Genomic DNA, 54710 nt, shown 5'->3' on the forward strand with positions numbered 1-54710 from the left:
GAGAGAGCGGCACCCTTGCAACCCACCCATCGAGCGATAAGCTCGCAACCTTGGACTCTACGAAGTAGCTCGTGGCCCTAACAGCGGGGGCAGGTCACACCCATCGAGCGATAAGCTCGCAACCTTGGACTCTACGAAGTAGCTCGTGGCCCTAACAGCGGGGGCAGGTCAGAACCACAAGCGGGTCTACCGGATCTATCGGGAGCTGGAGTTGAACTTGCGGATCAAGCCGAAGAAGCGCCTGGTGCGTGAGCGCCCCGAGCCGTTGGCGGTGCCCGACGCGATTAACGAAGTCTGGTCGATGAACTTCATGCACGACCAGCTCAGCGACGGACGCAGCTTCCGCCTATTCAACGTGCTGGACGACTTCAACCGTGAGGGCTTGGCGATCGAGGTCGACCTATCCTTGCCATCCGCCCGCGTGATCCGGGCGTTGGAGCAGGTCATTGAATGGCGCGGAAAGCCGAAGGTGATTCGCTGCGACAACGGCCCGGAATACATCAGTGGCGCGCTGCTGGGCTGGGCGGAGCGACTGGGCATCCGGATCGAGCACATCCAGCCGGGCAAGCCGCAGCAGAACGCCTACGTCGAGCGCTACAACCGCACCGTGCGCTATGCCTGGCTCGCCCGTACGCTGTTCGACTCAATCGAGCAGGTCCAGGACAAGGCCACCCGTTGGCTATGGACGTACAACCACGAGCGCCCCAACATGGCGCTCGGTGGCATCACCCCAATGCAGAAACTGGCACTCGCCGCCTAGCTCCACTTTTGCTGTCCGCTAAAAGCGGGGGGATTACCCGTGATCTTCAGATCCGGAAACGCCTTGCGCCATCCCTTGGCCTCGGCCATGCCATCGGCATGGGTAAAGGTGGCCCGACCACCGTGGCCGACAAAGCCTTCGCTATACGGCACTTCAAAGCGGCCCTGGTTGAGGCCTTCCTCGTAGACACGGCGGGTGATCGACTTGTTGAGTTCGAGCGACTCAGCGCGAATGTCATCGGACGCATTCGCCCCGCAAGGAAGCACGCCGGTGAGGACGACGCTGGTGGTCACTGCGGACAGAAGGAGTTTGTACGTTTTCATGATCAGCTCCGAAACGCATGAGTGCGTGGAGCGGATGATGCGCGGTCGTTCGGTTACTGACGGCCCTGTGGTGGCAGGCGGACGTGGCGTTGGGAGGAGTGGGGGCTCCGCCGTGACGGGCGCGTATCGGAGGGCAGCGGACTACGGCCAGATGCGCAGAAAGTGGGGGGGTCTCAACCAAGCAGCACGTCGAGCGCCGCGCGATAGCGGCGGCTGCCGTTCACCTGCGCGCCGTTCTTGAGGAGAACGACGAAGTCACCATTGAACAGTGGCTGCACTTCGCGAATATGGGCGATGCTGACAAAGGCTGCCCGCGATACGCGGACGAAGCGTTGTGGGTCCAGGCGGGACTCAAGGCTGGCCATCGTCTCGCGCAGCCGGTGCTGCTTGGTGTCCGTGTGGACCTCGACGTAATTCCCCGCGGCAACGATGCGGTCGACCTCGTCGATGTCGAGCAGTCGAACGCGCCCGTCTGAGCGGATGGCGAGTCGTACGGGGTAACGCTTCAGGTCTCCTCGATCGATCGACTTCAACGCCTCCGAAACGCGGCGGACGAAGTCGTCATCAGGCTGGGTGAGGTGGGTGCGGGCGCGCTGCAGGGCTCGGCGAAAGCGCTCGGGGTCGATCGGCTTCAGCACGTAGTCGAGCGCTTGCGCATCGAACGCTCGTACGGCGTGTTGGTCGAATGCGGTCACGAACACGACGGCGGGCATGCGGTCGCCCCCGATGGCTTCAATGACGCCGAAGCCATCGAGTTCGGGCATCTGCACATCGAGGAAGACGAGGTCGGGCGAAAGCGCACTGATGGCCGAGACGGCGGCGGCACCGTCACCGCACTCGGCGACGACTTCGATGTCCGGCTCCTGCTGCAGAAGACGCAAGATCCCACGGCGGGCGACCGGCTCATCGTCAACGATCAGTACGCGGAGGGTCATGGGGCGGTGCGCCAAGGGAGCTCGATCTCGGCGATGACGCCACCGTCATCGGAATTTCGCACGTCAAAGCGTTGCCCATCCCCATACAGCAAGCGCAACCGCGCCCGGGTGTTCGCCAGACCGACGCGTTCGGTCGTCGCCGGGGGCAGGCCTCGGCCGTCATCGGCCACGCACAGCAGGAGGGAGTCGCCCTGCCGCTGCGCTTTGATTTCCACGTGCCCCGGTCCGGCGCGCGTGGCCAGGCCATGGCGCAGTGCGTTCTCGACCAGGGGTTGGAGGATCAGGTTTGGCACCCGCGCTTCGAGCACAGGATCGGGAACGAGGATCCGGTAGCTCAGGCGCCCGGCGAAACGGGCCTGCTCGATGGCCAGATAGCTTTCGAGAAAGGCGATCTCTTCGCCCAGTGTCACCTCATGCGCCTCGCTGCTGTCGAGCGAGCGACGCAGCAACGCGCTGAGCTGCAGCAGGATCCGCTCCGCTGAGTCGACATCTTCGCGCATCAGCACCGAGATCGTGTTGAGGGCGTTGAACAGGAAGTGGGGCTGCAGCTGGGTGCGCAAGGTCTGCAGGCGGGCATCGGCCAGTTGCGCTTCGAGGCGGAGTTGCCGGCGATCCTTCTCCCGGGCGGCCCGCACGAGTCGCTCCACATGGGCCGCAGCCACGATCAGCCAATACACGGGGAGGTTCAGCAGCAGCGTCGTGCCCAGCAGCCGGCTGAAGGTGCCGAGCCAGGTGGGTTCGACCTGCGTCGCGCCGATGACGGGCGCCGCCAGCGCGAAGAGCGCCAGGTTGACCAGCGCGCAGGCGGCCGAAGCGACGCCGTGCACCGCCAGCGCGCCAAGGAGGTGGGGGCGCTGGAGCGGGTAACGCGCAGCGAGTCGCAGCGCGATGGGCGTGAGGGCGGCCCAGACGGCGGCCCAGACGAGCCAGATGGCACTGGCCCGTGCCCACGCCAAAGACTCGCCGCGCACCTGGGCGGCAAACCAGGCCTGCCCGGCGAAGAGCATCGCGACCAGCGTCCACGCCGCCAGGATGATCATGCCGCGGCGGCCGATTACCGACCCGTTCTCCACTGCCGGTCGCGTCCCTTCGTGCGCTTCGCTAGCGAGCTGAGCCATCGGCCGGGCTGCCTCCAGTCGCCGACCCCGTCGCCGGCGTGGGCAGCATACCCAAGCTGGGGGATCCTGAGCTCCCGGGAGGGACGAGTGGGGGCCGCACAGGGGTGGGTGGAGGCTGCAGCCGGGTGAGATATGTCCTTCGGCCGGGAGGCCGTGCCGGCCTGAGGGTAGGTCCGCCTGAACAGGGCAGGGGTGCAGGCCCACCTGCCAAGGTTTGCCGTTGCACGCGAGCCATCGGTCCCCGCAGCCCGTGACGCTGCTGCCAACTGGTTCCTACACTTGCAGTGCCTGCCGCGTTAGGCTGCCGTTGTTCCGCAAAGAAGATTGGATTGATGAAAGATTCCCCAAAGGCCACCGTCGTCGGCCTGGTGACGCCGCATCTGCTGCGCATCGTCGACCTCGCCAATGAGGCGGAGAAGGGCGTCAAGGTGGAATGGCATCTGCGCGAGGCTGTGCGCAAGACCATGAGCGAGCTGGGTGACCTGTACAACGGGCCCTCGGCGGTCGCGGCTTATGTCGATGGACTGGCGAACGCGGCTGCCGGCGCCCCACAAAAGCGCGAGGCTTACGCCAGTGTGCTGCGGGCTGCGGCCGACTTGGCCCGCAGTCTCAAACGGGATTGAAAGGGCGGGGCCAGCAGGCCGGCGAAGTTGCCTTCGATGCTGGTGAACCGGCCATGAAGGAGCGCATCTTCACAATCCAATTACGTATTCCCACGTTAGCTAATAGCGGGGTCATGGCTCCGGCAAAAAAGCCGCCATATTTCCGGGACCCCAGACGCGAAGGAGAATTGGAATGTTTCCGAAAAAGCAACATCTGACGACGGCGCGTACGCTCGTCGTGGCAACCGTCGCCGCCCTGGGTCTCGCCAGCTGCGCTACCTACGATGACGAGTTCGCAACGATCAACTCACGCCTCGATTCACTCGACTCGAAGGTGCAGAGCGCGGCCCAGAGCGCCGAATCCGCCAATCAGTCCGCACAGCAGGCCAACCAGCGCCTGGATCAGATTGAAGGCCGCGTCCAGCGACTCGAAGCGGCACCGGGCCGAAAGCCGCGCGGTTAATCGCTTTTGCACTATTTGTGACGAACGGTTTGAACCCGGGACTCGGTGGCCTTCGCTGGCCACCAGTCTCCTTTTTCCACTCAATCTCTGTTCTGAGGAATCGCCCCATCTCCGCGTTCATGAAACCTGCAATCAAGGCCGCTTCTAGCGCGCTGGTCTTGGCCCTGGCGCTCACGAGCTTCGGTGTGTCCGCCGCCGAGGATGCTGCCGCGCAGCCGGTGGCGGCTGTCGACCAGCTCCCGCAAGGTCAGGAAGTGTCCGACACGGTGATCCAGCTCGCAGGCTGGGTGGTCGCAAGCAAGGACAGCCAGGGCTATCCGTTCGCGATCATGGACAAGGCCGCCGCACAGATCCTGGTGTTCGGTGGCGACGGCCGGCTTCGCGGCGCGGCCCCTGGGCTCTTTGGCTCGGCGGTCGGCGATCACACGGCCCCCGGCATTGCCGGTCTCGCGCTTCGGGAGATTCCGGGCCGGGATCGCACAACGCCTGCGGGTCGCTTTGTGGGCGGGTTCGGCCCGTCAGTCGATGCTGGGCGCGTGCTGTGGGTGGACTACGATTCCGCCGTTTCCATCCACCCGACCGCTACGGGCGTCCCGGCCGAGAAACGCGCTGAGCGTCTTGCATCGCCTTCGCCCGACGACAACCGCATCAGTCATGGCTGCATCAACGTCTCGCCCGAGTTTTACGAGCAGATCATGACGCCGACGTTTGAGCGAGGCGGGGTGTTCTACATCCTGCCGGACGAGGCGCCGCTAGCGGAGACGTTCCCGGAGTTCGTGCAAAGTCGTACGAATGCGGAACGGGATGATCGACGAAGCGCACGCTGACGCTGATCCAAGTGCGGACAACGGGCTTGACTGAATCCCCACCTGGGGGGGCGTCTGCTGCAGGCCCTGGTGAGCCAGCTGCGTGGTCCGTGCTGCCCCGCGATTTCTACCAGCGGCACCCCACGGCGCTGGCCCCCGAGCTGTTGAACAAGATCCTGCTGCGCGACGACGGGCGCGCCGCGCGCATCGTGGAAGTGGAGGCATACGCGGGCAGCGAGGACCCGGCCGCGCATTCGTTTCGCGGCAAGACACCTCGCAACGCCACCATGTTCGGGCCGCCCGGCCATCTGTACGTGTATTTCAGCTATGGCGTGCACTGGTGCAGCAACGTCGTCTGCGGGGACGTCGGCGACGGGGCGGCAGTACTGCTGCGCGCTGCAGAACCGTTGCTCGGGTTGGACACGATGCGGCTGGCGCGGCCGGCCGTACGGCGAGACCGTGACCTGGCCAGTGGCCCGGGGAGACTTGCGCAGGCTTTCGCATTGGACCGTGCTTTCGACGGTGCGGACCTGGTGACCGGCGATCGCGGAATCACCCTCGTGTCAGACGGCATGTTGCCCCCCGCCCAACCCGTTGTCGGGTCGCGTATCGGCATTTCCAAGGCCGTCGACTTGCCCTGGCGCTGGCACGTACCGGCCCATCCGCATGTCTCGGTGCGTCCGCGCCGCCTGCGCTCTTGAGCCACCGGTACGGCGAGTGGGTGGAGGATGGCGATTAGCGGTTATAAGGGACGCAATGCCATCTCTGGGGGTGCCCATGAATCTGACTCGATTCGCGCTTGCGCTTGCTCTTGTGTTCTCGCCATTGCCGGTGCTCGCACAGGCGAACGCGACTGCCACGGACTATGCAAGGGCACGCGCCGTTGTGGCCGACCTGCAGCGCATCGTGAGCCCGGAGGGGGTGCAGGACACCTACAAGACGACCATCGGTGGCATCCCGCAATGGATCAGCGTGCGTGGGCAGGATCGCGGCAACCCGGTGATCCTGTTCCTGCACGGAGGGCCGGCAACGCCGCAGATCCCCAGCCTGTGGCAGTTCCAGCGCCCACTGGAGGAGTACTTCACGATGGTCAACTACGACCAGCGAGGGGCGGGCAAGACGTTCCTTGAGACGGATCCGGAACGAATCAAGGACACGATGAACGTCCAGACATTTGTTGATGACGCGATCGAGATCGCCGAGCACGTGCGCAAGCGGTTGGGGAAGGACAAGGTGATCCTGATGGCCCATAGCTGGGGTTCCATCGTCGGGATGCGTGCGGCCTTGCAGCGCCCGGACCTGTTCCATGCGTATGTCGGGATCGGGCAGGTCATCAACACGCTCGAGAATGAGCGCCTCAGCGTGGAATACGGCTTGCGGATAGCCAGGGAGCAGAAGAACGCCGAGGCGATCCGCGAGATCGAGTCAATATCGCCGTACCCGGGTGATAAGCCGCTGACACGCGACCGCATCGTGATGGCGCGCAAGTGGCCGCAGCACTACGGCGGATTGAGCGCATTCCGCAGCACGTCAACGTATTACTTCGGAGCTGCGCGGCTGTCCCCTGACTACAGCGCGGAAGACCGGCAGGCGCTCGACACGGGTAGCCTCTTCACCCTCGACAAGGTAATCGATGAGTTCCTGGCCACCGATTTCCGAACTGTTCGGGAGTTTCCCATTCCCGTGGTGATGTTGATGGGGCGCCATGACTACACGACCCCGTCGGCGCCCACCGCCGAATGGCTGGACCGGGTCAAGGCACCCTACAAGCAGGGAGTCTGGTTCGAGCATTCGGCGCACATGGCTCCGTGGGAAGAGCCGGGAAAGACGTTGGTCAGCCTGCTGCAGCATGTTCGTCCGCTGGCGTCGGAGCCGGTCCCGAAAGGTCGCCCGTAACCGGCACTGCAAAGGTTGGGGCGTTATCGCTGATCCAACTCATGGTGGATCAACACCACGCACTGCGACGCGAACAGCATTTTTGATCCCAGCGCGATGTGCTTCGCACCCAGACGCTCGAGGCTGTGGAAGGTCTTCTTGGGCATCGGGATATGGTCGGTCAGCAGGAAGCAGGGGTTGCCTTCAAACACCTGCTCACGTATCGGCGTGCCTTTGCGGTCCATGACAAACAGTTGGTGGTCTTCCGCCAGTGCCAGCACCAGTCGCTCGAAGCTCAGCGTTTGCACGGTAACGCCCGATTCCACCGGTCGCGTTTCTTCTTTCCCCATGCCCTTGGATGCGTCCAGCGCCTTGGCCACCTTGCCGAGCAGCGCGCGTTCATCGAAGCCGCCGATGTCGTGCATGGCGTTGGCGTCGAACCGGATCGTGCGGGAGAAGTCCTGCGTGCTCTCCAGCACCAGGTAGACCGTCACATCGGCGCGGTGCGACTGGGCCACGAAGATCGCGTTCATCAGCGTATGCGCCAGGATTTCGGTGTGGGCCTCTTTGCCAACAGAGGCCAACAGCTTCTGACTGTCCGTGGGGGCTGCCCGGGCCCGCAGTACAAAGGTTCGCATGTGTGTCTTGACCGATGGGGAAAAGGTTACGCGCCAACGCCCCGCAGGCGCAGCGTCAGGCCTTTGAGGAAATTGCGCAGCAGCTGGTCGCCGCACAGCCGGAAATGCTTATGGTCGGCCTGGCGGAACAGCGCGGTCATCTCCGGCTTGGAGATGGGGAAACCGGCATCGGCGAACGCCTGGTGCATGTCGACGTCCTTGAGTTCGAAAGCGACGCGGAGTTTCTTCAGCACCACGTTGTTGGTGACGCGCTTTTCCACCGGGCGCGGCGGCAGGCTGTCATCCCGGCCGCGCTTGTAGATGACCAGCCCATTGAGGAAATGCGCGAGCACCCGGTCACTGCATTCGGCGTAGTCGGGGTCCTCGTCCTTCTTCAGGAAGGCCTGCACGTCGGTCTTCTCGATGGGGAACCCGGGATCGGCCAGCCGGATGATCTCCACGACCTTGGCGTCGCTCAAATCAAGCATGTAGCGGATGCTGCGCAGCACGTCGTTGTTGATCACAGTGGGTCCGGGTGGGCTGAAATTTGGGCACAGGGTAGCAGCGTCGGGCCGAAGGGCGGCTGAGGTGACCTGGCCGGGGTGGGGAAGTGGGGGCTACCGGCGGCTCCGGTGGTGGCGGAGTGACTCAGAGGGGGGTGAATTCACTCGTCGCCTTGATCCGACGTGAACGCTCCGCGTGCTAACGGGTAAGGCCTCGTTCGCGGCCACCACTACCGGAGCCATGGAAACCAACGAACTTCATCGCGGCCGCCTCATTGACCATATCCAGCTGGTCGTGCGCGACCTTGAGGCCAGCCGCGCCTTTTACGCCGCGGTGTTTGGCGCGCTGCAGGTGCCAATGGGAGGCGAGGGCGAGGGCTACTTCTGGGCGGACGAACTCTTCGTGTCCAGTGCCGACAGCGACGCCGCGCAGGGCCGCCCGACGGGCCCCACGCACCTGGCCTTCCAGGCCGGCGACCGCGCGACGGTCGATGCCTTCTACAAGGCCGCACTCGCGCACGGCGGCAAGGACAATGGCGCCCCCGGCGAACGCCCGTACCACCCGGGTTACTACGCCGCGTTTGTGTTCGACCCCGACGGGAACAACATCGAGGCCGTCTACCACGGTGAGTCCAAGCGCAGCGCGGCGTCGGTCCAGGTCACGTTCTGAGCTGACCCGGCTAGGCCTCAACCGCGGCTTCGTCAGTACTTGTACGACTGGCCGCCATCGATGGTGACCACCAGGCCGTTGACGAAGCTGGCTTCGCCGGACAACAAGAAGGCCACCACCGCGGCCACTTCTTCCGGCCTGCCGAAACGTTGCATCGGATTGACGCTCACGAACGCCTTGCCGGCTTCCTCCCAGTTCTCGCCGGCCATCTGGCGCAGTGAGTTCTCGACCATGTCGGTCATGATCGCGCCCGGGGCGATGGCGTTGATGGTGATGCCGAACTGCCCGTACTCCACCGCCGAATTTCGTGTCAGGCCGACCACGCCGTGCTTGGACGCCGAGTAGCCGGACTGGTTGCCGACGCCGCGGATGCCGCCCACCGAGGCGGAGTTGACGATGCTGCCGCTGCCTTGCTGGTGCATCACTTTCAGCACCTCGGCCATGCCGTGGAAGACACCGTTGAGGTTGACGCCGATGACGCGGTCGAACTCCTTGCCGCCGAAATCCTCGGTCAGGTTCTGGCGGCCTTCGATGCCGGCATTGTTGAAGAAGCCGTCGATCCGTCCGAACGCCTTCATGGTTTTCTTGACATAGGCCTTGACGTCATCCGGGTCGGACACATCGGCGGTCACGATCAGCGTCTTTGCAGCTGGATTGAGCGCGTGGATCTCCTTCTCCACCTGCTTCAGGCCGTCCTTCTTCAGGTCCACCAGCACTTGCGTGGCACCTTCCATCGCCAGCCGGAGCACCGTCGCGCGGCCCAGCCCGGCCGCGGCGCCGGTGGTGATGACGACCTTGCCGTCGAAGCGATGCGGGGTGTGGGCGATGGGCGCGGGCGACCCGCTGCGGGCTGCCTTGCCGGAGGAGGCCGGCGACTTGCCCGAGGCGGGCTTCTTGGCGGTCGAAACGGGCTTCTTGGCGGCCATTGCGGATTCTCCGGTGGGGACCCATGCAGCATGTCACAGCGACAAGACAGATTTCCCCACGGGCGGGGCAAGGCGGGGAGGGCCGGCGTTTTTGCCGTGTTGGCGCCTTCTGCGGTACGGTGTTGGGGCAAGAATCCAGGTGAATCGCGTTCCACGCCCGAGGTCGGCTTCGCCCCACATGACTGTTGCCAACCCTGATCCCGCCGTCCTGTTGGACGGTCCGGCGATCCGCGTCACCCGTGTCTTCCAGCGTCTGCTTCGCGTATTGCTGGGGCTGGTGCCTGCGGTGGCGATCCTGTACCTGGTGCTGTTCCAGGACCCTGCGCTTACCTACAAGCACCATGGCGTGCATCAGCTGGCCATCGCGGTTTCCACCGTGCTGAGCGGCTTTGTGACTTGGGTGACGTGGCTGTGTTACCGGTCCTCGGGCGAGGTGTTCCTGCGCTGGGTGGTGATGGGGCTGATGGGGTTCACGCTGCTCTATGCGCCGCACGGTCTGTTCACTGACCTGGCGGATAAACACGTGGAAGTTTTCACCGTCTACGGTCCGCTCTCGCGCGTGGCCATGGCCTGCTGTTTCATGATGGCGTTGGCGCGATACGGAATACCGGTGGAAGCGCCTGAATTTCGTGGCCAGCGGGGGTTCTGGCGAGCCGGGATCGTGGTGATCATGCTCGCGCTCGCCAGTACCGGGTTTGGCGCGTTGTGGTGGCCGTCGACGATGGCGGCCGTGCGGACGGCCATGGAATCGCTGGCGTTGGCGATCTGGGTATTGGGCCTTTTGCTCCTGGCGTGGCGCCGCCGGTCGCGATCGCCGTTGATGCTGGCATATCTGTTTGCAACGGCGCTGTTTGCGCAGGCGTCAGTGGCGTTCCTGCTGTCCACTCCGTGGAGCCACTTGTGGTGGCTGGCCCATGCGGTCTTCGCGGCGGGCTTTTCGGTCCTGAGCTACGGCATCGTCCAGGCGTTCCACACCACCCGCTCGTTTGCCGACGCGTATAGCCAGGAAGACCTGGTGCAGCGGTTGCGCGTGGAGAAGCAGCGCGCCGACTCCGCGCTGCAGGAGCTGGAAGCGGCCAATCACCGCCTGCGCACCCTGGCCACAACGGATGCGCTCACCGGCGCGGCCAATCGCCGCCAGTACGCCGAGCGGTCGGCCATCGAAGTGGCGCGGGCCGAGCGCCAGAAGAGCCCGTTGTCGCTGCTGGCGCTGGATCTGGATCGGTTCAAGCTGATCAACGATCGTCACGGCCACCAGGTTGGCGACGAAGTGTTGAAAGCGTTCGTGGCCGCGATCAAAGAGGATCTGCGGACCGGCGACCTGTTGGCGCGGACGGGCGGCGAGGAGTTTTTGATCCTGCTTCCCGACACCGCGCTGGAGGCCGCGGTCCACATCGCGGAGCGGCTTCGCGCCCACGTCGAAGCCTTGCGGGTGCCGACGGACCACGGTGACGTGGTCTTTACCGTGAGTATTGGCTGCGCGGCGTACGAGGGCGACCTGGATGCCACGGAACGCGTGGCCGATGAACGGCTCTATCGCGCCAAGGCGCTGGGCCGCAATCGCGTGTGTGACCACGACGACGTGGTGGACCAGGCGGTCAGCGGGGCCTGAGCGGCTCTGAGTCGCCGTGCCGCGGCGGCTGCATCCGGATAGCGGCTTCTTCCGTATTGCCTGCACCGGACTGACCGGTGCTCACGGTAGAGAAGGAGTAGCTATGAAGAGCTTGCTGCAGGGCGCTCTGGCGGGCGCCATGCTGTTGTCCCCCATGGTTGCGATGGCGGAAGGTCCCGTATTCAGCGTGTTTGGCGGACGCGATGTCTCGGTGTCGGGCGAGGTGCATGACGGCGCGGTCGCACCGGTGGCCGACCTGGGGCCGCTCAACCCGGCCTTGGCGGGGATTTCGGCGGAATTGCGCATCCAGTCGCGCGACTACGATGAGATCTATGACGACGCCAATACCATGGGCGTGCGCATGGCGTGGGAGCAGGGTAACGGCCAGTGGTTTGGCACGCTGCGCCGGACCACGGCCGATGGTGGGCAGGTGCAGGTGGGCGGTGCGTTTGTTCCGGCGTTGAACACCACGCTGCCGGTGTACGGCCGCTTTGACGACTACAAGGCAACGGCGCTGGAGGCCGGCTATCGGTATGCCTTTGGCAGCGGCACCATGCGGCCCTACGTGGGCGGCCGGGTGGGTGCGACGCGTGTCGACGAAATCCGCGCCACGTTCACCATCCCCGATGCGGCCATTGCGCTGAATGACGTCGCTTTCTTTGACAGCGGCTGGGTGGCCAGCGCGGGCGTGGATGCGGGCGTGGAGTGGCAGTTGGGCGAATCCGCCAATCTGGCGTTGCAGGTCAGCGCCGATTACCACGGTGACCTCAAGGACGACGATAGCGCTATCGGCGGCCTGGGGCTGGGGTCCATCAACGATACCGGCAGCCGCATGGCGGTGCCGGTGCAGCTGATCGTGGGCTGGAAGTTCTAAAGCTGGCGTGCCGTCAGGGCGGGGGCGTCCCGGCCCCCGCCCTGATGCGGGTCACAGGTGTTCCACATCCCCATCCACCCGCCCATCCACCAGCATGATGGTGCGGTCGCAGGACTCAGCCAGACGCGGGTCGTGGGTGACCACCAGGACGGCACAGCCGAACTGCGAGTTGAAGCGTCGCAGCAGGGCGAACACGTCGGCGGCGGTCTTCGTGTCCAGGTTGCCGGTGGGTTCGTCGGCCAGCAGCAGGGCGGGGCGGGTGACCAGGGCGCGGGCGATGGCCACGCGTTGCTGCTGGCCGCCCGAGAGCTGGTCGGGCCGGCTGTGGGCGAACATTTCCAGGCCCACGTCGGCCAGCAGGCCGCGGGCACGGTCCAGTGTTTCGCGGTCGGGCTTGCCGTTGGCGACCATCATCGGCATCAGCACGTTTTCCAGCGCGGTGAACGCACCGATCAGGTGATGGAACTGGAACACGAAGCCGATGTGGCGGCCGCGCATCGCGGTGCGCGCTTCGTCGTCCATGCGCCGGGTGGGCTCGCCCAGCAGGTACAGCTCGCCCGCGGTGGGTGAGTCGAGCAGGCCGATCTGGTTGAGCAGCGTGCTCTTGCCAGAGCCGGACGGGCCGACCAGTGCGGCGAAGTCGGCGCTGTCCACGCACAGGTCGATGCCGTGCAGCACCTCCACCTCGTTGGGCTGGCCGATGTTGTAGGACTTGCGCAGGCCATCGAGCCTCAGCACCTCGCGCCGGTCAAGCATGGCGGATGGCCTCCACCGGATCGAGCCTGGAGGCGCGCGAGGCGGGCACGGCGGCGGCGACCACGCCGGCGACCGTGGCCAGCGCCATGGCAGCGGGCACCAGTGCGGGCGGCAAGGGGATGTAGAAGAGCTTGGGCCCGAAGGTATTGAAGGCGCCCACCAGCCCCAGCCCGGCCAGCGCGCCGATCAGCGAGCCGGCCAGCCCCAGCACGCCGCCCTGCACCAGGAACACCCGCAGCATCTGCGCGCGGCGCGTGCCCATGGCGCGCAGGATGCCGATCTCGCGGGTGCGCTGCGCCACGCTGACCGCCAGCACGCTGGCGATGCCCAGTGCCACTGACATCGCCACGAAAAAGCTGATCATGCGCGTGGACAGGCTTTGCGAACTCAGTGCGTTCAACAGCTGGGCATTGGTGTCCATCCAGCTTTCGGCCTTGAGCCCGGTGAGCGCGTGGATGCGCGTGGCGATGCGGTCGGCGCCAAACAGGTCCGCCACGGTGACGTCGATGACGGTGACGCCGCCGGGCAGTGCCAGCAGCGACTGCGCCTGCTTGAGGTCCAGGTAGACGTAGCGTGCGTCCAGCTCGCGCACGCCCAGTTCGAAGATGCCGGCGACGTTGACGATGGCCTCGCCGCCCTTGCCTGCATCGATGCGCAGCTTGCCGCCGGTGCGCAGGCCGAGGTCCTTGGCCAGCTGCCGGCCGATCACGGCGTTGCCGGAACCCACGTCCAGCCGGCCTTCCACCATGTTGTCGTCCAGCGGGATCACGCGCAGGTAACGCGGCAGGTCCACGCCGACCAGCGCCACCGATTCCACCGCTTCGCCGCGGCGGCCAAACGCGGGGCCTGACACCACCGGCGATACCGCAGTGACGCCGGGCAGGCGGTCCAGCACGTCGCGCACCTGCGGCCAGTTGACGATGGTCCGCAGCGCCTGGGCGCGTTGGTCTTCAAGGACCAGTTGCACGGTGCCCGGCGCGGCAGGCGCAATGCGGTTCACCTCGTCGGGTGCCTCCACGCGCACGTGTGCCTGCGTGCCTAATGTGCGCTCGATGATGTTGGCCTGCAGGCCCGAGATAAGCGCGGTGACGAATACGATGACCGACACGCCCACCGCGATGCCGAACAGGATCAGCAGGGTCTGCGCGCGGCCTTGGCGCAGGAACCGCATCGCAATGGTCGTCTCGACCCACATGGCTCAATCGAACTTCACGGGCAGTTCGCGGCGGGTGGCGGAGTCCGCCGTCGGCAGCGGCTGCCCTTCGAGGCGCACGCGGTCGCCGTCGTGTGGCAGCGTGTTGGCATCCAAGGCGCTGGCCGCGATCACGCGGTCGCCGGCACGCAGGCCATCCACCACTTCGCTCATCGCCAATCCGCGCAGGCCCAGCGTCACGGCGGTTCGCTTGACGCGGCCGTCGCGGACGGCCAGCACGGTGGCCCGGTCGCCACGCTCGGTGGCACCGACCAGTGCATCGTTGGGCACGACCAGTGCGCGCTGGCGTTGGCCGGTGAGGATGGTGGCGGTGGCGGTCATGCCCTGGCGAACGAAGGTGGCGCGGGGGTCTAGCTGCAACCTCACGTCCACGGTGCCGCGCGAGGGATCGACGGCCGGGGAGATGTGGTGCACAGTCGCGGTGAAGGGCCGGCCGGGGAACGCATCGGCGATGCACGTGGCCGTCTGACCCAGGCGCAGGTGCGACAGGTTCTTTTCGTCCAGCGGCAGCAGGATTTCGCCAGGCGCGTCGCTGGCAATCTCCAACAGCAGGTCGCCGGGTCGGACGGTATCGCCCGGCTCGACATTGCGGGTGAGCACAGTGCCGGTCACGGTGGCGCGGATCACCGCGCGGGCGAGTTCGGCCTCGGCCGCGGCAAGCTGCTCGCGGGCCTGCGCTTCCCGTGCGCCGCCGGACAGCGCCTCGACCGCCAGCCGTGCCTGGTCGGCAGCGGCACGCGCGGCGACGACCGCCTGCGCGGCCTGTTCGACGCTTTCGCGCGCCACCAGCTGGCGCTCCGCCAACTCCCGGCGGCGCGCATGGTCGCGCTCGGCCTGCGCCAGTTGCGCCCGTGCCTGACGCAGGCGGGCTTCGGCATCGGGGCGGTCCGCCTGGCGAACGGCGGCGAGCGCGGCACGGGCCTGGTCGCGGCGGGCTTCAAGATCGCGGGCGCGCAGCACCACGAGGACGTCGCCGGGTGCCACCCGGTCGCCATCCATCACCCGGCGCTCCAGCACCAGCCCGGTAACCTCGGCGCCGACTCTCACCCGCGAGGGCGCGGCGACGCGCCCGGTAGCCACCACGTTCTGCACCAGCGGGCCGGCCTGCACTTCGTAGCCGGGTAGCACCGGTCCGCGCAGTCGCGTGATGCCCCATGCCGCCAGCAACGCCAACGCGACAATCGCCGCAGCCAGCCATCGTTTGCCGTGTTTGGCGACTTGGGGCATGGTGCGGTTCCGTAGGAATCAGGCGGCAATCTTGCCCCAAAAGCCGGCCTGCGGATTCATCCAGCCCGATTCCGCAACAACGCCAACGCCGCTTCCAGCACCGTGTCGCGGCCCACGCGCAGGTCGGCGATGCGTGGCGCGACGGCGACCTGCGGCTGCACGCCGACACCGACGAACGCACGGCCATCCGGGTAGCTGTCGCGCTTGGTGCAGATGCGGGCGGTTCCGCCGCCGGGCAGGCTGAACAGCAGCGGTTGGCCCGTGCTGCCGCCCGTGGGTTCGCCCACGATACGACCGCGCTGCATCGCGTCGAACGCCACGACAAAATCCTCGGCAGCCGAATAGGTGCGTGCACTGGTCAGCACAACCACCCGGCCGTCGTAGCGCAACGTGCCGTCCGGCTGCATCTGCGAGGCCGCCTCGGCATGAGTGGTTTCCGGTCGGCCCCACGCCCGGTAGGTAGGCACGTATTCGCGCGTCTGCCAGCGCGATCCATGGAATGGCTTGTCGGTCAGCATCGAGAGCAGCTTGTAGCCCTCATCGCTGTTGCCGCCCCCGTTCTCGCGCACGTCAATGACCAGGCCGTCGGCCTTGGCGATTTCCGCGAAGTGTTCACGGAAGCCATCGGCCGCGCTGCTGTTGCCGAAGTGGAGGATCCGCACGTAGGCCACGTTGCCCGGGAGCATGCGCATCTGGAACGTGGGGCCACCCCAGTACGCTTCCTGGAATGCCTTGGCGGTCATGCGGGGCAGCGACAGCGTGCGTTGCTTGCCGCTGGCATCGCGCACGGTCACCTGCGCGGGACGGTCGACGGCGCCCGAGAGCAGCGCGCGCTCGTAGGTGCGCGCCGCCAGATCCTGCGGCGTTGAGGCGGGCTGGTAGGGCGCGATGTGGGCCTTCGCCCATGCCTGCACCGGTTGCCCTTCGATGGCCATGATCTCCATGCCGCGCGCCAAGCCAGTCGCGGCAAGGGCCGGGTCCAGCAGTGCGTCGACGAAGACACGGCCTTCCACCAGCGCGGTACGCACGCCGGGCTGTGCCTCCAACTGATCGGCCACCGGGTCCGGCAGGCGGATGCTGCTGTGGCCATCCCGCAACTGCGCGACGAAGCGCTTGAGCACGCGGTAATACGCCTGCGTGCTGGTGGCGGCGCGCACTTCCGGGAGCGTGGCGATGTACAGCGCATCCCAGTCCAGGTCGGGGACCAGGTCAAAGCTGGCGAAGTTGAACTTGGCCTCCGACCACAGCCGCGACAGCCCTGCGACGCGCTGGTCCTCATCCAGCACGGGCTGGTAGGGCGTGGCGAAGGCGGGGTTGCTCCACATCCGCTTGCGCTGCTTGTCCGCGCGCTCGGCCGCAGCGAGCAGCGTCTCGAAGCGCGGATCCGTGCGAAGTGACGCGAGGTCCGCGTCGGCGCGAATGGCCGCGACGTTGGTGTGGCCGGCCGCCGTGGCCTTCTGCAACAGGTCGATGGCCGCTTCGGTGCGCCCGGCCAGCGCCGAGGCACAGGCCGCGTTGTAGTACAGCACGGGATCCCCGCCGACCACGGCAAGGGCGGCGATGAAGGCGTCCGCGCTGGCCCCGTAGTCCTTTGCGTTGTAGGCCTCGGTCGCCCGTTGCACCAACTGCTGCGGATCAGCACCCTCCGCGATGGCCGCCGTGCTGCTGAAGCACAGGCACAACGCGAGGACGAGCGGGTGGGGCATGCGAACGGGCATGGGATTCTCCGGCGTGAAGATGAAGGATAGCGGCCAAGCCGGCGGCGAGGTGCCTCGGCCCGGATGGCATTAGAAGACCCATACGTATGCGCGAGGCCATGCCGGCCAAGGTGTCTGGAACGCTTGTCCGTTCTCCCGTGTGGTGCTTGGCAACGCAAGTGGTCGGCAGGGGGCTCAGCCGCGCACGGCCGCCTGAATCTTCGCCACATCAATCTTCCGCATGGTCAGCATCGCATCAAAGGCGCGCTTTGCCGCGTTGCGGTCCGCGCCGGTGAACGCTTCGGTCAGCACGCGCGGCGTGATCTGCCACGACACGCCCCACTTGTCCTTGCACCATCCGCATTCGCTTTCCTGCCCGCCGTTGCCCACGATGGCGTCCCACAGCCGGTCGGTTTCGGCCTGGTCATCGGTGGCCACCTGGAAGGAGAAGGCCTCGCTGTGGGGGAAGATGGGGCCGCCGTTCAAGCCGATGCAGGGGATCCCCATCACGGTGAACTCCACCGTCAGCACATCGCCCTCCTTGCCTGAGGGGTAGTCGCTGGGCGCGCGATGCACGGGGCCCACGCTGCTGTCGGGAAAGGTGCGGGCGTAGAACTCGGCGGCGTCCAGCGCGGTGCCGTCGTACCAGAGACAGACAGTGTTCTTGGGGATCATGGGCTTCTCCCGAGACGGAGCAATGCCTCTACTTCACCACACGGGCGGTGAGTCGCGCGTGCATCGCGCGGCATCCGTTAACCCATCCGGGTGATCGGAGCGACCATCACACGACAGGGGATTCGGAGCAGAATCGTGTGCATGCCACACTGCACCGTCCGCTATCACGTGCGACTTGTGCCCAAGACCGACGACACGCGGTCGTTGGATGCGGTGGGTATTTTCTACGAGGAACGCGAGCCGGATCTGGTCGGTGATCCGGGGGATTTGATCTCGCGGCGCCTGGTGACCTTCAGCGGTGCGGCTGGCTACTCCGTCAGGCACATGATCACCCGCGGCACGGACTGGAAGATGGACGTCCTGCACCGCATTGATCCGCTGCGGTGGGATACCTGAGCCACTGCGAACAAGCGCAGGCTTTTCGATTGCACGACCTGGGAGCGTTGAGGCGCATGTTGTGCGCTTGGCCGCGGGCGGTTGGCGCTGACCGGTAACTGAACCGGCGGATGTCACCCCGACCAATGGCAGGGAGGGGCGAGGGGGTAGCGCTCCTACGCTGGCGGCCTGCCTCCATGGAAGTTCGCCCCGATGCGCACGCTGACTCTCGCCGTTGTCTCCAACTTGCTCGCCGCCAGCCTGGCGGCTTGCACCACCGCACAGGTCCGCATGCCAGAGGGGTTTGGCGCCCGCGCGACGGCGTTCGATGTCACCGGACATTCGCCGCGTCGCTTCAATGGGCCGGTGCGCTTCGGGCCCTACAGTGCGCTGGAGATGCGCGAAGGTTCAACGTTCAGTTGGGGCATTCCCGTGGCCGGGGTAGCTGTGGGGCGGACGTCCAAGCCCTACGCCTACACGTTGGTGGCGCGCGATCTGTTGCCCGTGGAAGTGCAGTGCCGGACTCGCGCGTGGACCGCGGGCGTGGGTCGCGAGTCCAACCGCACCACGGTGGACGTGACGGGCTTGGCCGGCCCGTTGCTGGCCTGCGGCCTGAAGTTGGACGGCTACGAAGTACAGCCGTTGGAGGTATCGCGCACCGGTAGCCGCTTCGATGGTCGCCTGCTCGCACCGTGGGGTCGCGGGTACGCCGTGCGCGGTATCGATGCCTACGAGGGGTCCGCGTTGCGTGCCGGCGAACCCACGGGGTATTCGATCACCGATGGTGCGGACACGCTGGCCGTGGTGGATGTGCTCAACGGCGGCCGGGTGCATCTGGATCAGGCGCTGGGCGAAGACGAACGGGTGTATTTCGCCGCAGCGGCGGCTGCGCTGTTGCTGTTGGATCCCGCGTTAGGGGAGTGAGACCGGACGCGCGCGACGGAATCCTGGCCGGCGCGCGACGGTGGGCCGTTGGCGTGGGAGGTCCTCTCCTTAGCCGCGCAACCCCGCCACGGCGCGCGCGGCGCGGTCCACTTCGTCTTCCGTGTTCACCAGGCTGGGCGCCAGCCGCGCATAACTGACCGCGTAGGGACTGCTGCTGGCGATGATGCGCTGGTCGTTCAGGCGCTTGACCACGTCGTCGGGTTTCATGCCGGCGACTTCGAAGGCGACGAGGCCGGCGGAGAGGTCGCCGGAACGCGGCGTGTGCATGCGGACCTTCGGGTTCTCGGCCAGTTGCGCCTTGAGGCGGTCATTGAGGCTCCGGATGCGCGTGGCCACGCGGGCGCGGCCCATGGCTTCGTGCATGCGGAATGCGGCGAGCATGCCCCACTGATGCTCGAACGCCTGGAACCCGCCCGGGGTCATGCGCTCGGCGGTGGTGGGTCCTTTGCGTTCGCGGCCCTCGATCCACGCGAGGTAGCCATCGATTTCGCTGAAATCAGGGATCAGCGGCCGCAGCCGCGCCCAGTTGTCGGCGTTGGCCCACACGAGGCCCGTGCCCCGTGGGGCGAACAGCCATTTGTGGCAGCCCGCGCAGAAGTAGTCGATGCCGGTACTGGCGATGTCTTCGTCCGCCGAGCCAAAGCCGTGCACGCCATCGACCACCAGCAACACACTGGGGTGGCGTTGCTTCAGTGCCTGTGCCATCTCGCGGATGGGCAGGCGGATGCCGGTACTGGAGTGCACCCATGTCAGGCCCACCACGCGCGTGCGCGGGCCGATCCCGCGTAGCAACCGCTCGATCAGGCTGTCGACGCTGGCCTCGGCGGCGTCGTCATACAGCGAGACCTGTCGCATGGACGCGCCCGCGCGTTGGGTGGCGTAGCGGATGGAAGTGAGGTGGGAGTAGTGGTCGTGGGTGGTGGCGAGCACTTCGTCGCCGGGCTTCAGCGGCAGGCCGTGGTAGACCAGCGCCAGGCTTTCTGTGGTGTTGTGGGTCAGGGCGATGTCGGTGGGCTTGCCGCCCAGGTAATGGGCCGCGGCGCGCATTACCAGGCCGGGCACCCACTTGGATTCGTCTTCGGTGAAGGCGTTGTGCTCCACCGTGACGTAGGGGTTGCGGTCGAGGGCGCGGCGCCAGGCGTCGACGGCGTCGCGGACCGGCGCGGGATGGCTGACGAGGTAGAAGCTGGCGAAATGCAGCCATGACGGGTCCAGCGCGAACTGCGCGCGTACGGCGTCCCAATCGGTGAGATCGGGCAGGGCCGGGGTTTCCTGCGCGAGGGCGGTGGCGAATGCACCGGGCACGAGGGTGGCGGCGCCCAGGGCAATGGGGACGGACAGGAACTGGCGGCGGGACAGGGCAATGGGCATGGCGCGGGCTGCCTGGGGGACCATTGAAGGGCAACGCGCGAACCCGCAGGTGCAGGTCAGGGGCGCTTGGGGCGGTTCCGACCAGCGTGCGCTGGGGAGAGGCGGGTTACTGATCCGTGCTTCCCGGGTGCGGTGGGCGGACTATGATCCGTAGGCAGCCACACGGGTGACTGCATGACAACCAGGAAGGTCCACGCGCATGACGATTCCTCTTCGATGCCGCTGCGGTGCGGTGCAAGGTGAGATTAACGAAGATCGTGCCTACACGCGCGCTACCTGTTACTGCAAGGATTGCCGCGCTTTCGCGCGCTATCTCGGCGTGCCCGGCGTGCTGGATGCTAGCGGTGGCACCGACATCATTCCCATGGCGCTGGCGGCGTTGCGGTTCACCGCAGGCAACGAAAACGTGGTTTGCATGTCGCTCAGCCCGAAGGGCGTGCTTCGCTGGTATGCATCGTGTTGCCGCACGCCGCTGGCCAATACGCCGCGCGACGCCAAGCTGCCGTACGTTGGCGTGGTGACGGACTGCCTGGGAGCCACGCCGCAGGTGCTGGAGGCGGCGTTTGGGCCGCGGGATCGGGTGGTGTTGAACACGCAGTCCGCCACCGCGCCCGTGAAGACCACGCCGGTGGCGTTTGCGCTTGGCGGACTGCGCATTCTGATGGGCATTCTGGGCGCGCGGCTGCGCCGTGAGCGTCTGTCGGCCTTCTTCGATGCCAATGGGCGGCCGGTGCGGGAGCCGCACGTGATCACCCGCGAGGAGCGGGCGGCGCTCTCGTAGTGCTATCGTCGGGCCCTTCGCATTCCACTGAACCGGGTCCCAACATGCGCGTTCTCGCCGCCTGCCTACTGTCCACCGCCACGCTGCTCGCCCATGCCAGCGGCGCCACGTCGTATGGCAAAGCGTTCGCCGAAGGGCCGGCCGTGCCGGTGTCCACGGCCATTGCGGCCTTCGATGCGCATGCTGGAGCGCCGCGACGCTTCAGCGGCCGCATCACCGAGGTCTGCCAGGCCAAGGGTTGCTGGATGATGCTGGAGCACAACGGCCAAGCGGCGCGGGTCAAGTTTGGCGACCACGACTTCTTCCTGCCCAAGGACGCGAGCGGCACGGCCGTGGTGCATGGCGTGCTGGAACGCAAGGAGCTCACGGCCGAGCAGGCCAAGCACTTCAGTGAAGACAGCAGCAAGCGCCTGCCCGTCGCGCCGGTGGAGTACCGCATCATCGCGGACGGCGTGCAGGTGAGTGCTTCACCATAACGCGTCCGCGGTCCGCGGATCGGTTACGCGAACGTGCATTGCCTTGCCTGATTGGCCGCGACTTTGTGCCAACGCGGCGTGGAGTCTTACCTGGCTTCACGGCCGCGGGTGGTGCGCGTGAGGCCTCTGGTCACAGCTTGCGTTCGATTCCCAGCCACCAGCCGCGGTGCGTTTCCACATCGTCCACGCTCCAGCGATAACGCAGGTAGGTCGACCACCACGCACCACGGCCCGCGTCCAGTTGCAAGTCGAACCATGACCGGTCCAAAGCACGTGACGCATCGTTGATCCGGAACATCACGTCAGGTGCGCCCGTGAACGCTGCAGTCACGCCTCCGTCGGCGCGCAGCGCGTGGCGGTGCGCTGCCGACGCCGCCAGTCGCAGCCATCCCGTGGTGCCTTTCCAGTCGCGCAGGTAGCGCAGGCCTAGTTCGGCACTGGTGCGGCGGCTGCTGGCAGATTGGCCCAGCAGCTCCAGACCGGTGTCACCCATCTCCGTGAATGCGCCACTGTGCACCGTGTCGTGCTGCAGGGCGGCGAACGGCGTCAGCTGACCATCACCCACGGCTTGGTCGAAGCCACCCTCCAATCGCGCTCGCACATGGACCATGTCGAATCGGGCGGCGGCAGGGTGGGCGCGGCGGTCCCCCAAGTCGATGTGCCTCCATGTGTCCACCTGGCCGCGGCTGCCGCGCACTTCGGCGTAGGCATGCCACGGACCGCGCCAGGCATGGCCGTACAGCATTCCGAGTGATTCCACGGCGCGTGTCCGGCCGTCGCGTTCGTGAGCCATCCAGGCATCACCGCGCCCCATGGCGACGCCGACGAGCCACTGCGGTCCCAGCGGGTAGGTGACGCCGCTCATCACGCCCGTCTCCGAGCGCCCATCTTGCATCATGCCTGGATTGCCGGTGGCGCCAGACGGCGTGGCCATTGCCATCCATGCATGGCGTGTCTCAGGGCCGTCGCGCCATTGCTGGCGTTGCGACCACTGCGGGCCAAATTGCGCAAAGCTGTCGAGCAACCCGTCATGGATATCGGTGAAGGATTGGCCGGACAGGCTGTCCAGTGTGCGGGTCGCCTGGGCCACGTCGTCGATGCGCAGCACGGAGCCAGCGGATGCCAGCAATTGACGTTGCGCGGTGTTGAGCGTGTCGGGAGCCGCTTGCGCGTAGGCATCGGCTGTGTCGAACGCCCGGTCGAGGTTGGCTGCGCTGGCCAGGATCTGCGGCGTACTGGCGTTGGCGGCCATCACCGCCTGCATCGAAATGCGGATGAGGTCGAACCACACGTCGTTGCTGGCATAGCGCACGCTGCCTTCCAGGAACAATCCAGGCGACGTCCATTGCGCAAACTGTCCAAACACACCGCCGTTGGCGTGGATGATGTGCTTCGAACCTGCGGCGGGAAGTGGATAGGGCCCGAAGGAGTCGGTGTACACGCTGAGCTCAAGCGTGCCGCCCAACTGTGCCTGCCCGGTAATCTGCAACGGTCCCGCCTGGAACGCGGGGTCGTTTGGCGCCAACTGGAACGCTAAGGTTCCGCCTGACGTCTGGGAGAAGTTGCCGTCGATGGTGCCGAATGCGGAATCCAGCACTGGGAAGCCCGTCACGACCATTCGCCCGCTGTTGGCGACATCGCCGTTCACACGGCCAGCGAAATACAGTTCGCCATTGTTGGTCACGTTGCCGGTTAACTGGCCGTAAAGAGCGGCCAAACCTGCATTGTCCAGACTGCCGCGTACGGTGCTTCCAGGCTGGATGAATAGCCCGTTGTCCAAGTCTGGCGTGAAGGTGGGTTGGACCAGGATGTTCCCTTCGATGTTGCCATCCACGAAGAGCGAGCTGAAGCCATCGACCGTGACGTTGGAGACCAGGGCGTTGAATGCCGAGACCCTGAGGTAGCCGCCGCCGGTTACCGCGGTGCCGCCGCCGAAGACATACCGATCGCCGGGCGACGTGCCAAGGCCCAAGTCCAGGCCTGAGCCGGCGGGCAGGCTGATGTTCAATGCGAACGCACTGTCGCGGCCACCGGTCATGACGGCTGGCTGCGTAACGACGCAGTCGCTGGTCTGCGGAGGCAGGCACGGCCCGGATTGATCAGGCGGCGGGGGCGGGGGAGGTGGCGGAGGCGGAGGCGGCGGAGGTGGAGGCGTTTCGGGGGGCGGCGTGGTGCGCACGCCACTGCCACCGCCACCACAAGCGGTGGCAAGCGAACACAGAGCGGCGACAACCGCTAGAGACAGCAAGCGACAGCAAAAGCGCTGGGCGTTCATGGCAACTCCTCAGCGTGACTGCTGCGCACCGTTCGCGGTGATACGCAATGGGTGACGGGCAGGCACACCAAGAGTCAACGAAAAAACCGCCTTGGGCCGGCATCGCCTGAGCAGGGGAGCTTCGGCGCCGCGCCCCGGTTCAGGTAGTCGATAATGGTTCGTCACCCCTTTTTCCCCGGCGTATGTCCATCACCCTCACCGAGTTCGCCCGCCCACGGCTATTCCCGCGCGAGCCGCGTCGCAACACCATCCAGGGCATCACGCCTGAGCAGTTCGAGCAGCACCTCAATACGGTGCCGCCGCTGAGGGTGTTGGACGGCTATGCACCGTTCTGCAAACTGCATGTGCATCGCAATTGGACCCGCACACGCTGCCTGGCGGTGCCCATCACAGACGAAAACCAGCACCTGCTGCGCTCGGACTACGAGGCGCGTACGCGTGAGGAACTGCCGGTGCTGGTGCGCTGGTTCGAGGGCATCGAGCCGCCGGTGGCGGAGTACCTGGTGGTCATCCTCTACAGCCGCGAGCAATTGGCGAGGGAAGGCACGACGATTGACGCTGATTGGGGCGTGGTGGGCTGCATGTACACCATGGAGCCGGAGGAAACGCCGATGGCACCGGTCACGATGATGCGCAATGCATTGGGCGTTGAGGAAGGGGGCTCGGGCGTGGCGCTGGACCGGGAGGCCTACGCGCGAAGCGTGGCGTTCTGGCGAACCCATGCCAATTGGCGGGGGTGATGCCGCCCGGTCAGCCCCTACTTTCGGCACTCATTGGGTGCACGCCTAGCCACCATCATGGCTGCGCACGAACGACTTCCGCGGAACGCCTCCCATGAAACTGAAGTCCCTGCTGGGCTGCATGTCACTGACCTTGGCTGCGGCCTGTGCCCTCCCGCTGCATGCGGAAGAGGCCCCGTCGTCCGTGGGCATCCATCTCGTGTCGCAGGGCGGGCAGTGGGAGGTGCGCTATGCCCTGCCGCGTCCGGCTCGAACGCTGCGTTTCGTGCGAGTCGACCAAAAGGGCAACCGCGCCAAGACCTGGACTCCGGTGGATCCCGAATTGACGATCGCGCTGGAGGGCGGAGAAGAGGTCATTCGCCGGACGGACGGCGCGGCCTTCGACCACGTCGCATTCCGCATGTCGCCGCGCTACATGACGTTGGAGAAGGATTACGCGCCATTCGCCCCGTTTGGCGACGGCGGGCTGCTCATCCATAGCGGCCGATTCCATGCGTGCGTGGATCGCTGCGTGGGCGGCGAATCATTCCGGTTGTCATTGCAGCCACCGACAGGCGCGCATGGCATCGTCCACGGGCAGGTCGTGCCTACCATTCGTATCGAGGACAGTGGTGACGGAACCAACCTGTATGTCGGGCGCGCGCTACCGGTGGCTACGCCGGATGTGGTTGCGGTGATCGACGCGGCGTTCCCGGCCGACACGCGAGGGCGACTGGAGTCGCTGTTGCCTCGGCTGATGGCGTTCTACGGGCATGAGTTCGGTGTGCTGTCGTCGCGGCCAATGCTGTTCGCCTCGCGCGACGAGGCGCATCCTGACGGCGGTTACGGTTTCCAGGGCGGGACACTGCCAGGGCAGGTCTTCATGCATCTGTACGGCCGCCACGAGGCCTTCAAGACGGCGGCATTCGCGTCGCGGCTGGATTGGTTCTTCGCGCACGAGGCCGCGCATCTGTACCAACGGTTCGCCCCTCTGGCCGATGCGGGCGACAGCTGGATCCACGAGGGCGGGGCTGATGCGCTGGCGGCCGTCGCGCTGCAGGCGCTGGGGGTGGTGGAACGGGGGGCAGTGGAGGCGCGATTGCAGTCCTCGCTGGGCACCTGTGCCGCTGGCATTGGGCAGCACGCGCTGACGCAGGCGCACGTGGACGGTTCCTTCGAGGCCTCTTATGCCTGCGGCTTCGTCATGCAGATGGCGGTGGATGCCGCTGCAATGCGTGCCAGCCAAGGGGCTTGCGGCCTCGCCTGCGTGTGGCGCGAGTTCCAGGCCAAGGTCGCTGCGGGCGCAGCTTGGAATACCACTACGTTCATCGATGTGGCGGCGCAGCGGGTGGATTCCCGCACCGTGCGGTTCCTCCGCGACGTGGCATACGAGGTGCCCGCACAGCCTGACGCGCTGCTTCGGGACGGGCTGGTGAAGGCGGGATGGACGTTGCCGGCCCCTGCTTCGGGGACGCAGTAACGTCAGCCCGGCAGTGGCCCCTCAGCGCAGGTCAACTTCGCCTACCTTGTCGCGGTAGCTCTTCTTGGGGTCAACGCCCAGCAGCAGCTTCACGCCTGCCAGGAGGCTGTTTTCGTTGAGCCAGACCTGTGCCTCGCCGGTGTCCATGCGGAGCAGGCGCAGTTTGGGATCGTCCTTGCCTCCCTCAAACCACGCGGCAATGAACGGGTTCCACAGGCGGTCGATGACGGCGCGGTCGTTGTCGATGACGACATGGCCACTGATGCTGGCGAACAGTTCGTGGTCCTTGGAAGCAAACGTGGCGACGGCGACGTGTCCGCGGCTCCCCTCAAGCGATTGGGCGAGTTCGGTGTCGCTGGCGGTAAAGAACCACAACGGCGCACGCTGATCCTCGGCCAGTGCGGTCATGGGGCGCGGACTCACGCCCGTGGCGCCGAGCATCACGGTGCGGTCCTTTTCCAGCGCCTTCCACAACTTGGATTCCAGGTCTTGTTGTTGGGTCACGGCTGCTTCCGGGGAATGTGGGTGACCACAGGTGTAACCGCGCCTGTGTGATCGAGGCGTGCTCGCCCAGGTCCGAGGCAGCGGTTGGCTGTTAATGTATAGGGATGTCCAAATTGCTCATGAACCTGCGCAACGTGCCCGATGACGAGGCCGACGACGTGCGCGCGATGCTCGATGAACACCGGATCGCGTATTACGAAACCAAGCCCAGCCGGTGGGGCATTTCTTTCGGCGGCATCTGGGTGACGGATGAGGCTGACTTCGCCGAAGCCAAGCGCCACATGGCCGAGTACCAAGCGCGGCGACAGCGGCGCGCCCGCGAGGAGTACGAGGACGCAAAGCGCCAAGGCACGGCAGAGACGTTTGCTTCGGTGTTGCGCAACGAGCCGGCACGGGTCGCGCTGACCGTGCTGGGCATCCTGTTCATGCTGGCCTTGCTGGCGCTGCCGGTGATCCTGTTGCGCGGCTGAACCCCTCGGAGTGGGGCGTGCGTAGCCCGTTTCCGTGGCGATGCGACGCGGATTGCCGGCCAGTCGCGCGACGACGACGGGGGTTTAGCGCGTCAGCTCCAACACCGGCTGGAAGCCCCCGTAGATGAGCCGTTTGCCGTCAAACGGCATCGGATTCTTCTCCGGATCCATGCGCGGGTCGTTGCCTTCCATCATCTTCTTCATGCCCGCGTCGCGGGTAGCCTTGTCCGGCCACTCGATCCAGGAGAACACCACGGTCTCGTCCTCCTGGGCTTTGACCGCGCCGTAAAAATCAGTGAGCTTGCCGTGGGGGACGTCGTCGCCCCAGCACTCCAGAACGCGCAGAGCGCCGTATTCGATGAATACCGAGTCGCCCAAGCGCGCGTGCGCTATGAACTTGTCCTTGTTGGCAGTCGGGACGGCGAGAATGAATCCATCGACGTAGGACATGGCAGGCTCCTGGCAGCGGGCGTGCCTGCGACTGTGTGCTTGCGTATGGAAGCGCCGCGTGAAAGCGGCTTTCCGGGAAAATGCGTGGCCCCGAGTCCTGGCCGGTGCGCCCGGTTGCGGCCGCCACGTAGAGCGGCGGCCGCCTTGCATCCCGGGCGCGCCTTACGGCGTGTCGGGCTGGATCAAGTAAGGCAGTGCCGCATCAAAGCTCCAGGCAAGCGAGAGCGCAGGCTGGATGTGGCCCTGCTTGTGCGCGGACGCCGCCTCGTTGGCGCCCCACGCCGAACTGACGAGGCGCTGGTTGGGAGTGCCATGGTGGCCAGCGGAGCTGAAGCCGCAATCGCCCACCTCATAAAACGACTTCTGCGAGGGCAGCAGGCGCTTGGCGTTGAAGGCCAGGCCGCGGCTGTGAGTCATGTAGTAGGTGGCGAAGGCATCGGCCATCAGCTCGGTGCGACGGGTGGCTTCTGCGCCGGTCAGCGGTGAATTGAACAGGCCCTTCTTGAACTGCACTTGATGGCCGAATTCGTGCGCGAGGATGGCGCGCGGGCCGGTTTCGCCAAGGCCAACGGCCGCCATGCCCTGCATGATGCCGTCACCCATCACGATGCGCTCCGGGATGCCGAGCGCCGGCAGTCCCGGGAATGCGAAGGCATTGAAGGTGAACAGGGGGTGTGCACCCTTTTTCAGCGCCGGGTCAAGGTGCACCACGGTGTAGATCAGGTCGGCGACTGCGCTTGCCAGCGGGCCCGGCCCGTACAGGATCTCGACGGCGCGCTCGGTGCGCTCCAGGCTGCTGAACACGGCGGTGCCGTGCATCGGAACCATGTCGAAGTTGCCCGTGACGTCCCAGAAGTGCTTGAGGTCGCGGAAATCGTGGGTCAGCTTCAGTGTGTACTCGCCGTTGGCGCCGTAGGTGTTGGCGGCCGTGCCGTCGCCGTAAACCAGGGCATCGTAGCTGGGCAGGTCAAGCCCGCCGAACACGGCCAGGATGTACAGGCTGGTGTCGTTGATGCTGGCGATCTGGCCGTCGATATAGTCGCCCAGTGCGGTCGGGTTGCACTGGTAGTCACCGGGGTTGATCGCGTTACGTGCGATCTGTGCCCACTGGGTATCCCCAATGCCGTGGCGGAGCGCATCGCTGGCCTTCCAGTCCCGCGGCAGCTGGGCCTTGAGTGCTTCGGCGCGGGCCAGCAGTGCGGGGTATTGCGTGCTCGCATTGGCAGAGGCGGATGGCGTGGCAGCTGCGACCGACGGGGCGGCGCTGAGGCCCATCGTCAGGGCGGCGGCGACGCAGGTGCCAAGCAGGGTGTGCTTCAACATGCGGATTTTCTCTCCGGGTCACTATCCATAGTTGGGCGGTCTTTCGCTGTTGCCGACCACCGCGATGCTGCCTCCGCGGGCGGGGCAAGCTTGGGTAGAACGCAGGGATGAGTGCCTTACCCCCCCCTCGGCGGTTGCCTTCGGCTTGAGGGTGGCAGTTGCAGTCCTAGGGTCGATGGGCGTTGGACGACTGTGCAGCTTCCCCCGTACCATCCCTGCTCATGAGCGTAGCCCCCTTGCATGCAGAGTTCGGCTCCGGGCACGGACAGGACGTCCTCGAGAATGCCGGGGTCTACAAGACCTTGCTTGAGTCGACCAAGGCCATCCCCTGGAAGATCGACTGGGCGACGATGCGCTTCGCCTACATCGGTCCTCAGATCGAAGCGCTGCTGGGCTGGCCGCAGGGCAGCTGGGTCACGGTGGAAGACTGGGCATCGCGCATGCATCCGGAAGACCGCGAGTTTGTCGTGGGGTTCTGCGTGTCGCAGTCGCAGGCCGGCGTGGACCATGAGGCTGACTATCGCGCACTGACCCCGGACGGCGGCTATGTCTGGATCCGCGACGTGGTGCACGTGGTGCGCAAGGCCAACGGCGAGGTCGACAGCCTGATCGGGTTCATGTTCGACATCAGCGAGCGCAAGAAGGCCGAAGAGGAACTGCTGCGCCTGCACAAGGAGCTCGAGCAGCTGTCGCTCACCGATGGACTGACGGGCATCGCCAACCGGCGCATGTTTGACCAGCGGCTGGAGATGGAATGGAATGCGTCGCGGCGCAGCGGCAAGCCGCTGTCGCTGGTCGTGCTTGATATCGACTACTTCAAGCAATACAACGACACCTACGGGCATGTCGCCGGCGATGAATGCCTCAAGCGTGTCGCGCGACTGCTGGGGGACATCGCACGGCGGCCGCGGGATGTGGTGGCCCGGTTTGGCGGCGAGGAGTTCATTCTGTTGCTGCCCGAGACCGACGAGGCGACGGCCCGCGAACTGGCGGGCCGGTGTGCAAGCGGTCTGGCGGGTTTGCGGATTCCGCACGGGGGCTCAGGCGTGAGCGATTGCGTGAGCGCCAGCATTGGCGTGGGCACGGCCGTGGTGGGGGAAGGCGCTGTCGCCCGCGATTTTGTCGAAACCGTGGATCGGACGCTGTATGCCGCCAAGAGCGGAGGAAGGAACCGGATCGAAGTGAAGGGCGCATAGCGCGCCCGCGTTCCCACTGGAACGCATCTGCCGGGGATCAGACGCCTGTCGGCACCCGGCACCGACGCGAGTCCGCGTGTCTGGACCTCCCCTTTAGAGGAATTGCCGACCTCGGTCGACCCTGACAGGTTGGGCGGACCCACCGCCGAACCCGGGCAAGGAGACGACTCATGAAACAGGCCCCCACCCCTCATCATTCGCGGAGCACGCGCTTGCCTTGGCTGGCATCGGCGCTGGTCGGCGCGCTCTCGTTGGCGGGCACTGCCGCCGCACAGACGGCACTGCCGCCGAACCTGATCTCGCTTCCGGCCTTCGGCCTATCGTTGATCACCGATTCCGGCGGCCGTTCCACGCTGCGGTTCAGCACGACCACGTGGAACAACGGCGCCGGGCCGCTGGAACTTGCCGCCGGTGAAGTGGAGACCGGGTCGGGCAAGCTGCGTGTGTACCAAGTCGTGTACCAGAGCGGGGGTGGTTCGACCCTCAATTATGCCGGTGCGTTCGAATACCACCCGCAGCACGAGCACATGCATTTCAATGACTATGCGCTGTACACGCTCCAGCCGGTCAATGCGCCGGGCGGGTCGGAGCGCATTGGTGCCAAGACCACGTTCTGCGTGATGGACACCTCCCCGATCAGCCTCGGACTGCCGGGTGCGCCGGGTCAAGCGTTCTACAGCCGGTGTGGCCGCGACCTCCAGGGCATGTCGGTGGGGTGGGGTGACACCTACGGCGCGCATCTCGCTGGCCAGGAGATCGATTTCAGCGCCAACGCCGATGGCATCTACAAGCTGAAGATCGAAGTCGACCCCAAGAAGGTTCTCGTTGAATCCAATGAGAACGACAACCTGTCGTGCGTGCTGCTCAGCATCAAGAAGCCGAGCACCGTGACCGTGCTCGACAGCAGCGGACTGTGTTCTTCGGTGGCGTCCATCTCGCCTAATTCGGCGCGCGTGGGTACCAGTGTGCAGGTCACCATCACCGGATACGGGTTCACCCCTGGCATGGGTGTCAGCTTTGACGGCGGAGGCGGCTCACGGCCAGTCGCCAGCAACGTGCGGTTGGCGTCGGACACCGCCACTGTCGACCAGATCACGGCCACCGTGACCGTGCCTTACAAGAAACAGTCTGGAAAGAGTCAGTACTGGAACGTGCGTGTCGGCAGCGGCGGCACGTTGTATCGGGGCTTCATCGTCACCCGATAGTAGCTCGTGGCGCGGCACCAGTTTCGTTTGGATAAGCCCGTTCCTCTTTTGTGGAATGGCTTGGCTATTTCGGGTCTGGCACCGTGCCGTTGGGACACATGGAGCGCGTGTTTTTCGGGTCATGACAAGTGAGTCCCACGAGTATTTGCATCCGTTCAATCAACCTGTGTATGGGAGACTGAAATGATTAAGCTGACGACGAAATCACTTGCGACGGCTGTGCTGAGTGTAGGCGCGACCCTGATGGTGGGCGCTGCCTGCGCTGGCGATAAAGACCCGCCCCCGACGGACCTCATCTGCCACAACATTGGCGGGCCGCGGGACTTGGGCGCCAACTGTGAAGCCACCGGCAACTGTTCGGTAGAGCTGGTAGGCGGTGGGACTATCATTTTTACCAATGACGACCAATTCCTGGGGATTGTGATTGGGGCCGGGGATAATTCAGCTGCGGCCCACATCGCCCATGGGGATGGCTTCGTCGATCTTCTTTTTGATCCGCCGTTGCACCTGGCATCGGAGATAGGTCCCCACAAGGCGTCCAACGTGGAGTGCATGGGGACGCGGGTCATCCCGCAGCCGGAGGAGCCGGGAAACTGACCCGGCAGCGGAGGGTCTGCGCGCAGAGACGCGGCAGCGATTGAACGGGATTCACACCGTTTCAACTGCGCCGCGTTTCTGCTTCGGCTGGATTACGTAATGCAGTGGGATGCAGCCGGAAGCTGGCGCAGTGCGACCAGCGCGCGTCGGCGTACACCCAACTTAGAAAAGACGCTCTGCAGGTGTTTCTTGACGGTGTCTTCCATGATCCCCAGCTCCTGCGCGATTTCCTTGTTGATGCATCCCCGGCGTAGGAGCGCTACGACCTGCAATTCCCGGGGGGTGAGTGCTTCGGTAGCGTCGATGCGGAGTACATCGGATGGTGCTTCCGACTGATCATGGTTCGAAAGCCCTAATAGGTCCGCAACCGCCATCGTCAGCGCTGCACGCGACAGCCATAGTTCGCCTCTGTTTACAGCGCGAATGGCTTTGAGGGCGGCCTGGGGCGGGCATGTTGCCAGCAAGAAGCCGTGCAGCCGATGGCGCAACACGTCGACCACGACGCCCTCGTAGGGTGCGTCCCCCAGCAGGAGCACGCGCAATTGTGGGTGCTGCTCGTGGATTCTCTGCAGCGATTGTGAGTAGAGCGTATCCAGCAACGCTCTGTCGAGCAGCAGGACTTGGGTGCGATGACGCTCCACACCGGTGGTCAGGCCAGCGGCGTCCACAGCAGGCTCGTTGATGATCTCAATGCCTGCCTCGCAGGCGAGCATGGAAACCCATGCCGCATGCAGGGACTGGCGGTTGGACGCGATCATGACCGCGATAGGCGCGACGGCGGGGGCCGGGAACTCCTCGAGGTCAGACGGTGGCGGGTAGGTTGCCGCACCGGTACACGCAGCGCGGTCTTGTTCTACGTGCATCGTAATCATCCTGTTCGGTTGAACAGCGACGGGACGTTTGCCGGGGACCTAACTCCGGATCGCGCATGGCGAGCCAGGCGCGCTTACTTGGATGAATGTCCCAAATACCCCAAAGGACCAGATCCAAGCCGGTTGCACTCCACGTCCCCGGATGTGATCGCCTGTCCATGTGCTGTTCGTTTCCCAGCCGACCGGGAAGCGCGTATTCAGCACTACGACGCAGCTAGCGAAACACGGTCAGGCGAACGGGGCGTTTCACCCACGCGGGGGATCACGCCTGCCGGTCCGCCAACGGGGCAGAGTGACGCGGCTACGGGCTCACCGGGACAACAGGCCCCCGCCCGGAGGTTCGCCGATTCCATGCCCTCGTTGCGCCTCGCCACATCTGGGCGGAGCGGGGCTAGGCCGCTACCCGCATCCCAGCATCAGCCGAATGTCGTTCGCCTGGGCGACGAAGTAGCTGGACTGGTCCGGCGTCAGCCACCGCCCCGAATGCGTCTGTGCCAGTTGGGCGAAAGCTTTCAGCGCGTGGCACGCAAGCGCCGTGCGTGATGCGGCCAGCCCCCGCAAGGCCGCATTGAGGTTGGCGCGGAGTGCAGGGGCGACGGGCGCGCCCTCCAGTGCTTCGACATCATCGCGCAGCTCGAGGATGGCGGACTGAGGAGTAGGACCGTCCTGTCGCACCACCACGTTGTGCATGCTGCCGGCGGCGATTTTCGTTACACCTGAAAGCCCCGGGGGAATGGTGGCCTGCGAGTAGGTATTGTCGCCCCACGCCACCAGCGTGCCATCGGCGCGCAGCGCAAGGCCGTGGAGTGCGCCCGCCTCGATGGCCACCACGTCGGACAGGCCTGCGGGCACGTCCATCACGGGAGTGTCCGCGCCCCAGGCCACGACGGTGCCGTTCTCCAACAGCGCCAGGTTGTTCACACTGCCGGCGGAAATGGCGACCACGTTGGCGAGGCCCGGGGGTGCGCTGGCTTGGCCATCATCGTTGCGGCCCCATCCCACCACCGTGCCATCGGATTTCAATGCCAGCGCGTGGTACGAACCCGCGGAGATGGCTGTGACGTTGCTGAGGCCATCAGGCACCGTGGCGCGGCCGTCGTCGTTCCAGCCCCAGGCCACCACGGTGCCGTTGGAGCGGAGCGCCAGCGCGTGGCCGCCGCCCTGCGCAACCGCCATGATCCGGTTGAGTCCCGAGGGCATGGAGGATTCGGGCTCGGTCTGCAGGTAGCCCCAGGCCGCCAACGTGCCATCGGATTTGAGTGCCACGTTGGAGTTACCGCCGGCGGCCACCGCCACCACGTCAGTGAGTCCTGCAGGAACATCGGTCCTGCCAAACACCGGGTAGGAGATGGCCACGACGCTGCCGTCGGCGAGCACAATCACGCTGTGCGCGCTGCCGGCGGCGATGGCCCGGGGATTGGTGATTCCGGGGGGCAACTCCAGCTGCCCCTGTTCGCCGTCGCCCCATGCGACCACCGTGCTCTGGGCCGCGCCTAACGCGGGCCAGGCCAGGCAGGCGGCAAGCCAGAGTCCGCGCCAGTGACGCGGACGCTCGGAGCGGAGTACGTCCGGATTGCGCGGGTCGGCAGGCAGGTTTTCACATGCGTACATTGTTCGAGCTCCGGCGAGCACGGCCACCGGGTCTTGCGGAGACCGCATGGACAGACCGTGGGTGTGTTCAATGAGTCACGCGGAATGCTGATGGCGGCGGTCAGTCGAAAATGAACGCAGCGGGTGACTTGCCCGGCATTTCCGCTGGACAATAGGCCTCTTTCCAACGTGCGCCCGGTGCCATGCTCGCTCTGCGCCTTACATTGCTCTTCTTGTTGATCGCGGCCAGTACCGTGGTTCATGTGGTGCCACTGTTGCTGGTGGCATTGGTGAAGGCCTTGTTGCCCTCCAAGCGCTTGCGCGTGGCCAGCAACCCGCTGCTCACGGGGCTGGCGGAAAGCTGGATCGGCGTGAACAACTGGATGTGGGACCGCTTCACCGATACGCGGCTGACGGTTCGTGAAGACGCCGCCCCGCAGCCGGACGGGCATTACCTGGTTCTGGCCAACCATCAGAGTTGGGTAGACATCCTGGTGCTGCAGAAAGTGTTCAATCGCCGCATGCCGCTGCTGCGCTTCTTCCTGAAGCAACAGCTGTTCTGGGTGCCGCTGCTGGGGCTGGCGTGGTGGGCGTTGGATTTCCCATTCATGGGGCGGTACACGCCCAAGCAGATCGCGCGGCGACCCGAGTTGGCCGGGCGAGATATTGCCGCCACGCGCCGGGCCTGCGAGAAGTTCCGCGCCATTCCCGTGGCGATCATGAACTTCGTGGAAGGCACGCGCTTCACTGCGGCCAAACACGCCAAGCAGGCATCGCCTTACCGGCACCTGCTCAAGCCCAAGTCCGGCGGGGTGGCGTTTGTGTTGGACGCGATGGGCGAGGGCTTGCACGCAATCCTGGACGTGACGATCGCGTACCCCGGCGGCTCGCCGTCGTTGGTGGACTTGTTGGCCAACCGTGTGCCGGAGGTGCGTGTTGACGTGCGCCAACGTGCGATCCCGCAGGAAATGCTGCGCGGCGACTACCAGAACGACCGCGCGTTCCGTGCGCAGTTCCAGCAGTGGATGAATGGGGTGTGGCGGGAAAAGGATGACGCGCTGGGGCAACTGTTGGGCAATGGCCGCTGAGGCATAGGCGGGGCGCGGCTTTTCGCCTGACGGGCACGGTAATGCGACCTGGGTCGCGAAACGCGGCCCCACACTGCCGGTGGGATAGGGGTCCAAGAGCGTGACTTCGCTTCTGGTGCCCCTGCGCGTCGTGTAGCCCCGCTTCCTCGGCTATGCTGCCGATCAGGGGGAGGGGCTGGCGCATGCGTTCACGCAGGAAGCAATGGGCAATCATGCTGGCGGGCTTGGTCGCCGTGATCGGGCTGGTCGGCCTTGGCGCATGGCTGGTGGTGGGGCGGCCGCGAGCCCCTGCCGTCGCTCACGTGAACCTGCGAGTGGGCGTGTACGACAACGCGCCCAAGGTATTCGTCGACCGTGACGGCCGGCCTGCCGGCCTGTTTGTGACACTGCTCGACGCAATGGCCCAGCAGGAAGGCTGGCAGCTGGAATACGTGCGCTGCGAATGGGCCGACTGCCTGGAGCAGCTGGCCGATGGTCGCCTGGACCTGATGCCGGACGTGGCCTACACAACGGAGCGCGCCACCCGCTTCGACTTCCACCGCATGCCGGTGACGTACTCCTGGTCGCAGGTTTACCGTCGGCCCGGGGTGCGCGTGAACTCGTTGCGGGACTTGGCCGGGCTGCGCGTCGCGTTGCTACGCGGGGGGATGCAGCAGCGTGCGTTGTTGGACGCGCTGGGCCCCATGGGCAAGCGTGCCACGCTGCTTGAAGCCGACAGCTATCCGGAAGCATTTGCCTTGGCGCGCGACGGCCGGGCGGACGTGGTCGTTTCCAACAATTTCTTTGGGCGCCGCTCTGCGCGTGCCTTTGGCCTGGAAGCAACACCGGTGCTGTTCTCGCCAGCGAGCCTGTATTTCGCCGCAGGCAAGGGGCGACATGCGGGTGAGCTGCAGCGCATCGATGCCAGTATTGAGCGTTGGCAGGAGGATCCGCGCTCGATCTATTTCCAGGCCATGAGCCGTGCACTGGCGCCCGCTCCCGTGGTGCTGATGCCGCGCTGGGTGTGGCCCGCCGCAGCCACCGGCGGCACCCTGCTGCTGGCGTTGGCGGTGTTTGCACTGGTCCTGCGCTGGCGGGTGAAACGCGCCACGGCAGACTCCGAACATGCCCGCCGGCAGCTGGAGCACGTGCTTGAAGTGAGCCCCGTGGCGCTGTTCCTGGCACACCAGCAGGGCGAGGAGCTCGTGCCGGATTGGGTCAGCCCCAACATCACGCGGCTGTATGGGTTCCAGCTCGACTGCATGATGCAGCCGGACTGGTGGCGCAGCCACGTGCACCCCGACGACCGCAACGCACTGGAGTCGGCCGTGGGATACCTGCGGCACCAGCCGCTGCTCACGCGGGAGTACCGCGTGCGGGATGGGCAGGGCGCGACGCGCTACATCCACGAGCGACTGCAACGTCTCTCGGGAGGGAAGGGCGCTCCGCTGCAGGTGGTGGTGACGTGGACGGACTTGTCCGAAGCGCGTGCGCATGCGGCGGAACTGAGTTTCGTGGCGCACCACGATGCGCTGACCGGTTTGCCCAACCGGCAGCTGCTTCACCTGTATGTGGAGGATGCGGTGCAGCGCCCAGGGGCGGCCTTGTCCGTGGTGGTGCTCGACCACAACCGGTTGCGCAACATCAACGACACGTTGGGCCATGCCATTGGCGACCAGGCGCTGCAGGCGGCAGCGAAACGGCTGACGGGCATCCTGCCGGAAGGCGGCTTCCTCGCGCGGTTGGGCGGCGGTGAATTCGTGCTGGTGCTGCCCGGCGGCGACGAGGACCGTGCCGCCGCCTGCGCCCAGGCGATGCTGGACGCGTGCGCACAGCCCCTGTTGGTCGCCGAGCATCCGGTCGTGATGACCGCATGTGCGGGCATCGCCATCTTCCCGCAGGATGGAGAGGGTGCCGATGCGCTGTTGAAGCACGCCGAGCTGGCGCTGTATGAAGCCAAGCGCTTGGGTCCCGGCCGGTATGCGTTCTTCGAGATGGCGATGTCCACCGGTGCGGTGCACCGTCTGGCCATCGAAAATGGCCTTCGGCTGGCGTTGGTACGCGGTGAGTTGCGACTGCACTACCAGCCGCAACTGGACCTGCGCGACGGCACGTTGGTGGGTGTGGAGGCGCTGGTGCGCTGGCAGCATCCCGAATGGGGCCTGCTGTCGCCCTTGGAGTTTGTCCCCATTGCCGAGGAAATCGGCCTGATAGACGAGTTGGGGATGTGGGTGCTGGAGGCGGCCTGTCGCCAGTTGAAAGCGTGGGATGAAAGTGGCCTGCGCGTCCCTGCCGTCGCCGTGAATTGCTCGGTGAAACAATTGGACGCAGATCAGTTGCCTGCACAGGTGGCGGCGGTGCTGGCATCGGTGGGGCTGGCCCCCGATCGCGTGGAGCTGGAGATCACCGAGTCCGTGCTGATGCGCCACCCGGAGCGGGCCGTCGCGGTGCTGCAGGCGCTGACGGCCTCCGGCGTGCGATTGGCCATCGATGACTTCGGTACCGGCCACTCATCGCTGGCGTATCTCAAGCGCCTGCCGCGGGCGCGGCTGAAGATCGATCGCGCGTTCGTCAGCGGCATTGGCAATGACCCCGATGACGAACAGATCTGCCGCACGGTGATCGCGCTGGCCCGGAACCTCCAGATGCAGACGCTGGCCGAGGGCGTGGAACAGTCGCATGAGAGCGACTTCCTGCGCGCCGAAGGCTGTGACCTGGTGCAGGGCTACCTGTATGGGCGGCCCATGGCGGCCAGCGACTTCGAGGACTGGCTTGCTACGCGAGCCGCGGCTGGGCAAGGCGGCTAGGCCGCCCCGCCCGGATGCGACCGTGGATCAGAAGCGGTATTCCACCGTCAGGCTCACGCTGCGCGCGTCCCGCTTGTCGTTCGACAATTCGTACTCGTCGTTGACCGGGTTGTACTGAACCTGCGAGTAGCGGTACTGGTTGTACATCAGGCCGACGTCCAGCAACGGCAGGATCGTGGTGCCGACGCCGACGCCCACGTAGGTGCCGCCGTCGTGGTCGTCGAACGCGCGGTGGTCCGTGACGGGCGAGGTGTTGAGGGGGTGGTCCACCGAGGTGGCTTCCAGCTCGTGCCTGAAGCCGACATACCCGGCGCGGCCCACGGCGTACACCGGCACCACCGGCGGCTTGATGCGTGCATTGAGGCCCACGAAGGCGTAGCGGGTGTCCAGCGTGTAGCTGTGGTCGACATAGCCGCCGGTGTAGTCAAAACGGCTGTTGTCTTCCTGCTGGCCCAGCTTGCCAACGCCGCCCTCCAGGCCCACCTGCGCCATGCCGATGCCCCAGCGGTAACCGGCGCTGGCCTGCACCAGGCTGCTGTCGTCACCATCGAAGTCATCGCCATTCAGCGCCATCTGGCCTGCCTGGCCGTTGATGAAGAAGTCGCCGGCATGGGCCAGGGGAGTGGCGGCAAAACAAGCGGCGAAGACCGCGACGTGGGCAAGCTTGCGCATGGGGAATGGGGTCCGTTGGGGAGCGTAGGCGCGCGTGCCGGGTCGGCTACGACGCAGCTGCGTAGGGTAACCGGCGTCAGTGAACGGCGCTGCAATCCTTCCCCAGAAACGTGCGCTGGTGCGTGAATCTGCCGGCTGGACTAATCGCCGGACACGGCATTCGGATCAAAGGCCAGCAGGTCGCCGGGCTGGCAGTCCAGCACGGCGCAAATCGCCTCCAGGGTGGAGAACCGGATGGCCTTGGCCTTGCCGGTCTTGAGGATCGACAGGTTGGCAACGGTGATATCCACACGGGCGGCAAGTTCGGTGAGCGTCATGCGACGTGCGTGCAGGACTTCGTCGAGCCGGATGAGGATGCCCATGTCAGACCGTGCCTTCCAGGTCGGCACGCATGCCGGCGCCGCGCGCAAATACGCCGGACAGGACGAACACCAGCAGTACGGCGAACCAGGATGCGATGGAGAATCCGTCCACACGCCCTGACTCCCACACCACTGCGGCGATGGCGGCGACGATCATGCGCAGCACTTCCAGCGCCAGAATGCTCCAGGCAATGGCCTCAAGGCGACGCGCGTTTTCGAGGATGAAGGGATCGCCATCACGGACGGTGTCGACGATGGCCAGCACGCGTCGCAGGATGCCGTGCACGATCACCGCCCCGATGATTCCGATCACCACGATGACGCGCAGGCCATTGGGCGCGTGCGGGTGCATGTTGACGAGGTCGAAGCCCAGCGGGCGCTGTGGCCAGCCTTCGATGAAGAAGCTCCACACCAGCAGAAACGAGATGCCGGCGGCGTAAATCACGTTGAGAAGGGTCAGCCCCTGGATGACCGGGCGGGCCACGGCAAGGGCGTGGGCAGAGGTTCGGGTCATGGCGGCAGTCCTGCGAAATTATCGTATAGCGATAATAGGCATATCGAAATACGATAAAAATAGGCTGGAAGTCACCCGCTTGGGTGTGGGCCCACACGGGGCCATTACGCGACCGGGCCAGCCGCGTGGGCCGGTCGCGTTGCTGCAGTTACTGTCATCCGAGCGGGAGGTCAGTCGCGCAGCGCTTGGTAGGCGTGCCAACTGGCATGACCCAGCACCGGATAGATGACCACCAGTCCCACCAGTGCGGTGGCGATGCCAATTGCCGTCAGCAGCACGATGATCAGCGCCCATTCCGCGCAGGCCAGCGGATGTCGCGCAATCGCCCGCAGGCTGGTGCGGATCGCCTCGCTGGCGCCAGTGTCGCGGTCGAGAATCGCCGGCACGGTGATGACCGACACGGCAAAACTCAGCGCGGCCAGGACACCGCCAATGATCGCCCAAGCGAGCCATTGGTCAGCGGACATCATCGCCAGTGCGCTGTCCCACAGCGACAGCTCAACGTTGGGCGCGATCGGTCCCATCGTGGCGTTGAGCACCCAGCCGGACACCAGGAACCATGCGGCGGCCAGGACGAGGAGCACGAGCGCAAACTGTTCGAGGTCGCTGCGATGTGGGCCCAGCCCGCGCAGCGAGGTGTCGAACGTGGGTGTCTCACCGATGCTGATCGCGCGTGAGGTTTCGACCAGACCCGCGCCCAGGATTGGCCCCAGCAACAGGAAACCGGTTGCCGCGGCGGCAATGAAATAGGGGTGGTTGCCCAAGGTGAAAGCCAGCCAGCCCATCACCGCCACGATCAAGCCGTACATCAAGCCAACCGTGGGCGTGCGGCGAAAATCGCCGATGCCGTTGGCAAGCCATTGGAACGGCTCGCCAGGGGCGATGTGCGAGGCCCCGTGGTCGGGGTGAGTGCGCAGTGCGCCAGAATGCAGGGTCATCTTGGCGTCCTCCATGAAGGACGGGACACGAGACCCGGGGCGGCATCGTCCGACGGGCGTGCGGGGGTGCTGTGTCGCGCACGATTCTAGCACCGCGCGTTGGTACAGGCGTTTGAAGCAATGCCTTGAACGCCCGTCTGAACGTTAGTTTTTCGATGGCCGGACGGCGTCGCTTCCACCGTCCGCGCGCGTCATTGCACCAGTCGGGTCACGTCGCCGTTGAGTACGGCCAGGCGCAGCGGATTGCCCGGGTCCGACAGCAGTTTGACCGTCAATGCCAGGCACATCACGACGAGCACCGGACGCACGGCGCGTCCGCCAAAGCGCATGGCGGCATGTGCGCCCAGTTGTGCCCCGAGCACGTTGGCCACGGCCATGGCCAGACCAGCAACCCACAACACGTGACCTCCGGCAATCATGACGGTGAGCGCGGCCAGGTTGCTGGCTAGGTTGAAATACTTGGTCTGTGCGGTGGCGCGCACCAGACCCAGTCCGCCGAGGGCCACCAGCGCCGTGGTCATGAACGAGCCGGTGCCAGGACCGAAGAAGCCGTCGTAGGCGCCAATCAGTGCAATCACCCCGGCCAGCGCGATCGGGCCGATGCGATGGTGGGAATCATCCTCGCGCATGCGCGGGGCAAGCAGGAAGTAGCTCGCCATCGCCACCAGCAGCACCGGAATGACGCCTGAGAGCACCAAGGGGTTCATGCGCTGCAGCAGCCACGCGCCGCCCACCGAGCCGACGAAGGCGCCCGCGGCCGGCAGGGCGAAGCGCCGGAAATCGATGTGGCCGCGGCGCGCGAACGCGACCACGGCACTGGTGGTGCCCAGGGCACTTTGCAGCTTGTTGGTGGCGATCGCGGCCACGGGAGGCACGCCCACGGCCAGCAGCGCGGGAATCGTCAACAGGCCACCGCCACCGGCCATGGCGTCAATGCCGCCGGCCACGAAGGCGACGGCCATCAGGAAAACAAGGGCCTCAGGGGCGAATTCCATCATTCAATTGCGGCAGGCAGGGCGCGCAGTGTAGCCAACGTCCCAGCCCGCAGACCGTGCGCCCCATACCGACAACGACCGTGGCCTGTTGTGACGCCGGGTGGGCCAAGGGATCAGCGGCGCACGGCCAGCACGCCGTCCAGGGCCAGTTCGGGCTTGAAGCCGGCCTTCTCCAGTCGCCTGGCCACTTCGCGCGGCACATCGCGGCCGCTGGTCAGGGCGTTGGGGGTGCCCGTGTAGTGGAACAACCGGCCGCCGCGGCGAAGGACGCGAGCCAACTGGTCGTAGAAGACCTGGGAGTAGAGCTCGCCCGCGATGCCGAAACGCGGCGGGTCGTGCAACAGCACGTCCACCGAGGAATTCGGCAATTGGGTGATGGCCTGCGAAACATCGGCGTGGCTCAACTCGAGCCGGCCGTCACTGGCCTCGGGATCGGGTGACCAGGGGTTGATCGTGCGCAACCACAGCACGTCGGCATTCTTCTCAAACGACTGGATGCGAGCCGCCCCCGCTTCCAGGCAGCAGGCGGCGAAGTAGCCCAGGCCACCGCAGGTGTCCAGCACGACCTTGCCCAGCGGCTGGACGAGGGCGACCTTGCGGCGCGCATCCTCCACCGGCGATGCCTTGGAGGTCGGCAGCATCTTGATGCCATCAATCTCGAAGGTAGGCGCGCCCCATTCGGTGGGGACCAGCTTGATCAGCGACCCGGAATAGCGCGCCACCGGCTCGAACGCCTCGCCATCCCAGTAATAGATGGTGCGGTCCTTGAGCTTGGGCGGGTACGGAAACGCCTGGCCGTGCCAGTGCCACGCATCCGCGGCCAGCATTACTTCCGTGGTGGTGCGGCCCAGGTCGAGCGAGCCGCTCCAACGATCGGCGCCGCCGTCACGCGCGGCCAGCAGCGCCTCGGCCAGCGGGCGGGTCAGCAGGGGGCCGGTGTAGTGCGGCACGGCGGGGGATCCGGAATCTGGAAAGGGGTGCAGGGTACCGGAACCTGCCGTGCCGCGCCGGGCTTACTGGACGCTGATGGTGCCCTTCATGATGGCGGCGTGACCCGGGAAACTGCAGAAAAACTCGTACGGGCCGCCGTCCTTGATCTTGGCGACAGCAAAGCTGACCGAGGTCGTCTCGCCACCACCGACCAGGGTGCTGTGCGCGATGACGCGCGCGTCGCCCGCCTTCACGAAACCGGCGGAGGCGCCGGCGCCCATCCCATCGGCGGCCACGGCCTGCATGTCGGCGGCCTTGGCGATGACGACGTTGTGGCCCATGGCAGCGACCGGCATCTTGCCGGTGTGCTTCAGCGTGATCTTGAACTCGCTGCAGGATGCCGGGACAACGATCGAGCCGACGTTGTACTGCATGGCATCGTCGCCTTCGATCTCGGTGGCACAGTTGCTGACCACAGCGGCGGGTTTGTCCGTCGCGGCAGGCGCAGGTGCGGGTGCAGGAGCGGTGGCCGGCGGCGTTTCGACCGGCGCAGGCTCGGGGGCGGCGGCCGGTGCGGGGGTCGTCTCTGCCGCTGGTGGCGGCGATCGTTCACTGCAGGCGGCCAATCCCAGCGTGCATGCGGCGGTGAGCATCAAGTGCGGCAACTTCATGTGAACGTCTCCACGGTTTTCACCGCGGCCGACTGTACTCCGCAGGGTGTAAGCCAGTGTCAAGGTCGCGGAAGGTCGTGCCGACGGACACCGGACGGGATGCTAGATTGTCGGCCCCACCCAGCCGTCTACCCGTGAGCCCGCGCATGAACACGCCGTCCTTCTACCCCGTTGGCACTCCCGGTCGTCCCTGGGGCGATGCGGAGCGAGCGGAATGGTTGGCGCGACAGGTACGCCAGCGCAGCTACGCCGATGAGGTGCTGAGCGTCATCGACGGCCTCCGCGACCGTTTTGACGTGGTCGAATACGGCCAGATTGAATACGGGCCCGACCGGTATCCGCTGTTGGCCCTGCGCAACCGTAACTGGCGTGACGACCTGCCCGTGGCGCTGGTGACCGGGGGCGTCCACGGCTACGAAACCAGTGGCGTCCACGGTGCATTGCGTTTTGTCGCGCAGGACGCGGATCGTTATGCCGGCCGCATCAACGTGCTGGTGGCCCCGTGTGTCAGTCCCTGGGCCTACGAGCGCATCCATCGCTGGAATGCCAACGCCATTGACCCTAACCGCTCGTTCCGCGCGGGCAGTCCCGCGGCGGAGTCGGCGGCCGTGATGGCACTGGTCGCGCCGCTGCGCGATCGCATCGTCGTCCATGTGGATCTGCACGAAACCACGGACACGGATGAAACCGAGTTCCGCCCGGCGCTGGCGGCGCGAGATGGCAAGCCGTTTGAACCCGGCACCATTCCCGATGGCTTCTATCTGTGTGCCGACAGCGAAGCGCCCGAGCCTGCGTTCCAGCAGGCGGTGCTGGCTGCGGTGGCCGAGGTGACTCACATTGCGCCCGCGGATCCGGACGGCACCATCATCGGCTCGCCCGTGGTGGCGCCCGGCGTGATCGAGTACGCGTACCGCTCGCTGGGGTTGTGCGGTGGCGTGACCAATGCGCGTTACCGCACCACGACCGAGGTTTATCCGGACAGTCCGCGTGCAACCCCGGCGCAGTGTGACGAGGCGCAGGCCGCGTCGGTGCGCGGGGCGCTGCATTACGCATTGGTCCATCCGTAAGCGCGCCACCTGACGTTCAGGGTTTGCGCTGCGTCGCAGTTTGGGAATTCGGTCATCGGGCGGGCGTGAACGCGATGGCAAGATGGGCCGCCTCCTCACCCTGAACGCGCCATGTCCCTCACGCCTGAACAAGCCCGCGACTACATGCACCGCCTGTTGGCGTCGATGGTGAAGGCGGGCGGCTCGGACCTGTTCATCGCGCACGATTTTCCGCCCAGCATGAAGTCCAACGGCCACATGACGCCGTTGACCGAGCAGAAACTCACCGGTGCGGTGACGGCCAAACTGGCCGAGTCGCTGATGAACGACAAGCAGCGGGCGGAATTCGCGCAGGAGATGGAGAGCAATTTCGCCATCGTCGTGCCGGGCGTTTCGCGCTTCCGCGTCAACGTGTTCGTGCAGCAGGGCCAGGTGGGCATGGTGGTGCGCACCATCGCCGCGGAGATCCCCAACTTCGAGAAGCTGCGCCTGCCCGAGGTACTGAAAGACGTGGTCATGGAAAAGCGCGGGCTGGTGCTGGTGGTGGGCGGCACCGGCTCGGGCAAGTCGACGTCGCTGGCCGCGATGATCGACCACCGCAACGGTACGTCAGCAGGCCACATCATCACGGTCGAGGACCCCGTCGAGTACGCGCACGTATCACGCAAGTCGCTGGTCACGCACCGCGAGGTCGGCGTGGATACCCACAGTTGGCACCACGCGCTGAAGAACACCCTGCGTCAGGCGCCGGATGTGATCCTGGTGGGCGAGATCCGCGATGCGGAGACGATGGAGCATGCGATCTCGTTCGCGGAGACCGGGCATTTGTGCCTGAGCACGCTGCACGCCAACAGCGCGAGCCAGACGATGGAGCGCATCATCAACTTCTTCCCGGAGGAACGGCGGACGCAGTTGCTGATGGACCTGTCGGCCAACCTGCGGGCGATCGTCTCCCAGCGCCTGATCCGCACGGAAGATGGCAAGGGGCGTGTGGCGGCGATCGAGATCCTCATCAATACGCCGACCATTGCCGAGAAGATCTTCAAGGGCGAGTTCAACGAGCTCAAGGGCATCATGAACCGTTCGCGTGAGCTGGGCATGCGCACCTTCGACTGGGCGCTGTTCGAGCTCTACAACGAGGGCATGATTTCCTACGAGGAGGCCCTGCGCAACGCGGATTCGGCCAACGAACTGCGATTGAACATCAAACTCAAGAGCAGCCGCGGTGAACCGGCCATGGTGGCGGGTTCGTCATTGGCGTTGCACGAAGATCCCAGCCCCGAAGAGGTGGAAGCCTTGCGACGGGAGGAATTGCGCCGCCAGCAGGATACGCGCGAGCTGATGGAGCTGGAGCGGTTGAAGGCAGCCAAGCAGGCGGGCGGGAACTGATCTCAGCGATTCGGTGGTATGGAACTGCAAGTCGGATGTTGCAGGGTGCGCGGCATGCATGGAATGTCGGCTTCATAAACCACGAGGCTATCGCGCCGGTCGCTGAATGTGACCCAACGTTTTCCATCGTTCCATTCAGCTTTCGCCGATGTTTAGGAGCGTTGTTCATCGATCGCTTACGCAGCCTCTGCAAGCCTGAAGGTAATTGAATGTCAGGTCTTTCTATGAGCCCGAGAACGATGAGTGCGCGGTGCGCAAATCGAACGGTAACAGCGGTATTTGATTCCTGGCGCGTGGCCAGGATGGCAGCCGCCGCGCTGGTTTCGGAGGTTGGGCTGCGTGAAGCGCAAATCGAATTTGTGCCGGCCGAAGCCATGGCCTTACGTGAGCTATCGGCGCCCGATCGAACGCAAGCGATGGGCTACCTGCTGCACAAACATGGTGTTGCGGCCTTGGTTGGGGCTATTTCAAGTGGAATTGCCTTTGTTGCCCTTTTTTTGGGCGGTGGCGCTGTTTCTCACGAGTCGACGTCTTCCTTGTCAATCGCAGGAATTATGTGGTTGACCTCGACCGTTGGCGGGTTGCTGATGGGGGGCGTACTCGGAGAATGGTGGAGTCGCGAAAGGTCTAGCGCCGGCACAGCCACTGCCGTCGAGCAACTCGAGGCCAAGATACGTGTACGCCAAGTGTCCGCTCTTCAGTACCGTCGGACGGTAGAACTGCTGGCGACCTTGGGCGTGGCGGGGCTGAAGCCTGCATGATGCGGCTGTTGCGTATTTTTATCTTGCCCGGTCCTTGCGTCCCAGAAAAAGCCCGGTAATTGTGTCGATCCAATGCTGCTTTGCTGGGGCGGGATGATCCACGGGGGAGGCTTCCGCTGTGTCGCTTGGTCGCGTTTCCCGCTTGGCGTCCAGTCGGAACCTCACCTGATCAAACGCAATTTCATCGCCAACGCATGCGATGCCAAGCGTTATACGGTGCCCATTGATGAAGGTGCCGTTCGTGGAGCCCAAATCCTCCACCTCCAGGCCACAGTCGAGTGGCCGCAGGCGTGCATGCTGCCGTGAAATACCCCCCTCATCAAGGAAAAGGTCAGACTCCGGCGAGCGGCCCAGCGTGACTCGCGAAAGCACTGGAAAACTCCGACCAAAGGCGCTACCAGCGACACCTCGAAGCAGGAATTCAGAGTCAGGCCTTTGGGTCGGCATGGGTAGGTGGACTTGGGCGACGGGCACGCACACTAGCACGCGGTCGATCACGATTGCGTATAGACGGATAGACTCGGGTCTATCGCCAACCTTTTGGAGCGCCGTATGGGCAAGTCGGGTTTCGCAGGGCGTGAAGTGCTGGGTCGCGGGTGCCGCGCGATCGGGTTGGCCTTGGCATTGGTAGGTGCGGCGCACGCCGCCACACCGAACCGGGACGCGATCCGCCAGCACGCGGTCAAGCGCCACGATACGTCCGTGCGGGCGTTGCAGGACTGGATCGCGCTGCCGTCCATCGCGGCCGAGAACCGCAATGCCGCGCAAGGCGCCGAGTACATGGCCGCGTTGGCGCGCGAGGCGGGCTTCCAGCATGTCGAGGTCGTGGACACCGGGGGCAAGCCCGGCGTCTTCGCGACCTACGACGCAGGCGCACCGACGACGGTGGGGCTGTACTTCATGTATGACGTGAAGCAGTTCGACCCGGCCGAGTGGACGTCGCCACCGTTGGAGGCCCGGCTGGTGGACAAGCCCGGACTGGGGCGCGTGATGGTGGGGCGCGGGGCCACCAACCAGAAGGGGCCGCAGATGGCCCTCCTGGCGGCGCTCCATGCGATCCGTGATGCGCGGCAGCCGATGCCGGTGAACCTGGTGCTGGTCGCGGAAGGCGAAGAGGAGATCGGTTCGCCCAACATCGCCAAGCTCGTGCTGCGTCCGGATGTGCAGGCCGCGTTGAAGAAGAGCATTGGCGTGTTCATGCCAATGGGGCTTCAGGACGCCGATGGCGGCGTGACGGTCAACCTCGGGGCCAAGGGCGTCGTGGAGCTGGAACTCGTCGCCGATGGCGCGGCGTGGGGGCGGGGCCCGTCCAAGGACGTGCATTCCTCGCTGAAAGCCATGGTCGACAGCCCTGCATGGCGCCTGGTCAAGGCGCTCGACACCCTGGTGTCGGAGGATGGAAACACCGTTGCCATTGACGGCTTGCCGAAGCCTGCGCCGTTGACCGCCGAGGAGCGGGCGATGATTGCCCGCTCGGTCGGGGCGCGCGATGAGGCCAAGGCCAAGAAGGGCCTCGGCGTGCCGCACTGGATCGACGACCTGCCGTGGCTGCAGGCCAACGAACGCCTGGTGTCGCAGCCGACCGTCAACATTCAGGGCTTGGTGGGCGGGTACACCGGGCCCGGCGGCAAGACGGTCCTGCCGCATCGCGCGGTGGCCAAGATCGACATGCGACTGGTACCCCCGATGACGCGCGATGGCGCGGTGGAAGCGCTGAAGGCCCATCTGGCCAAGCGTGGGTTTGCCGACATCGCCGTCAATGTCAGTGGTGGTTATGACCCCACCAGCACATCCGCGGACACGCGGCTGGTGCAGGCGCAACTGGCGGTGCTGCGCCGGGCGGGGTTGGCACCGTTGATGTGGCCGCGCCTGGCGGGCTCGTACCCGGGTTTCGTCTTCACCCAGCCGCCCTTGTCGCTGCCATCCGCCCATTTCGGTCTTGGCCACGGCGGCGGCGCACACGCACCCGATGAATTCTTCGTCATTGAATCCAGCAATCCGAAGGTGCAGGGATTTGATGGCGCGGTGATGTCCTTCGTGGATTACCTGTACGAGCTGGGACGATAGGCTGGTCCTCGGTCGATCCCTCGACATGCCGTGAACACCGTTCACGGCAGGGTCGCAGTTGGTTCGGCACGAGGGGCGCGGCATGCGCTATCTGGATGTAAGTTCCTGGCAGGGCCTGCTGTCCACGGTCTTGGCGCTGGCGCTGATCACGCTGGTCGGCGTGGGGATCCGTCTGCTGGTGATGCAGACCGTGCAGCAGCGGCGGCAACGCGAAAACCGGCAGATCAACGAGCGCTTGCGCACCTTGATTGCGGCGTACAAGACGCTGGGCGGTTCGTTCACCGGCGATCTGGAAGTTGATCCCACCCACCTGCGCGAGCTGCGCCAGCGGCCAGGGCGGTCCAGTGACCCCGCTGATGCCGTGGTCGAGGGTGACGAGGCATTGGCCGAAGTGTTGGCCGGGAGTTCCGACCGCTCGCGGCGTATTCGCGATGCCGTGGAGGCGGCACTCTCGGACATCCTGTTGCTGGGCACCGACGCGCAGGTGCGGCTGGCCGCGCAGGCGGCATCGGAGCTGGTGGCCGGGCGGCGGGTGCACACCGCCGAACTCGTGGTATCGCTGCGTGACTTCATCCGGCAGGTCCTGGACCTGGAGCCAGTGCCGCAAGATCTGGTGCTGCCCCGTCAAGGTCCGACCCGTCCTTCGGCGGGCGGAGGCGGCGGCCGCGGGGGGCGCGATGGCGGTGGCCGGGGCGGCGGGATGGGCGGCGGCGGTGGCGCAGGCGGCGGAGGCATGGCGGCCGGCGGCGCGGGGTTGGGTCTGGGGCTCGGGGCCGGCGGGCTGTCTGGCGATGCCCAGGGCGAGCGGGACTAGCCCGCGCGACGCGTCCGTTTTGCGGCGTACATCGCCGCGTCGGCGCGAGCAATGAGGGCCTCGACGTCAGTGTCCGCGTCATTGGCCGCCACCACGCCGATGCTGGGGCCCGCGTAATCCAACGTCACGGTGCCCAGCGCGAACTGGCCCTGCGTGCAGGCGGCGAGCCGGTGGCGGAAGGCCTCCAGCGCGTGGGGCACCCCCTCGGCAGGCACCGAGGCCACGGCCACGAACTCGTCGCCACCCATGCGGGCGACAAAGTCATCGGCCCGCAGGCCGTGGCGCAGGGCGGCGCCCATGGCCGCCAGGAACTGGTCGCCGACGTCATGGCCGTGGCGATCGTTGATGGCCTTGAAGCCGTCCAGGTCCAGGAAGGCCACCAGCACCGATTCCTGCGAGCGGTGGCCGTGGACGAGGCGACGGGTGAGGTCTTCGAGCACGGCACGGCGATTGGGCAGGGTGGTCACCGGGTCGATGAGCAGGCTGGCCGAAAGCGCAGCGTTGGCCGCCTGCAGATCGCGGACCAAGCGTTCGCGTTCCAGCTGCTGGCTGATCAGGCCCGAGAACAGCTGCAGCGCCTGGCGGGCTTCGTCGCTGATGGCGTATGGCCGCGCACTGGCCGCGCACAGCGTCCCGTACAGGTGCCCGTCCTCCATCCGCACCGGCGCACTGATGTAGCTGTGGATGCCCAACGTGCGGGCCGCCTCGGAGTCACCCCACAGCGACGGCACGTCGTCGGTGTGCATGCGGCCTTCGTCGAGCGCACGCCGACACAGCGTGTCCCCCCACGGCACCGTCAGGGACTCCGGAATCTGCATGGCCTGCGTGTTGCGCGCGAACAACACCGTCTGCCGGCCGGCCATTTCGTCGATGGAGGTGAGGTAGGTGGACTCCATCCCGGTGATGGCCTCCAGCGCTTCCAGCAGCGGGCGCACCAGCTCTTCGAGGGTGCGCGCGCGCCCGAGCGTTTCCGCCAGGTGGCCGAAAGCGGTAGGGAGTGCGGTTTGGGGGACGGCGGACATCGGGGCGGTCAGTGGGGCGGGGGGCGAATGGGCGGGGTTTCCAGGGCCTCAGTGCCGCGACGGAGGGCGGGGCCCCGACAGGACCAGCCGATTTCCGCCTTGTCGCTTCGCAGCGTACATGGCTTTGTCCGCTCTTTGCAGTAGCCCGTCCTGGTTAGCCAGGCCGTCGCCGTGCAGCGCCACCCCGATGCTGGCGCTGATCGAGAGGGCATGGCCGCCCAGGTGGAAGGGTTTGGCGAGGGAGTCGCGCAGGGCTTCGGCCACTTCCATGGCATCGTCCGCCCGCGCGGTGCCATGCAGCATGACCACGAACTCGTCGCCGCCCAGCCGCGCCACGGTGTCGGTGTGGCGGATGCAATGGCGAATGCGCTCGCTGGCTTCGCGCAGCAGCTGGTCGCCAATCTCATGGCCGTGGCGGTCGTTGACGGCCTTGAATCCGTCCAGGTCGAGGTACAGCAGCGCGAGCGGATGGCGTTCGCGTGGCGGGGCCGCCAGTGCCAGCTGCAGCTGGTCGTGGAAATGGCTGCGGTTGGGCAGGCCCGTGAGCGGGTCGTGGCTGGCAAGGAACGCCAGCCAGGTGCGGTTGCGGGTGCGCTCGATGGCGGCCGCCACCTGGGCCGAAACAAACTGCAGCAACTGCAGATCCTGGCACGTGTAACGGGTGATGGGGTCGTAACTCTGCACGACCAGGGCCCCGATCACGCCCCCGGCCGTGGACAGGGGTACGCCGAGCCAACTGGTCGCGCGATGGCCCAGGGGCGGATGCAGGTGGGCGGGCATGCCGACGCGCGTCTCGGGCGTGAGCAGCAGCGGCGCGGCGCTGCGGATCACGTGGTTGGACAGCGTGGGCGCGTCCAAGGGCAGCGTGCCCGGGGATGCGTCGAATTCGTCTTCGAAGTAGGGAAACTCGACCGTGTCATGGCCGGGTTGGCGCAATGCGATGAAGCAGTTGCGGGCCGGGAGCAGCCGGGCAACCGTGCGATGGATGCGACCGTAGAGCGACTGCAGGTCGGATTCCGCGTGGGCGGCCTCGGAGATGTCCAGCAGCGCGGACTGCACGGCGTCGGCGCGCCTCAGTTCCGTGACATCGCGGCCGAGCGCCACGCGCACGCCATCGCGTTCGGACCAGTGCGCCGACCATTGGAGGTGCAGCACGTGGCCATCCTTGTGCAGGTAGCGGTTCTGGAAATTGAACTGCGCTTCGCCGGCCATGATGTTGCTTGCGGCCCGCAGCGTGCGTTCCCGGTCGTCGGGGTGGACCAGGTCAATCATCGGGCGGCCCAGCACTTCCTCGGCGCGGAACCCGAAGATGCGTTCGAAGGCCGCGTTGACGTAGACGTACCGGCCTTGGGCATCGACCACGCACACCGCGTCGAGCAGCAGGTTCATCAGCTCGTCCAGCGGGGGCAGCTTGGGTTCCATCGGGTGGTCGCCTGAAGCGTCGCGCTTGTTGTTTACTGTAAACCTTGTGGCTGCATCCCGGCAGGCCGGCTTTCGGCAGGGCGGCGGCATTGGGAATCACTTCAAGGGGACACGCATGGCACGACCGACGGGAATGGGGCTGGTACTCGCTGCGCTGTTGATGGTGCCCCTGGCCGGGGCCAACCCGGGCGAGCCCCCCGCCCGCACGACAGAGGCCGTGGGCGGTGCCACCGGCTTCGACCCCGCGCTCGCGAAGCGGCTGGGGGCGGACGAGCGGGGGATGCGGGCCTATGTGCTGGTGATCCTCAAGACCGGGCCGACCCCGGTGAAAGATGCGGAGCGTCGCAAGGCCATGTTCGCGGGTCACTTCGCGAACATGGACCGTCTGGTGAAGGAAGGGCGCCTGGTGATGGCGGGGCCGTTCTCCAGCGATCCCTCGGGCTGGCGTGGCCTGTTCCTGCTGGCGGTCGACGACTTGGATGAAGCACGGCGCCTGACCGAAACCGACCCGGTCATCGTCAATGGCGAGATGGTGGCCGAGTACCACCGCTGGTATGGCTCGGCCGGCGCCATGATGCTGCCGGAGCTGCACGAGCGCGTGGCGCCCAAGTCGCCGTAACGGGCGAGACCGTCATGACCGATGGGGGGCGTAACGTCGGCCGCCGACCGGCATGGTGTCAGCCTGGCCCCCTTGGACGCCCGCCGTGCTGCGACGACTGCTGATTGCCCTGCTGCTCTGCGTGCCGCTGGCCGCGCCGGCCGCCGCTCCCGCGCGTGCGCCCAGCGCCGGCGCCTCGGTGCGGGTGTTCACGCCGCCCTTGCGGTGGGCGACGCTGGCCTATCCGCGGCGATTGCGGATCTACCTGCCGCCGGATTACGCGACGGGCCTGCGCCGGTATCCGGTGCTGTACATGTTCGATGCCCAGAACCTGTTCGATGACGCCACCAGTTACGCCGGCGAGTGGGGCGTGGATGAAAGCCTGGACCGGCTGTCCCGGGAGCAGGGATTTTCCGCCATCGTGGTGGGTATCGACCACGGCAACGAGGCGCGCTTCCAGGAATTGATTCCGTATTGGAACGTGCGCTTCCTGCCCAACCTGGGGAGCGGGTTCGTCGAAGACCTGGTCCAGACGGTCAAGCCCTTCGTCGACGCCAACTACCGGACACGGCCGGGGCGGCTGGACACCGCCATCATCGGCAGTTCGCTGGGTGGCTTGTCGGCCGACTATGCCATCCACCGCTATCCGGACGTGTTTTCCCGAGCGGGCGTGTTTTCCCCCTCCTACTGGGTATCGGAGGAGCCGTTCAACGTGGCGGCGACGAGGCCATTGCCCCCGGATACACGCGTCTACCTGTTCATGGGCGGCCGGGAAGGCGAGCAGGCGGTGCCGCTGGTGCAGCGCATGGATCAGCTCCTGCGCGACCAGGGGGGCTTGGCCGACAACGTGACCTTGCGCGTGGCCCCGGAAGCCGAACACAACGAGGCAGCCTGGCGCGAGGCCTTTCCGGGGGCCGTCCGCTGGCTGTTCGGCCTGCCGGCGGCTACCGACCCCTGAGGCGACAGCCCCCGAAACGCCAACTGCGGCAAAGTCTTCGTGCCTGCACCCAACCACCGGCACTGTACCCCGGACCAAGAGACGGGCTAAAACGGCGAACGGCCCTGTGAAGGGCCAAGCGCCAGCCCGCCGGCAAGTGGGCGGCGCGTCCCGTCCACCCGGAGGTATCCCTTGAAGAAGACCCTGCTTTGCGCCGCCACCACCCTGGCGCTGGCCCTGTCGGCCCCACTGGCCGCCCATGAGACCGACGGCTGCATGGACGCCGCCTGCGAACAGGAACTGCTGTTCGCGACCGACAATGCTGCCGGGGGCGGCATCGCCACGCCGGCAGCCGACGCCACCCGCTATGGCAGCTGGGGCATCGACACCGCAGGCATGGACCGCAGCGCGAAGCCGGGCGCCGATTTCTTCGGCTTCGTCAATGGCGCTTGGGCCAAGAACACCCAGATCCCGTCGGACCGCTCGAGCTACGGCTCGTTCATGGTGCTGCGCGACCTGTCCGAGGCGCGCGTGCGCTCGCTGGTCGAAGGCTATGCGCTGGGCGACCCGGCCAAGGACGGTGACGCGGCCAAGATCGCCGCGTTGTACCGCGGCTTCATGGATGAGGCGGCCATCGAGGCGCTGGGCGCCAAGCCGCTGAAGCCGCACCTGGCGGCCATCGCCAAGGTGAAGGACAAGGCCGCCATGGCCGAGTTGATGGGCCGCGCCAGCGCCAGCCTGGGCGGCAGCTTCTTCGGCGCCTTCGTCTCCGACGATGCGCGCAACCCCGACCGGTACGCGTTGTACCTGGGCCAGTCGGGCCTGGGCCTGGGCGACCGCGAGATGTACCTGGACGCCAAGTTCGCGCCGCAGCGCGAGCGTTACCAGGCCTATGTCGAGCAGATGCTGACCATGGCCGGCTGGCCGAAGGCCAAGGACAACGCCGCGAAGATCGTGGCGATGGAAACCCGCATCGCGCAGGCCCACTGGACTCGCGCCGAGAGCCGCAACCGCGACAAGACCTACAACCCGGCCACGCTGGCCGAGATGGACGCCAAGGCGCCGGGCTTCCCGTGGGCGACCTTCTTCAAGGCGGCCGGCGTGGACAGCGCCGAGCGCGCCGTGCTGCGCCAGGACACTGCCTTCCCGAAGATCGCGCAGGTGTTTGCCGAGACTGACCTGGACACCCTGAAGGCATGGCAGGCATTCCGCACCACGGATGAAGCCGCGCCGCTGCTGTCCAAGGCCTTCGTGGACGCGGAGTTCGAGTTCCGCAGCAAGTTCCTGTCCGGCCAGCCGGAACAGCGCCCGCGCTGGAAGCGCGGCGTGGCCTTCGCCGAGGGCGCGATGGGCGAGGCCATCGGTCGCGACTACGTGCAGCTGTACTTCCCGGCCGAGTCCAAGGCCAAGATGGACG

Annotated in this window: 55 protein-coding genes and 2 pseudogenes (1 of these 57 running past the window's edge); 29 read left to right on the plus strand and 28 right to left on the minus strand. The window is 66.1% G+C overall.

Going from position 1 to position 54710, the window contains the following annotated elements; all coding sequences use genetic code 11:
- Nucleotides 1-160 precede the first annotated feature (160 nt).
- A pseudogene (locus tag ACYVBS_RS08325) lies at nucleotides 161-760 on the plus strand (IS3 family transposase); the annotation flags it as partial.
- Here the strand turns inward: ACYVBS_RS08325 and ACYVBS_RS08330 are convergent.
- The 3 genes from ACYVBS_RS08330 to ACYVBS_RS08340 all read right to left on the minus strand — a co-directional run bounded on the left by ACYVBS_RS08330 (nucleotide 757) and on the right by ACYVBS_RS08340 (nucleotide 3136).
- On the minus strand, nucleotides 757-1083 hold the full coding sequence (locus ACYVBS_RS08330) for a hypothetical protein (RefSeq protein ID WP_460823026.1): 327 nt from the start codon (nucleotides 1081-1083) through the stop codon (nucleotides 757-759). The pseudogene ACYVBS_RS08325 and the gene ACYVBS_RS08330 overlap by 4 nt on opposite strands.
- Before the next feature lie 173 nt (nucleotides 1084-1256).
- On the minus strand, nucleotides 1257-2018 hold the full coding sequence (locus ACYVBS_RS08335) for a LytR/AlgR family response regulator transcription factor (RefSeq protein WP_460823027.1): 762 nt from the start codon (nucleotides 2016-2018) through the stop codon (nucleotides 1257-1259).
- On the minus strand, nucleotides 2015-3136 hold the full coding sequence (locus ACYVBS_RS08340) for a sensor histidine kinase (RefSeq protein ID WP_460823028.1): 1122 nt from the start codon (nucleotides 3134-3136) through the stop codon (nucleotides 2015-2017). The genes ACYVBS_RS08335 and ACYVBS_RS08340 overlap by 4 nt, the downstream gene beginning before the upstream one ends.
- A 332-nt stretch (nucleotides 3137-3468) precedes the next feature.
- Between ACYVBS_RS08340 and ACYVBS_RS08345 the strand changes: the two genes are divergently transcribed.
- The 5 genes from ACYVBS_RS08345 to ACYVBS_RS08365 all read left to right on the plus strand — a co-directional run bounded on the left by ACYVBS_RS08345 (nucleotide 3469) and on the right by ACYVBS_RS08365 (nucleotide 6903).
- A complete protein-coding gene (locus tag ACYVBS_RS08345) occupies nucleotides 3469-3759 on the plus strand; it encodes a hypothetical protein (RefSeq protein WP_460823029.1) in 291 nt (96 codons plus the stop codon).
- Nucleotides 3760-3931: 172 nt separating this feature from the next.
- Nucleotides 3932-4201, plus strand: coding sequence for a hypothetical protein (locus ACYVBS_RS08350; protein WP_460823030.1), 270 nt, complete (start codon nucleotides 3932-3934; stop codon nucleotides 4199-4201).
- Between the two features lie 158 nt (nucleotides 4202-4359).
- Nucleotides 4360-5028, plus strand: coding sequence for a hypothetical protein (locus ACYVBS_RS08355; RefSeq protein WP_460823389.1), 669 nt, complete (start codon nucleotides 4360-4362; stop codon nucleotides 5026-5028).
- 89 nt (nucleotides 5029-5117) lie between these two features.
- The gene (locus ACYVBS_RS08360) at nucleotides 5118-5708 is read left to right on the plus strand and encodes a DNA-3-methyladenine glycosylase (protein WP_460823031.1); all 591 of its coding nucleotides are present in this window, start codon (nucleotides 5118-5120) and stop codon (nucleotides 5706-5708) included.
- A 76-nt stretch (nucleotides 5709-5784) separates the two neighbouring features.
- On the plus strand, nucleotides 5785-6903 hold the full coding sequence (locus ACYVBS_RS08365) for an alpha/beta fold hydrolase (RefSeq protein ID WP_460823033.1): 1119 nt from the start codon (nucleotides 5785-5787) through the stop codon (nucleotides 6901-6903).
- A 23-nt stretch (nucleotides 6904-6926) separates the two neighbouring features.
- On the opposite strand, the gene trmY is transcribed toward ACYVBS_RS08365, so the two are convergent.
- Nucleotides 6927-7520 (minus strand): tRNA (pseudouridine(54)-N(1))-methyltransferase TrmY, encoded by a 594-nt coding sequence (gene trmY / locus ACYVBS_RS08370; protein WP_460823035.1) that lies wholly within the window; start codon nucleotides 7518-7520, stop codon nucleotides 6927-6929.
- Between the two features lie 26 nt (nucleotides 7521-7546).
- A complete protein-coding gene (locus ACYVBS_RS08375; RefSeq protein WP_460823036.1) occupies nucleotides 7547-8023 on the minus strand; it encodes a YehS family protein in 477 nt (158 codons plus the stop codon).
- A 220-nt stretch (nucleotides 8024-8243) separates the two neighbouring features.
- Between ACYVBS_RS08375 and ACYVBS_RS08380 the strand changes: the two genes are divergently transcribed.
- Nucleotides 8244-8672: a VOC family protein gene (locus tag ACYVBS_RS08380; protein WP_460823037.1), complete on the plus strand. Its 429-nt coding sequence runs from the start codon at nucleotides 8244-8246 to the stop codon at nucleotides 8670-8672.
- 32 nt (nucleotides 8673-8704) lie between these two features.
- Here ACYVBS_RS08380 and ACYVBS_RS08385 read toward each other — a convergent pair whose 3' ends face one another.
- A complete protein-coding gene (locus ACYVBS_RS08385) occupies nucleotides 8705-9598 on the minus strand; it encodes a glucose 1-dehydrogenase (protein ID WP_460823039.1) in 894 nt (297 codons plus the stop codon).
- A gap of 178 nt (nucleotides 9599-9776) precedes the next feature.
- Here ACYVBS_RS08385 and ACYVBS_RS08390 point away from each other — a divergent pair, with 178 nt between their 5' ends.
- On the plus strand, nucleotides 9777-11210 hold the full coding sequence (locus ACYVBS_RS08390; protein ID WP_460823040.1) for a GGDEF domain-containing protein: 1434 nt from the start codon (nucleotides 9777-9779) through the stop codon (nucleotides 11208-11210).
- A 103-nt stretch (nucleotides 11211-11313) separates the two neighbouring features.
- A complete protein-coding gene (locus ACYVBS_RS08395) occupies nucleotides 11314-12084 on the plus strand; it encodes a hypothetical protein (RefSeq protein WP_460823042.1) in 771 nt (256 codons plus the stop codon).
- A 51-nt stretch (nucleotides 12085-12135) separates the two neighbouring features.
- Here ACYVBS_RS08395 and ACYVBS_RS08400 read toward each other — a convergent pair whose 3' ends face one another.
- From ACYVBS_RS08400 to ACYVBS_RS08420, 5 genes are all read right to left on the minus strand, one after another.
- Entirely contained in the window at nucleotides 12136-12840 is a 705-nt protein-coding gene (locus tag ACYVBS_RS08400) for an ABC transporter ATP-binding protein (RefSeq protein ID WP_460823044.1), read from the minus strand.
- On the minus strand, nucleotides 12833-14035 hold the full coding sequence (locus tag ACYVBS_RS08405) for an ABC transporter permease (RefSeq protein WP_460823046.1): 1203 nt from the start codon (nucleotides 14033-14035) through the stop codon (nucleotides 12833-12835). The genes ACYVBS_RS08400 and ACYVBS_RS08405 overlap by 8 nt, the downstream gene beginning before the upstream one ends.
- A gap of 3 nt (nucleotides 14036-14038) precedes the next feature.
- Entirely contained in the window at nucleotides 14039-15280 is a 1242-nt protein-coding gene (locus ACYVBS_RS08410) for an efflux RND transporter periplasmic adaptor subunit (RefSeq protein WP_460823048.1), read from the minus strand.
- Nucleotides 15281-15336: 56 nt separating this feature from the next.
- On the minus strand, nucleotides 15337-16998 hold the full coding sequence (locus tag ACYVBS_RS08415; RefSeq protein WP_460823050.1) for a S41 family peptidase: 1662 nt from the start codon (nucleotides 16996-16998) through the stop codon (nucleotides 15337-15339).
- A gap of 174 nt (nucleotides 16999-17172) precedes the next feature.
- On the minus strand, nucleotides 17173-17652 hold the full coding sequence (locus tag ACYVBS_RS08420; protein ID WP_460823051.1) for a VOC family protein: 480 nt from the start codon (nucleotides 17650-17652) through the stop codon (nucleotides 17173-17175).
- A gap of 141 nt (nucleotides 17653-17793) precedes the next feature.
- On the opposite strand from ACYVBS_RS08420, the gene ACYVBS_RS08425 reads away from it, so the two are divergent.
- Together ACYVBS_RS08425 and ACYVBS_RS08430 are read left to right on the plus strand one after the other, a co-directional pair.
- The gene (locus ACYVBS_RS08425) at nucleotides 17794-18048 is read left to right on the plus strand and encodes a hypothetical protein (RefSeq protein WP_460823052.1); all 255 of its coding nucleotides are present in this window, start codon (nucleotides 17794-17796) and stop codon (nucleotides 18046-18048) included.
- A 192-nt stretch (nucleotides 18049-18240) separates the two neighbouring features.
- Complete coding sequence (locus ACYVBS_RS08430) at nucleotides 18241-18951, plus strand: hypothetical protein (protein WP_460823053.1); 711 nt, start codon at nucleotides 18241-18243, stop codon at nucleotides 18949-18951.
- Nucleotides 18952-19020: 69 nt separating this feature from the next.
- Here ACYVBS_RS08430 and ACYVBS_RS08435 read toward each other — a convergent pair whose 3' ends face one another.
- Entirely contained in the window at nucleotides 19021-20343 is a 1323-nt protein-coding gene (locus ACYVBS_RS08435; protein WP_460823054.1) for an aminotransferase class V-fold PLP-dependent enzyme, read from the minus strand.
- A 199-nt stretch (nucleotides 20344-20542) separates the two neighbouring features.
- Between ACYVBS_RS08435 and ACYVBS_RS08440 the strand changes: the two genes are divergently transcribed.
- Complete coding sequence (locus ACYVBS_RS08440; protein WP_460823055.1) at nucleotides 20543-21124, plus strand: DUF6151 family protein; 582 nt, start codon at nucleotides 20543-20545, stop codon at nucleotides 21122-21124.
- A gap of 44 nt (nucleotides 21125-21168) precedes the next feature.
- Entirely contained in the window at nucleotides 21169-21600 is a 432-nt protein-coding gene (locus tag ACYVBS_RS08445) for a DUF4920 domain-containing protein (protein ID WP_460823056.1), read from the plus strand.
- A 130-nt stretch (nucleotides 21601-21730) separates the two neighbouring features.
- On the opposite strand, the gene ACYVBS_RS08450 is transcribed toward ACYVBS_RS08445, so the two are convergent.
- Nucleotides 21731-23638 (minus strand): autotransporter outer membrane beta-barrel domain-containing protein, encoded by a 1908-nt coding sequence (locus ACYVBS_RS08450; protein WP_460823058.1) that lies wholly within the window; start codon nucleotides 23636-23638, stop codon nucleotides 21731-21733.
- 419 nt (nucleotides 23639-24057) lie between these two features.
- Between ACYVBS_RS08450 and ACYVBS_RS08455 the strand changes: the two genes are divergently transcribed.
- Nucleotides 24058-24615, plus strand: coding sequence for a DUF3228 family protein (locus ACYVBS_RS08455; protein ID WP_460823059.1), 558 nt, complete (start codon nucleotides 24058-24060; stop codon nucleotides 24613-24615).
- Nucleotides 24616-24709: 94 nt separating this feature from the next.
- Nucleotides 24710-26074: a hypothetical protein gene (locus tag ACYVBS_RS08460; protein ID WP_460823061.1), complete on the plus strand. Its 1365-nt coding sequence runs from the start codon at nucleotides 24710-24712 to the stop codon at nucleotides 26072-26074.
- A gap of 21 nt (nucleotides 26075-26095) precedes the next feature.
- Here the strand turns inward: ACYVBS_RS08460 and ACYVBS_RS08465 are convergent, their stop codons facing one another.
- Nucleotides 26096-26578 carry a pyridoxamine 5'-phosphate oxidase family protein gene (locus ACYVBS_RS08465; RefSeq protein WP_460823063.1) on the minus strand — a complete coding sequence of 161 codons (483 nt, stop codon included), beginning with the start codon at nucleotides 26576-26578 and terminating at the stop codon, nucleotides 26096-26098.
- A 104-nt stretch (nucleotides 26579-26682) separates the two neighbouring features.
- On the opposite strand from ACYVBS_RS08465, the gene ACYVBS_RS08470 reads away from it, so the two are divergent.
- Entirely contained in the window at nucleotides 26683-27048 is a 366-nt protein-coding gene (locus tag ACYVBS_RS08470) for a DUF6164 family protein (protein ID WP_460823064.1), read from the plus strand.
- Nucleotides 27049-27132: 84 nt separating this feature from the next.
- Here ACYVBS_RS08470 and ACYVBS_RS08475 read toward each other — a convergent pair whose 3' ends face one another.
- Both ACYVBS_RS08475 and ACYVBS_RS08480 read right to left on the minus strand, forming a co-directional pair.
- Entirely contained in the window at nucleotides 27133-27498 is a 366-nt protein-coding gene (locus ACYVBS_RS08475) for a DUF1428 domain-containing protein (protein ID WP_460823066.1), read from the minus strand.
- A gap of 162 nt (nucleotides 27499-27660) precedes the next feature.
- Nucleotides 27661-28821 (minus strand): hypothetical protein, encoded by a 1161-nt coding sequence (locus tag ACYVBS_RS08480; protein WP_460823067.1) that lies wholly within the window; start codon nucleotides 28819-28821, stop codon nucleotides 27661-27663.
- A gap of 221 nt (nucleotides 28822-29042) precedes the next feature.
- On the opposite strand from ACYVBS_RS08480, the gene ACYVBS_RS08485 reads away from it, so the two are divergent.
- The 3 genes from ACYVBS_RS08485 (at nucleotide 29043) to ACYVBS_RS08495 (ending at nucleotide 31819) form a co-directional block, all read left to right on the plus strand.
- Nucleotides 29043-30017, plus strand: coding sequence for a GGDEF domain-containing protein (locus ACYVBS_RS08485; protein ID WP_460823068.1), 975 nt, complete (start codon nucleotides 29043-29045; stop codon nucleotides 30015-30017).
- 170 nt (nucleotides 30018-30187) lie between these two features.
- A complete protein-coding gene (locus ACYVBS_RS08490; RefSeq protein WP_460823069.1) occupies nucleotides 30188-31222 on the plus strand; it encodes a lysyl oxidase family protein in 1035 nt (344 codons plus the stop codon).
- A gap of 183 nt (nucleotides 31223-31405) precedes the next feature.
- Nucleotides 31406-31819: a hypothetical protein gene (locus tag ACYVBS_RS08495; RefSeq protein ID WP_460823071.1), complete on the plus strand. Its 414-nt coding sequence runs from the start codon at nucleotides 31406-31408 to the stop codon at nucleotides 31817-31819.
- Nucleotides 31820-31911: 92 nt separating this feature from the next.
- Here ACYVBS_RS08495 and ACYVBS_RS08500 read toward each other — a convergent pair whose 3' ends face one another.
- Both ACYVBS_RS08500 and ACYVBS_RS08505 read right to left on the minus strand, forming a co-directional pair.
- Entirely contained in the window at nucleotides 31912-32682 is a 771-nt protein-coding gene (locus ACYVBS_RS08500; RefSeq protein WP_460823072.1) for a LuxR C-terminal-related transcriptional regulator, read from the minus strand.
- Nucleotides 32683-33090: 408 nt separating this feature from the next.
- Nucleotides 33091-34302 carry an RCC1 domain-containing protein gene (locus tag ACYVBS_RS08505; RefSeq protein ID WP_460823073.1) on the minus strand — a complete coding sequence of 404 codons (1212 nt, stop codon included), beginning with the start codon at nucleotides 34300-34302 and terminating at the stop codon, nucleotides 33091-33093.
- Nucleotides 34303-34484: 182 nt separating this feature from the next.
- On the opposite strand from ACYVBS_RS08505, the gene ACYVBS_RS08510 reads away from it, so the two are divergent.
- Both ACYVBS_RS08510 and ACYVBS_RS08515 read left to right on the plus strand, forming a co-directional pair.
- Entirely contained in the window at nucleotides 34485-35369 is an 885-nt protein-coding gene (locus ACYVBS_RS08510) for an acyltransferase (RefSeq protein WP_460823074.1), read from the plus strand.
- A gap of 182 nt (nucleotides 35370-35551) precedes the next feature.
- Entirely contained in the window at nucleotides 35552-38155 is a 2604-nt protein-coding gene (locus ACYVBS_RS08515; protein ID WP_460823075.1) for an EAL domain-containing protein, read from the plus strand.
- 27 nt (nucleotides 38156-38182) lie between these two features.
- Here ACYVBS_RS08515 and ACYVBS_RS08520 read toward each other — a convergent pair whose 3' ends face one another.
- The 7 genes from ACYVBS_RS08520 to azu form a co-directional block, all read right to left on the minus strand.
- The gene (locus tag ACYVBS_RS08520; protein ID WP_460823076.1) at nucleotides 38183-38827 is read right to left on the minus strand and encodes an outer membrane beta-barrel protein; all 645 of its coding nucleotides are present in this window, start codon (nucleotides 38825-38827) and stop codon (nucleotides 38183-38185) included.
- Nucleotides 38828-38967: 140 nt separating this feature from the next.
- Nucleotides 38968-39189 (minus strand): helix-turn-helix domain-containing protein, encoded by a 222-nt coding sequence (locus ACYVBS_RS08525; protein ID WP_460823077.1) that lies wholly within the window; start codon nucleotides 39187-39189, stop codon nucleotides 38968-38970.
- Between the two features lies 1 nt (nucleotide 39190).
- Nucleotides 39191-39703, minus strand: a complete 513-nt coding sequence (locus ACYVBS_RS08530; protein WP_460823078.1) for a DUF2975 domain-containing protein — start codon at nucleotides 39701-39703, stop codon at nucleotides 39191-39193.
- A gap of 170 nt (nucleotides 39704-39873) precedes the next feature.
- Entirely contained in the window at nucleotides 39874-40641 is a 768-nt protein-coding gene (locus ACYVBS_RS08535) for a DUF2189 domain-containing protein (RefSeq protein ID WP_460823079.1), read from the minus strand.
- Nucleotides 40642-40832: 191 nt separating this feature from the next.
- Nucleotides 40833-41636 carry a TSUP family transporter gene (locus ACYVBS_RS08540; protein WP_460823080.1) on the minus strand — a complete coding sequence of 268 codons (804 nt, stop codon included), beginning with the start codon at nucleotides 41634-41636 and terminating at the stop codon, nucleotides 40833-40835.
- Nucleotides 41637-41749: 113 nt separating this feature from the next.
- On the minus strand, nucleotides 41750-42586 hold the full coding sequence (locus ACYVBS_RS08545) for a class I SAM-dependent methyltransferase (protein WP_460823081.1): 837 nt from the start codon (nucleotides 42584-42586) through the stop codon (nucleotides 41750-41752).
- Between the two features lie 63 nt (nucleotides 42587-42649).
- Nucleotides 42650-43237, minus strand: coding sequence for an azurin (azu, locus tag ACYVBS_RS08550; protein WP_460823082.1), 588 nt, complete (start codon nucleotides 43235-43237; stop codon nucleotides 42650-42652).
- Between the two features lie 146 nt (nucleotides 43238-43383).
- On the opposite strand from azu, the gene ACYVBS_RS08555 reads away from it, so the two are divergent.
- From ACYVBS_RS08555 to ACYVBS_RS08565, 3 genes and pseudogenes are all read left to right on the plus strand, one after another.
- Nucleotides 43384-44304, plus strand: coding sequence for a M14 family metallopeptidase (locus ACYVBS_RS08555; RefSeq protein ID WP_460823083.1), 921 nt, complete (start codon nucleotides 43384-43386; stop codon nucleotides 44302-44304).
- Between the two features lie 111 nt (nucleotides 44305-44415).
- Nucleotides 44416-45540 (plus strand): annotated as a pseudogene (locus tag ACYVBS_RS08560) (PilT/PilU family type 4a pilus ATPase); the annotation flags it as partial.
- 434 nt (nucleotides 45541-45974) lie between these two features.
- Nucleotides 45975-46433 carry a hypothetical protein gene (locus tag ACYVBS_RS08565; RefSeq protein WP_460823084.1) on the plus strand — a complete coding sequence of 153 codons (459 nt, stop codon included), beginning with the start codon at nucleotides 45975-45977 and terminating at the stop codon, nucleotides 46431-46433.
- A gap of 18 nt (nucleotides 46434-46451) precedes the next feature.
- Here ACYVBS_RS08565 and ACYVBS_RS08570 read toward each other — a convergent pair whose 3' ends face one another.
- On the minus strand, nucleotides 46452-46880 hold the full coding sequence (locus ACYVBS_RS08570) for an FHA domain-containing protein (protein ID WP_460823085.1): 429 nt from the start codon (nucleotides 46878-46880) through the stop codon (nucleotides 46452-46454).
- Nucleotides 46881-46985: 105 nt separating this feature from the next.
- Between ACYVBS_RS08570 and ACYVBS_RS08575 the strand changes: the two genes are divergently transcribed.
- Together ACYVBS_RS08575 and ACYVBS_RS08580 are read left to right on the plus strand one after the other, a co-directional pair.
- Nucleotides 46986-48500, plus strand: a complete 1515-nt coding sequence (locus ACYVBS_RS08575; protein ID WP_460823086.1) for a M20/M25/M40 family metallo-hydrolase — start codon at nucleotides 46986-46988, stop codon at nucleotides 48498-48500.
- An 82-nt stretch (nucleotides 48501-48582) separates the two neighbouring features.
- Nucleotides 48583-49314 (plus strand): hypothetical protein, encoded by a 732-nt coding sequence (locus tag ACYVBS_RS08580; RefSeq protein WP_460823087.1) that lies wholly within the window; start codon nucleotides 48583-48585, stop codon nucleotides 49312-49314.
- Here the strand turns inward: ACYVBS_RS08580 and ACYVBS_RS08585 are convergent.
- Complete coding sequence (locus tag ACYVBS_RS08585) at nucleotides 49311-50336, minus strand: GGDEF domain-containing protein (protein WP_460823088.1); 1026 nt, start codon at nucleotides 50334-50336, stop codon at nucleotides 49311-49313. The two genes, ACYVBS_RS08580 and ACYVBS_RS08585, sit on opposite strands and share 4 nt — an antisense overlap.
- A gap of 48 nt (nucleotides 50337-50384) precedes the next feature.
- On the minus strand, nucleotides 50385-51758 hold the full coding sequence (locus ACYVBS_RS08590; RefSeq protein WP_460823089.1) for a sensor domain-containing protein: 1374 nt from the start codon (nucleotides 51756-51758) through the stop codon (nucleotides 50385-50387).
- A 115-nt stretch (nucleotides 51759-51873) separates the two neighbouring features.
- Between ACYVBS_RS08590 and ACYVBS_RS08595 the strand changes: the two genes are divergently transcribed.
- From ACYVBS_RS08595 to ACYVBS_RS08605, 3 genes are all read left to right on the plus strand, one after another.
- Entirely contained in the window at nucleotides 51874-52377 is a 504-nt protein-coding gene (locus ACYVBS_RS08595) for a YciI family protein (RefSeq protein WP_460823090.1), read from the plus strand.
- Between the two features lie 85 nt (nucleotides 52378-52462).
- A complete protein-coding gene (locus tag ACYVBS_RS08600) occupies nucleotides 52463-53314 on the plus strand; it encodes an alpha/beta hydrolase (RefSeq protein ID WP_460823091.1) in 852 nt (283 codons plus the stop codon).
- Between the two features lie 171 nt (nucleotides 53315-53485).
- Nucleotides 53486-54710: the 5' portion of a M13 family metallopeptidase gene (locus ACYVBS_RS08605; protein WP_460823092.1), read on the plus strand. It continues 902 nt past the right edge of the window; the window shows 1225 of its 2127 coding nt (coding positions 1-1225); it begins with the start codon at nucleotides 53486-53488; its stop codon lies off the right edge, out of view.

This window comes from Lysobacter olei (assembly GCF_054777355.1).

Excerpts from the sequence above, each read along its gene's own strand:
- ACYVBS_RS08460 (WP_460823061.1), top strand. The coding sequence starts at position 24,710 with ATGAAACTGAAGTCCCTGCTGGGCTGCATGTCACTGACCTTGGCTGCG.
- ACYVBS_RS08570 (WP_460823085.1), bottom strand. The coding sequence starts at position 46,880 with ATGCCGACCCAAAGGCCTGACTCTGAATTCCTGCTTCGAGGTGTCGCT.
- ACYVBS_RS08480 (WP_460823067.1), bottom strand. The coding sequence starts at position 28,821 with ATGTTGAAGCACACCCTGCTTGGCACCTGCGTCGCCGCCGCCCTGACG.
- ACYVBS_RS08445 (WP_460823056.1), top strand. The coding sequence starts at position 21,169 with ATGCGCGTTCTCGCCGCCTGCCTACTGTCCACCGCCACGCTGCTCGCC.
- ACYVBS_RS08405 (WP_460823046.1), bottom strand. The coding sequence starts at position 14,035 with ATGTGGGTCGAGACGACCATTGCGATGCGGTTCCTGCGCCAAGGCCGC.
- ACYVBS_RS08580 (WP_460823087.1), top strand. The coding sequence starts at position 48,583 with ATGCGCTATCTGGATGTAAGTTCCTGGCAGGGCCTGCTGTCCACGGTC.
- ACYVBS_RS08395 (WP_460823042.1), top strand. The coding sequence starts at position 11,314 with ATGAAGAGCTTGCTGCAGGGCGCTCTGGCGGGCGCCATGCTGTTGTCC.
- ACYVBS_RS08420 (WP_460823051.1), bottom strand. The coding sequence starts at position 17,652 with ATGATCCCCAAGAACACTGTCTGTCTCTGGTACGACGGCACCGCGCTG.
- azu (WP_460823082.1), bottom strand. The coding sequence starts at position 43,237 with ATGAAGTTGCCGCACTTGATGCTCACCGCCGCATGCACGCTGGGATTG.
- ACYVBS_RS08340 (WP_460823028.1), bottom strand. The coding sequence starts at position 3,136 with ATGGCTCAGCTCGCTAGCGAAGCGCACGAAGGGACGCGACCGGCAGTG.
- ACYVBS_RS08455 (WP_460823059.1), top strand. The coding sequence starts at position 24,058 with ATGTCCATCACCCTCACCGAGTTCGCCCGCCCACGGCTATTCCCGCGC.
- ACYVBS_RS08440 (WP_460823055.1), top strand. The coding sequence starts at position 20,543 with ATGACGATTCCTCTTCGATGCCGCTGCGGTGCGGTGCAAGGTGAGATT.
- ACYVBS_RS08490 (WP_460823069.1), top strand. The coding sequence starts at position 30,188 with ATGAAACAGGCCCCCACCCCTCATCATTCGCGGAGCACGCGCTTGCCT.
- ACYVBS_RS08475 (WP_460823066.1), bottom strand. The coding sequence starts at position 27,498 with ATGTCCTACGTCGATGGATTCATTCTCGCCGTCCCGACTGCCAACAAG.
- ACYVBS_RS08390 (WP_460823040.1), top strand. The coding sequence starts at position 9,777 with ATGACTGTTGCCAACCCTGATCCCGCCGTCCTGTTGGACGGTCCGGCG.
- ACYVBS_RS08535 (WP_460823079.1), bottom strand. The coding sequence starts at position 40,641 with ATGACCCTGCATTCTGGCGCACTGCGCACTCACCCCGACCACGGGGCC.
- ACYVBS_RS08565 (WP_460823084.1), top strand. The coding sequence starts at position 45,975 with ATGGCAGCCGCCGCGCTGGTTTCGGAGGTTGGGCTGCGTGAAGCGCAA.
- ACYVBS_RS08330 (WP_460823026.1), bottom strand. The coding sequence starts at position 1,083 with ATGAAAACGTACAAACTCCTTCTGTCCGCAGTGACCACCAGCGTCGTC.
- ACYVBS_RS08435 (WP_460823054.1), bottom strand. The coding sequence starts at position 20,343 with ATGCCCATTGCCCTGTCCCGCCGCCAGTTCCTGTCCGTCCCCATTGCC.
- ACYVBS_RS08540 (WP_460823080.1), bottom strand. The coding sequence starts at position 41,636 with ATGGAATTCGCCCCTGAGGCCCTTGTTTTCCTGATGGCCGTCGCCTTC.
- ACYVBS_RS08385 (WP_460823039.1), bottom strand. The coding sequence starts at position 9,598 with ATGGCCGCCAAGAAGCCCGTTTCGACCGCCAAGAAGCCCGCCTCGGGC.
- ACYVBS_RS08415 (WP_460823050.1), bottom strand. The coding sequence starts at position 16,998 with ATGCCCGTTCGCATGCCCCACCCGCTCGTCCTCGCGTTGTGCCTGTGC.
- ACYVBS_RS08585 (WP_460823088.1), bottom strand. The coding sequence starts at position 50,336 with ATGTCCGCCGTCCCCCAAACCGCACTCCCTACCGCTTTCGGCCACCTG.
- ACYVBS_RS08500 (WP_460823072.1), bottom strand. The coding sequence starts at position 32,682 with ATGCACGTAGAACAAGACCGCGCTGCGTGTACCGGTGCGGCAACCTAC.
- ACYVBS_RS08380 (WP_460823037.1), top strand. The coding sequence starts at position 8,244 with ATGGAAACCAACGAACTTCATCGCGGCCGCCTCATTGACCATATCCAG.
- ACYVBS_RS08525 (WP_460823077.1), bottom strand. The coding sequence starts at position 39,189 with ATGGGCATCCTCATCCGGCTCGACGAAGTCCTGCACGCACGTCGCATG.
- trmY (WP_460823035.1), bottom strand. The coding sequence starts at position 7,520 with ATGCGAACCTTTGTACTGCGGGCCCGGGCAGCCCCCACGGACAGTCAG.
- ACYVBS_RS08350 (WP_460823030.1), top strand. The coding sequence starts at position 3,932 with ATGTTTCCGAAAAAGCAACATCTGACGACGGCGCGTACGCTCGTCGTG.
- ACYVBS_RS08515 (WP_460823075.1), top strand. The coding sequence starts at position 35,552 with ATGCGTTCACGCAGGAAGCAATGGGCAATCATGCTGGCGGGCTTGGTC.
- ACYVBS_RS08510 (WP_460823074.1), top strand. The coding sequence starts at position 34,485 with ATGCTCGCTCTGCGCCTTACATTGCTCTTCTTGTTGATCGCGGCCAGT.
- ACYVBS_RS08495 (WP_460823071.1), top strand. The coding sequence starts at position 31,406 with ATGATTAAGCTGACGACGAAATCACTTGCGACGGCTGTGCTGAGTGTA.
- ACYVBS_RS08365 (WP_460823033.1), top strand. The coding sequence starts at position 5,785 with ATGAATCTGACTCGATTCGCGCTTGCGCTTGCTCTTGTGTTCTCGCCA.
- ACYVBS_RS08520 (WP_460823076.1), bottom strand. The coding sequence starts at position 38,827 with ATGCGCAAGCTTGCCCACGTCGCGGTCTTCGCCGCTTGTTTTGCCGCC.
- ACYVBS_RS08485 (WP_460823068.1), top strand. The coding sequence starts at position 29,043 with ATGAGCGTAGCCCCCTTGCATGCAGAGTTCGGCTCCGGGCACGGACAG.
- ACYVBS_RS08555 (WP_460823083.1), top strand. The coding sequence starts at position 43,384 with ATGAACACGCCGTCCTTCTACCCCGTTGGCACTCCCGGTCGTCCCTGG.
- ACYVBS_RS08530 (WP_460823078.1), bottom strand. The coding sequence starts at position 39,703 with ATGACCCGAACCTCTGCCCACGCCCTTGCCGTGGCCCGCCCGGTCATC.
- ACYVBS_RS08410 (WP_460823048.1), bottom strand. The coding sequence starts at position 15,280 with ATGCCCCAAGTCGCCAAACACGGCAAACGATGGCTGGCTGCGGCGATT.
- ACYVBS_RS08505 (WP_460823073.1), bottom strand. The coding sequence starts at position 34,302 with ATGTACGCATGTGAAAACCTGCCTGCCGACCCGCGCAATCCGGACGTA.
- ACYVBS_RS08335 (WP_460823027.1), bottom strand. The coding sequence starts at position 2,018 with ATGACCCTCCGCGTACTGATCGTTGACGATGAGCCGGTCGCCCGCCGT.
- ACYVBS_RS08470 (WP_460823064.1), top strand. The coding sequence starts at position 26,683 with ATGTCCAAATTGCTCATGAACCTGCGCAACGTGCCCGATGACGAGGCC.
- ACYVBS_RS08450 (WP_460823058.1), bottom strand. The coding sequence starts at position 23,638 with ATGACCGGTGGCCGCGACAGTGCGTTCGCATTGAACATCAGCCTGCCC.
- ACYVBS_RS08590 (WP_460823089.1), bottom strand. The coding sequence starts at position 51,758 with ATGGAACCCAAGCTGCCCCCGCTGGACGAGCTGATGAACCTGCTGCTC.
- ACYVBS_RS08400 (WP_460823044.1), bottom strand. The coding sequence starts at position 12,840 with ATGCTTGACCGGCGCGAGGTGCTGAGGCTCGATGGCCTGCGCAAGTCC.
- ACYVBS_RS08575 (WP_460823086.1), top strand. The coding sequence starts at position 46,986 with ATGGGCAAGTCGGGTTTCGCAGGGCGTGAAGTGCTGGGTCGCGGGTGC.
- ACYVBS_RS08425 (WP_460823052.1), top strand. The coding sequence starts at position 17,794 with ATGCCACACTGCACCGTCCGCTATCACGTGCGACTTGTGCCCAAGACC.
- ACYVBS_RS08345 (WP_460823029.1), top strand. The coding sequence starts at position 3,469 with ATGAAAGATTCCCCAAAGGCCACCGTCGTCGGCCTGGTGACGCCGCAT.
- ACYVBS_RS08595 (WP_460823090.1), top strand. The coding sequence starts at position 51,874 with ATGGCACGACCGACGGGAATGGGGCTGGTACTCGCTGCGCTGTTGATG.
- ACYVBS_RS08430 (WP_460823053.1), top strand. The coding sequence starts at position 18,241 with ATGCGCACGCTGACTCTCGCCGTTGTCTCCAACTTGCTCGCCGCCAGC.